The sequence below is a fragment of the Streptomyces humidus genome (assembly GCF_014649655.1).
Taxonomy (GTDB): Bacteria; Actinomycetota; Actinomycetes; order Streptomycetales; family Streptomycetaceae; genus Streptomyces; species Streptomyces humidus.
In genome coordinates this window covers 1-55,437 of record NZ_BMTL01000045.1, presented here as the reverse complement: position 1 = coordinate 55,437, position 55,437 = coordinate 1, and the positions used below count along the sequence as shown (strand labels likewise).

55 protein-coding genes and 3 pseudogenes are annotated in these 55,437 nt (G+C 70.6%); 29 read left to right on the top strand and 29 right to left on the bottom strand.

The window, feature by feature from the left end; genetic code table 11:
- Positions 1 to 53 precede the first annotated feature (53 nt).
- On the top strand, positions 54 to 710 hold the full coding sequence (mftR, locus tag IE239_RS36445; RefSeq protein WP_190153744.1) for a mycofactocin system transcriptional regulator MftR: 657 nt from the start codon (positions 54 to 56) through the stop codon (positions 708 to 710).
- 11 nt (positions 711 to 721) lie between these two features.
- On the opposite strand, the gene mftG is transcribed toward mftR, so the two are convergent.
- The gene (gene mftG / locus IE239_RS36440; RefSeq protein WP_190153743.1) at positions 722 to 2,284 is read right to left on the bottom strand and encodes a mycofactocin dehydrogenase MftG; all 1,563 of its coding nucleotides are present in this window, start codon (positions 2,282 to 2,284) and stop codon (positions 722 to 724) included.
- A gap of 113 nt (positions 2,285 to 2,397) precedes the next feature.
- Between mftG and mftA the strand changes: the two genes are divergently transcribed.
- The 7 genes from mftA (at position 2,398) to IE239_RS36405 (ending at position 8,864) form a co-directional block, all read left to right on the top strand.
- Positions 2,398 to 2,547, top strand: coding sequence for a mycofactocin precursor MftA (mftA, locus tag IE239_RS36435; protein WP_190153742.1), 150 nt, complete (start codon positions 2,398 to 2,400; stop codon positions 2,545 to 2,547).
- 25 nt (positions 2,548 to 2,572) lie between these two features.
- The gene (gene mftB / locus IE239_RS36430; protein ID WP_229878600.1) at positions 2,573 to 2,854 is read left to right on the top strand and encodes a mycofactocin biosynthesis chaperone MftB; all 282 of its coding nucleotides are present in this window, start codon (positions 2,573 to 2,575) and stop codon (positions 2,852 to 2,854) included.
- On the top strand, positions 2,851 to 4,104 hold the full coding sequence (gene mftC / locus IE239_RS36425; RefSeq protein ID WP_053744072.1) for a mycofactocin radical SAM maturase: 1,254 nt from the start codon (positions 2,851 to 2,853) through the stop codon (positions 4,102 to 4,104). The genes mftB and mftC overlap by 4 nt, the downstream gene beginning before the upstream one ends.
- 3 nt (positions 4,105 to 4,107) lie before the next feature.
- The gene (mftD, locus tag IE239_RS36420; protein ID WP_053744071.1) at positions 4,108 to 5,310 is read left to right on the top strand and encodes a pre-mycofactocin synthase MftD; all 1,203 of its coding nucleotides are present in this window, start codon (positions 4,108 to 4,110) and stop codon (positions 5,308 to 5,310) included.
- Positions 5,307 to 6,074: a mycofactocin biosynthesis peptidyl-dipeptidase MftE gene (mftE, locus tag IE239_RS36415; protein WP_053744070.1), complete on the top strand. Its 768-nt coding sequence runs from the start codon at positions 5,307 to 5,309 to the stop codon at positions 6,072 to 6,074. The genes mftD and mftE overlap by 4 nt, the downstream gene beginning before the upstream one ends.
- Positions 6,071 to 7,465: a mycofactocin biosynthesis glycosyltransferase MftF gene (gene mftF / locus IE239_RS36410; RefSeq protein ID WP_190153741.1), complete on the top strand. Its 1,395-nt coding sequence runs from the start codon at positions 6,071 to 6,073 to the stop codon at positions 7,463 to 7,465. The genes mftE and mftF overlap by 4 nt, the downstream gene beginning before the upstream one ends.
- A gap of 133 nt (positions 7,466 to 7,598) precedes the next feature.
- On the top strand, positions 7,599 to 8,864 hold the full coding sequence (locus IE239_RS36405) for a cytochrome P450 (RefSeq protein ID WP_190153740.1): 1,266 nt from the start codon (positions 7,599 to 7,601) through the stop codon (positions 8,862 to 8,864).
- A gap of 311 nt (positions 8,865 to 9,175) precedes the next feature.
- Here the strand turns inward: IE239_RS36405 and IE239_RS36400 are convergent, their stop codons facing one another.
- Positions 9,176 to 10,069, bottom strand: a complete 894-nt coding sequence (locus IE239_RS36400) for a TetR/AcrR family transcriptional regulator (RefSeq protein WP_190153739.1) — start codon at positions 10,067 to 10,069, stop codon at positions 9,176 to 9,178.
- 529 nt (positions 10,070 to 10,598) lie between these two features.
- Between IE239_RS36400 and IE239_RS36395 the strand changes: the two genes are divergently transcribed.
- A complete protein-coding gene (locus IE239_RS36395) occupies positions 10,599 to 11,366 on the top strand; it encodes an enoyl-CoA hydratase-related protein (protein WP_190153738.1) in 768 nt (255 codons plus the stop codon).
- 75 nt (positions 11,367 to 11,441) lie between these two features.
- Here IE239_RS36395 and IE239_RS36390 read toward each other — a convergent pair whose 3' ends face one another.
- Complete coding sequence (locus tag IE239_RS36390) at positions 11,442 to 12,305, bottom strand: alpha/beta fold hydrolase (protein ID WP_190153737.1); 864 nt, start codon at positions 12,303 to 12,305, stop codon at positions 11,442 to 11,444.
- 426 nt (positions 12,306 to 12,731) lie between these two features.
- Here IE239_RS36390 and IE239_RS36385 point away from each other — a divergent pair, with 426 nt between their 5' ends.
- Genes IE239_RS36385 through IE239_RS36375 form a run of 3 tightly spaced genes read left to right on the top strand, consistent with a single transcriptional unit; the run spans position 12,732 to position 15,449 of the window.
- A complete protein-coding gene (locus IE239_RS36385; protein WP_190153736.1) occupies positions 12,732 to 13,031 on the top strand; it encodes a hypothetical protein in 300 nt (99 codons plus the stop codon).
- Between the two features lie 17 nt (positions 13,032 to 13,048).
- Entirely contained in the window at positions 13,049 to 14,572 is a 1,524-nt protein-coding gene (locus IE239_RS36380; protein WP_190153735.1) for a class I adenylate-forming enzyme family protein, read from the top strand.
- A gap of 25 nt (positions 14,573 to 14,597) precedes the next feature.
- Positions 14,598 to 15,449, top strand: coding sequence for a 3-hydroxyacyl-CoA dehydrogenase family protein (locus tag IE239_RS36375; RefSeq protein WP_053744062.1), 852 nt, complete (start codon positions 14,598 to 14,600; stop codon positions 15,447 to 15,449).
- An 82-nt stretch (positions 15,450 to 15,531) separates the two neighbouring features.
- On the opposite strand, the gene IE239_RS42640 is transcribed toward IE239_RS36375, so the two are convergent.
- The 5 genes and pseudogenes from IE239_RS42640 to IE239_RS36355 form a co-directional block, all read right to left on the bottom strand.
- Entirely contained in the window at positions 15,532 to 15,714 is a 183-nt protein-coding gene (locus IE239_RS42640) for a hypothetical protein (protein WP_229878598.1), read from the bottom strand.
- Between the two features lie 43 nt (positions 15,715 to 15,757).
- Positions 15,758 to 16,372 (bottom strand): annotated as a pseudogene (locus IE239_RS43400) (AMP-binding protein); the annotation flags it as partial.
- Positions 16,373 to 16,409: 37 nt separating this feature from the next.
- Positions 16,410 to 16,916: a DoxX family protein gene (locus IE239_RS36365; protein WP_190153733.1), complete on the bottom strand. Its 507-nt coding sequence runs from the start codon at positions 16,914 to 16,916 to the stop codon at positions 16,410 to 16,412.
- Positions 16,917 to 17,053: 137 nt separating this feature from the next.
- Positions 17,054 to 18,334, bottom strand: a complete 1,281-nt coding sequence (locus IE239_RS36360; protein WP_190153732.1) for an acyl-CoA dehydrogenase family protein — start codon at positions 18,332 to 18,334, stop codon at positions 17,054 to 17,056.
- An 11-nt stretch (positions 18,335 to 18,345) separates the two neighbouring features.
- Positions 18,346 to 19,473, bottom strand: a complete 1,128-nt coding sequence (locus tag IE239_RS36355) for an acyl-CoA dehydrogenase family protein (RefSeq protein ID WP_053744058.1) — start codon at positions 19,471 to 19,473, stop codon at positions 18,346 to 18,348.
- Positions 19,474 to 19,642: 169 nt separating this feature from the next.
- Between IE239_RS36355 and IE239_RS36350 the strand changes: the two genes are divergently transcribed.
- Entirely contained in the window at positions 19,643 to 20,506 is an 864-nt protein-coding gene (locus tag IE239_RS36350) for an AAA family ATPase (protein ID WP_053744057.1), read from the top strand.
- Positions 20,507 to 20,523: 17 nt separating this feature from the next.
- Here the strand turns inward: IE239_RS36350 and IE239_RS36345 are convergent, their stop codons facing one another.
- A complete protein-coding gene (locus IE239_RS36345) occupies positions 20,524 to 21,210 on the bottom strand; it encodes an alpha/beta fold hydrolase (RefSeq protein WP_063783569.1) in 687 nt (228 codons plus the stop codon).
- A 35-nt stretch (positions 21,211 to 21,245) separates the two neighbouring features.
- On the opposite strand from IE239_RS36345, the gene IE239_RS36340 reads away from it, so the two are divergent.
- The 3 genes from IE239_RS36340 to IE239_RS36330 all read left to right on the top strand — a co-directional run bounded on the left by IE239_RS36340 (position 21,246) and on the right by IE239_RS36330 (position 23,738).
- On the top strand, positions 21,246 to 22,619 hold the full coding sequence (locus IE239_RS36340) for a VWA domain-containing protein (RefSeq protein WP_190153731.1): 1,374 nt from the start codon (positions 21,246 to 21,248) through the stop codon (positions 22,617 to 22,619).
- Between the two features lie 144 nt (positions 22,620 to 22,763).
- Complete coding sequence (locus IE239_RS36335) at positions 22,764 to 23,309, top strand: FAS1-like dehydratase domain-containing protein (protein ID WP_063783568.1); 546 nt, start codon at positions 22,764 to 22,766, stop codon at positions 23,307 to 23,309.
- Positions 23,310 to 23,324: 15 nt separating this feature from the next.
- Complete coding sequence (locus tag IE239_RS36330) at positions 23,325 to 23,738, top strand: MaoC/PaaZ C-terminal domain-containing protein (protein WP_053744054.1); 414 nt, start codon at positions 23,325 to 23,327, stop codon at positions 23,736 to 23,738.
- A gap of 68 nt (positions 23,739 to 23,806) precedes the next feature.
- Here the strand turns inward: IE239_RS36330 and IE239_RS36325 are convergent, their stop codons facing one another.
- Together IE239_RS36325 and IE239_RS36320 are read right to left on the bottom strand one after the other, a co-directional pair.
- The gene (locus tag IE239_RS36325; protein ID WP_053744053.1) at positions 23,807 to 25,954 is read right to left on the bottom strand and encodes an acyl-CoA dehydrogenase family protein; all 2,148 of its coding nucleotides are present in this window, start codon (positions 25,952 to 25,954) and stop codon (positions 23,807 to 23,809) included.
- A 98-nt stretch (positions 25,955 to 26,052) separates the two neighbouring features.
- On the bottom strand, positions 26,053 to 27,225 hold the full coding sequence (locus IE239_RS36320; protein WP_053744052.1) for a thiolase family protein: 1,173 nt from the start codon (positions 27,223 to 27,225) through the stop codon (positions 26,053 to 26,055).
- Positions 27,226 to 27,413: 188 nt separating this feature from the next.
- Between IE239_RS36320 and IE239_RS36315 the strand changes: the two genes are divergently transcribed.
- Complete coding sequence (locus tag IE239_RS36315; RefSeq protein ID WP_053744051.1) at positions 27,414 to 28,181, top strand: SDR family NAD(P)-dependent oxidoreductase; 768 nt, start codon at positions 27,414 to 27,416, stop codon at positions 28,179 to 28,181.
- A gap of 24 nt (positions 28,182 to 28,205) precedes the next feature.
- Here the strand turns inward: IE239_RS36315 and IE239_RS36310 are convergent, their stop codons facing one another.
- On the bottom strand, positions 28,206 to 28,913 hold the full coding sequence (locus IE239_RS36310) for a TetR/AcrR family transcriptional regulator (RefSeq protein ID WP_159049611.1): 708 nt from the start codon (positions 28,911 to 28,913) through the stop codon (positions 28,206 to 28,208).
- Positions 28,914 to 29,046: 133 nt separating this feature from the next.
- Between IE239_RS36310 and IE239_RS36305 the strand changes: the two genes are divergently transcribed.
- Both IE239_RS36305 and IE239_RS36300 read left to right on the top strand, forming a co-directional pair.
- Positions 29,047 to 29,466, top strand: a complete 420-nt coding sequence (locus IE239_RS36305; protein ID WP_053744048.1) for a Zn-ribbon domain-containing OB-fold protein — start codon at positions 29,047 to 29,049, stop codon at positions 29,464 to 29,466.
- A 26-nt stretch (positions 29,467 to 29,492) separates the two neighbouring features.
- Positions 29,493 to 30,650, top strand: coding sequence for a thiolase family protein (locus IE239_RS36300; protein WP_053744047.1), 1,158 nt, complete (start codon positions 29,493 to 29,495; stop codon positions 30,648 to 30,650).
- Between the two features lie 72 nt (positions 30,651 to 30,722).
- On the opposite strand, the gene IE239_RS36295 is transcribed toward IE239_RS36300, so the two are convergent.
- The 3 genes from IE239_RS36295 to IE239_RS36285 form a co-directional block, all read right to left on the bottom strand.
- Positions 30,723 to 31,661: a VOC family protein gene (locus tag IE239_RS36295; RefSeq protein WP_053744046.1), complete on the bottom strand. Its 939-nt coding sequence runs from the start codon at positions 31,659 to 31,661 to the stop codon at positions 30,723 to 30,725.
- Between the two features lie 105 nt (positions 31,662 to 31,766).
- Positions 31,767 to 32,096, bottom strand: a complete 330-nt coding sequence (locus IE239_RS36290) for a DUF4286 family protein (RefSeq protein WP_053744045.1) — start codon at positions 32,094 to 32,096, stop codon at positions 31,767 to 31,769.
- Positions 32,097 to 32,144: 48 nt separating this feature from the next.
- Entirely contained in the window at positions 32,145 to 33,587 is a 1,443-nt protein-coding gene (locus tag IE239_RS36285) for a carboxyl transferase domain-containing protein (protein WP_053744044.1), read from the bottom strand.
- 208 nt (positions 33,588 to 33,795) lie between these two features.
- Here IE239_RS36285 and IE239_RS36280 point away from each other — a divergent pair, with 208 nt between their 5' ends.
- The gene (locus IE239_RS36280; protein ID WP_053744043.1) at positions 33,796 to 35,265 is read left to right on the top strand and encodes an NAD-dependent succinate-semialdehyde dehydrogenase; all 1,470 of its coding nucleotides are present in this window, start codon (positions 33,796 to 33,798) and stop codon (positions 35,263 to 35,265) included.
- A 157-nt stretch (positions 35,266 to 35,422) separates the two neighbouring features.
- Here the strand turns inward: IE239_RS36280 and IE239_RS36275 are convergent, their stop codons facing one another.
- A complete protein-coding gene (locus tag IE239_RS36275) occupies positions 35,423 to 36,565 on the bottom strand; it encodes an amidohydrolase family protein (RefSeq protein ID WP_053744042.1) in 1,143 nt (380 codons plus the stop codon).
- Between the two features lie 72 nt (positions 36,566 to 36,637).
- Entirely contained in the window at positions 36,638 to 37,480 is an 843-nt protein-coding gene (locus IE239_RS36270) for a VOC family protein (RefSeq protein ID WP_053744041.1), read from the bottom strand.
- A gap of 128 nt (positions 37,481 to 37,608) precedes the next feature.
- Here IE239_RS36270 and IE239_RS36265 point away from each other — a divergent pair, with 128 nt between their 5' ends.
- From IE239_RS36265 to IE239_RS36255, 3 genes are all read left to right on the top strand, one after another.
- Positions 37,609 to 39,144, top strand: a complete 1,536-nt coding sequence (locus IE239_RS36265) for a ferredoxin--NADP reductase domain-containing protein (RefSeq protein ID WP_229878596.1) — start codon at positions 37,609 to 37,611, stop codon at positions 39,142 to 39,144.
- 14 nt (positions 39,145 to 39,158) lie between these two features.
- Positions 39,159 to 39,509: a ferredoxin gene (fdxA, locus tag IE239_RS36260; RefSeq protein WP_053744040.1), complete on the top strand. Its 351-nt coding sequence runs from the start codon at positions 39,159 to 39,161 to the stop codon at positions 39,507 to 39,509.
- Between the two features lie 66 nt (positions 39,510 to 39,575).
- Entirely contained in the window at positions 39,576 to 39,770 is a 195-nt protein-coding gene (locus IE239_RS36255; protein ID WP_053744039.1) for a ferredoxin, read from the top strand.
- A gap of 32 nt (positions 39,771 to 39,802) precedes the next feature.
- Here IE239_RS36255 and IE239_RS36250 read toward each other — a convergent pair whose 3' ends face one another.
- The 6 genes from IE239_RS36250 to IE239_RS36225 all read right to left on the bottom strand — a co-directional run bounded on the left by IE239_RS36250 (position 39,803) and on the right by IE239_RS36225 (position 46,962).
- The gene (locus IE239_RS36250; protein ID WP_053744038.1) at positions 39,803 to 40,624 is read right to left on the bottom strand and encodes an NAD(P)-dependent oxidoreductase; all 822 of its coding nucleotides are present in this window, start codon (positions 40,622 to 40,624) and stop codon (positions 39,803 to 39,805) included.
- Between the two features lie 38 nt (positions 40,625 to 40,662).
- Entirely contained in the window at positions 40,663 to 41,499 is an 837-nt protein-coding gene (locus tag IE239_RS36245; protein ID WP_053744037.1) for a mycofactocin-coupled SDR family oxidoreductase, read from the bottom strand.
- A gap of 53 nt (positions 41,500 to 41,552) precedes the next feature.
- Entirely contained in the window at positions 41,553 to 42,794 is a 1,242-nt protein-coding gene (locus tag IE239_RS36240) for an NAD(P)/FAD-dependent oxidoreductase (protein WP_053744036.1), read from the bottom strand.
- 52 nt (positions 42,795 to 42,846) lie between these two features.
- Positions 42,847 to 44,073 carry a CaiB/BaiF CoA transferase family protein gene (locus IE239_RS36235; RefSeq protein WP_053744035.1) on the bottom strand — a complete coding sequence of 409 codons (1,227 nt, stop codon included), beginning with the start codon at positions 44,071 to 44,073 and terminating at the stop codon, positions 42,847 to 42,849.
- A 77-nt stretch (positions 44,074 to 44,150) separates the two neighbouring features.
- Positions 44,151 to 45,629, bottom strand: a complete 1,479-nt coding sequence (locus IE239_RS36230) for an aldehyde dehydrogenase family protein (RefSeq protein ID WP_053744034.1) — start codon at positions 45,627 to 45,629, stop codon at positions 44,151 to 44,153.
- A 268-nt stretch (positions 45,630 to 45,897) separates the two neighbouring features.
- On the bottom strand, positions 45,898 to 46,962 hold the full coding sequence (locus IE239_RS36225; protein ID WP_199834910.1) for an enoyl-CoA hydratase/isomerase family protein: 1,065 nt from the start codon (positions 46,960 to 46,962) through the stop codon (positions 45,898 to 45,900).
- 37 nt (positions 46,963 to 46,999) lie between these two features.
- Here IE239_RS36225 and IE239_RS36220 point away from each other — a divergent pair, with 37 nt between their 5' ends.
- From IE239_RS36220 to IE239_RS36210, 3 genes are all read left to right on the top strand, one after another.
- On the top strand, positions 47,000 to 48,277 hold the full coding sequence (locus IE239_RS36220) for a CoA transferase (RefSeq protein ID WP_053744083.1): 1,278 nt from the start codon (positions 47,000 to 47,002) through the stop codon (positions 48,275 to 48,277).
- A complete protein-coding gene (locus tag IE239_RS36215; protein WP_053744032.1) occupies positions 48,274 to 49,704 on the top strand; it encodes an amidohydrolase family protein in 1,431 nt (476 codons plus the stop codon). The genes IE239_RS36220 and IE239_RS36215 overlap by 4 nt, the downstream gene beginning before the upstream one ends.
- An 88-nt stretch (positions 49,705 to 49,792) precedes the next feature.
- Positions 49,793 to 50,029, top strand: a complete 237-nt coding sequence (locus tag IE239_RS36210; protein WP_159049610.1) for a transposase — start codon at positions 49,793 to 49,795, stop codon at positions 50,027 to 50,029.
- A gap of 68 nt (positions 50,030 to 50,097) precedes the next feature.
- Here IE239_RS36210 and IE239_RS43510 read toward each other — a convergent pair.
- The 6 genes and pseudogenes from IE239_RS43510 to IE239_RS36185 all read right to left on the bottom strand — a co-directional run.
- Positions 50,098 to 50,205, bottom strand: a pseudogene (locus tag IE239_RS43510) (helix-turn-helix domain-containing protein); the annotation flags it as partial.
- A gap of 44 nt (positions 50,206 to 50,249) precedes the next feature.
- A pseudogene (locus IE239_RS36205) lies at positions 50,250 to 50,735 on the bottom strand (thiolase family protein); the annotation flags it as partial.
- Between the two features lie 237 nt (positions 50,736 to 50,972).
- A complete protein-coding gene (locus IE239_RS36200; RefSeq protein ID WP_053744031.1) occupies positions 50,973 to 51,164 on the bottom strand; it encodes a ferredoxin in 192 nt (63 codons plus the stop codon).
- Between the two features lie 23 nt (positions 51,165 to 51,187).
- Positions 51,188 to 51,325, bottom strand: a complete 138-nt coding sequence (locus tag IE239_RS36195) for a hypothetical protein (RefSeq protein WP_159049609.1) — start codon at positions 51,323 to 51,325, stop codon at positions 51,188 to 51,190.
- Between the two features lie 225 nt (positions 51,326 to 51,550).
- Complete coding sequence (locus IE239_RS36190; RefSeq protein ID WP_229878594.1) at positions 51,551 to 51,718, bottom strand: ferredoxin; 168 nt, start codon at positions 51,716 to 51,718, stop codon at positions 51,551 to 51,553.
- 104 nt (positions 51,719 to 51,822) lie between these two features.
- Positions 51,823 to 52,470, bottom strand: a complete 648-nt coding sequence (locus IE239_RS36185; RefSeq protein WP_229878592.1) for a TetR/AcrR family transcriptional regulator — start codon at positions 52,468 to 52,470, stop codon at positions 51,823 to 51,825.
- Positions 52,471 to 53,088: 618 nt separating this feature from the next.
- Here IE239_RS36185 and IE239_RS36180 point away from each other — a divergent pair.
- The 3 genes from IE239_RS36180 to IE239_RS36170 all read left to right on the top strand — a co-directional run bounded on the left by IE239_RS36180 (position 53,089) and on the right by IE239_RS36170 (position 54,716).
- Positions 53,089 to 53,832 (top strand): hypothetical protein, encoded by a 744-nt coding sequence (locus IE239_RS36180; protein ID WP_190153730.1) that lies wholly within the window; start codon positions 53,089 to 53,091, stop codon positions 53,830 to 53,832.
- Positions 53,833 to 53,932: 100 nt separating this feature from the next.
- Positions 53,933 to 54,436, top strand: a complete 504-nt coding sequence (locus tag IE239_RS36175) for a cytochrome c oxidase subunit 3 (protein ID WP_229878590.1) — start codon at positions 53,933 to 53,935, stop codon at positions 54,434 to 54,436.
- A gap of 10 nt (positions 54,437 to 54,446) precedes the next feature.
- Positions 54,447 to 54,716: a cytochrome C oxidase subunit IV family protein gene (locus IE239_RS36170; RefSeq protein WP_053744028.1), complete on the top strand. Its 270-nt coding sequence runs from the start codon at positions 54,447 to 54,449 to the stop codon at positions 54,714 to 54,716.
- The last annotated feature ends 721 nt before the right edge of the window (positions 54,717 to 55,437 follow it).

Below are 55,437 nucleotides of genomic sequence, written 5' to 3'. Positions count from 1 at the left end.
GTGGTCGACGCTCCGGGTCGGCCGTACCGCCCCGTTCCCCGGAAGGAGTCCCCGTGAAGTCACCGCCCGGCGGCGCGAGGGTCACGGTCGAGCCGGCCAGGACCGGAAGGCCGCGCGTGACCTCGCGGGCCGAGCTGGAGCGGATCGGGTTCGAGCTGTTCGCCCTTCAGGGCTTCGACGACACCACGGTGGACGACATCGCCGCGGCCGCGGGCATCGGCCGCCGTACCTTCTTCCGCTACTTCTCCTCCAAGAACGACCTGGTCTGGGGTGACTTCGAGGAACACCTGCTCAGGCTGCGCGAGCTGCTGGCGGCGACCTCGACGGACGCGCCGCTGGTCGACGCGCTCCGCGAGGCGGTCGTCGAGTTCAACAGCTTCGATCCCGTGGAGGTGCCCTGGCACCGGCAGCGCATGGAGCTCATCCTGCGGGTGCCCACGCTGCAGGCGGATTCGACCCTCCGCTATGCCTCGTGGCGGGCCGTCGTCACGGAGTTCGTCGCGGCACGCACGGGCCTGCCTCCGACGGACATGGTGCCCCGGCTGGCCGGCTACGCCCTCCTCGCGGCGGCCATGGCGGCGTACGAGCACTGGCTGAGCGAGCCCGGAACCGAACTGTCGTGTCTGCTCGGCCGGACCATCGAGCAGGTGGGCGCGGGCCTCGGCACGGTGCGGGCGGCACCTCCCCCGCCCGGCGACGCCGCCTCCTGATCTCGCCCCCGTCAGTGCGGGCCGTGCCGCATCGCACGGGCCATGAACTCCCCGATGAGGACCGCGGTGGCCGCCGGGCCACGCAGCGGAGCCGTGGGCAGGATCGAGGTGTCCGCCACCCGGAGCCCGCTCAGCCCGTACAGCCTGCCGTAGCCGTCGACGGCCGCTCGGGCATCGTCCGCCGGGCCCATGGGGACCGTTCCGCACGTGTGCTGAGCCGTGCCGAGCCCGGCCCGGATCCAGCGGTCGAGCCGACGGTCGTCGTCGAGGGTCGTGGCGTCCGGGTCCGCCAGGCCCGACGCCACCTCGCCGAAGGCGGCGGTGCCGAGCAGGGCCGCGGTGACGCGGACGGCTTCACGCATACGGCGCCGGTCGCCGGCCGTGCGCAGATAGCCGTAGTCGATGTCCAGTGGGTCCGTCGCGTCCGCCGACCTCGTTCGCAGGCGGCCGCTCGTGCGGGGCGTCTGTACGGAGACCAGGAACGCCAGCGGGGCACCCGCCACGCTCGTGCGTCCGGTGGTCAGGCCGGCCATCGGGACGAGTGACTGCAGGATCTCCAGGTCGCCCGGGTGCGCGCCGTCGGACGAGGACACGTGCAGGGCGCCTCCGAGCCAGGATCCCACGGGTTCGGCCACGTCACCGTGGGGCGCCCACTCCAGAACCACCTGGGGGTGATCGCTGAACCGCGCTCCGACCGCGGGGGCGTCCAGCACGACGGGGATGCCCGCCCGCGTCAACACCGCACCCGGGCCGATTCCCGACCGGTGCAGCAGGTGCGCGGAGGCGAAGGCTCCCGCGCAGAGCACGACCTCGCCGGCCTCCAGTACCTCGAACCCACCGTCGTGTTCGACGACGACTCCGCTCGCCCGGCCCTCGCGGACGACGACCCGGTGAACCGGACAGTCGCCCGTCACCGTGAGGTTGGGCCGGCCGAGGGCGCCCAGGAGATGGCTGATGCCGGTGTTGACCCGCAGGCCGTCCACCGTGTTCGTCGGAACCGGGCCGAAGCCCGGAACGTCCTGCGCATTCTTGTCGGGCTCGTGCGGCAGGCCCAGTTCGCGGGCGGCGTCACCGAACGCCGCGGCGGCCGGATGGCTCAGGTCCGTGCGCCGGATCCGTACCGGTCCCCGGTCTCCGTGCACGGCGTCGGCGCCGTGGTCCAGGTCGGTCTCCAGGCCGCGAAGCAACGGCAGGATGCGGTCGTACGACCAGTCCGCCCCGCCCGCGGCCGACCAGCGGGCGAAGTCCTCGCGCCGGGCCCGTACGAAGTAGCCTCCGTTCACGGTGGTGGAACCGCCGAGTACGCGCCCCCGCGGTACCGAGTAGGGCCGGTCCGGGGTGAGGCGGACCGGGTGGTGCGAGACCGCGCCGCACTCCGCCTGCGCACCGGGGACGAGCCGGGCGTCCAGCAACTGCGGTGGGAAGTCCGACAGTTGACGCGGCACCGGTCCGGCCTCCAGCAGCAGTACCGAGCGGCCGGGGTCCTCGCTCAGCCGCGCCGCCAGCGCGGCACCGCTGGCACCGGCCCCCACCACGACGACATCGGGGCGCCGACCAGGGGCGTTCCTCGGCATGGCGCACGACCCTTCCTTTTTGACACCGGGTGCCATTAGCCTCACGGTACAGGAACCCGCGGCACCGGGACCGTCCGGTCGACCGGATCGCCGCGGCCGTCGAGGAGGTTCGCATGAGCCCGCTCCACTCCCTCCCCCCGCAGGCCGCCCCCGTCCCCGACGCCGAGTCCGGCGCCGGGGACGTTTTGGCCCCCGAGTCGCTGATCGAGGAGGACGACCTCATCGAGGAGGTCTCGATCGACGGCATGTGCGGCGTCTACTAGGCGAGCGGGGACCAGCGTGCCCACCGTGAACGCCGACATGGACATCGACCGGGCCTGGGACCTGCATCCGCAGGTCTCGGTGCGGCCGGAACCCTTCGGCGCGTTGCTGTACCACTTCGGCACCCGTCGGCTGTCGTTCGTCAAGGACCTCCGCCTGCTCGCCGTCCTGCGGGCCCTGCCGCACGTGCCCACCGCCCGGGCCGCCTGCGCGCAAGCCGGTGTAGGCGCCGCCGAACTCCCCCGCTTCACCGCGGCCTTGACCGCCCTGGCCCGGTCGTCCATGGTCATCGAAAGGGCCGCCCCATGACCTCACCCGCACTACCCGCCCACAGCACCCGGCGACTGGTCGACCTGTTCGAGTACGGCCTCGCCGCGCCGATCTGCCTGACCTGGGAACTCACCTACGCCTGCAACCTGTCCTGCGTGCACTGCCTGTCCAGTTCCGGACGGCGCGACCCGCGCGAGCTGAGCACGAGCGAGGCGAAGGCCGTCATCGACGAGCTGGAGGCCATGCAGGTCTTCTACGTCAACATCGGCGGCGGCGAACCCACCGTCCGCCCTGACTTCTGGGACCTCCTGGACTACGCCACCAGCCACCACGTCGGCGTGAAGTTCTCCACCAACGGCGTCCGCATCACCCCCGAGGCGGCCCGCCGGCTGGCCCGCAACGACTACGTGGACGTGCAGATCTCCCTCGACGGGGCGACCGCGGAGGTCAACGACGCGGTGCGCGGGGCCGGTTCGTACGCCACCGCGCTTCGGGCCATGGAGAACCTCGCCGCGGCCGGGATGAAGAACTTCAAGCTCTCCGTCGTGTGCACCCGGCACAACATCCCCCAGATGGACGCCTTCAAGGCACTCGCCGACCGCTACGGCGCCCAGTTGCGGCTCACCCGGCTGCGCCCGTCCGGCCGCGGCGCCGATGTCTGGGACGACCTGCGCCCGGCCCGGGAGCAGCAGCGCCAGCTGTACGACTGGCTGCTGGCACACGGCGAGTCGGTGCTGACCGGTGACTCGTTCTTCCACCTGTCCGCCTACGGTCAGGCGCTGCCCGGCCTCAACCTGTGCGGCGCCGGCCGGGTGGTGTGCCTGGTCGACCCGGTCGGGGACGTGTACGCGTGCCCCTTCGCGATCCACGACGAGTTCCTCGCCGGGAACGTGCGCGATCCCGGCGGCTTCACCGGGGTGTGGCGGGAGTCCGCGCTGTTCCGCGACCTGCGTTCGCCTCAGACCGGCGGAGCCTGCGCCTCCTGCGGGTTCTACGACACGTGCAAGGGCGGCTGCATGGCCGCCAAGTTCTTCACCGGGCTGCCGCTGGACGGCCCCGACCCCGAATGCGTCCAGGGCTACGGCGAGGATCTGCTGGCCGAACGCCCGGCGGACCGGGCCCACCTGCCGCGCCCCTCCCAGGACCACTCCCGGCGACGGCCGGTGGACCTGCCGCTGCCGGCCCGCCGCGCGGACCTGGAACGCCCTCCCGTCAGCGACTGCGCCCAGGACCCCTTGGCCGGGCTGCGGCTCGCCCGGACTCCGTCACCCCAGCACGAGAAGAGTTGACGCATGCCCCAGAACCCCTGGTTCGAGACGGTCGCCGAGGCCCAGCGCCGGGCGAGGAAACGCCTGCCCAGCAGCGTCTACGGAGCACTCGTCGCCGGCTCCGAGCACGGCCGTACGATCGACGACAACGCCGCGGCCTTCGTCGACCTCGGCTTCGCCCCGCACGTCGTGGGCCATCATGCCGAACGCGACCTGACCACGACCGTCCTCGGCGTCGAGACGGCGTTCCCCGTGCTGATCTCTCCCACCGGTGTGCAGGCCGTGCACCCGGAAGGAGAGGTCGCCGTGGCGCGGGCCGCGGCGAACCGGGGCGTCATCATGGGGCTGAGCTCCTTCGCGAGCAAACCGGTGGAGGAGGTCGTCGCGGCCAACCCCGACACCTTCTTCCAGCTGTACTGGAGCGGCACCCGGGACAGCATGGTGCAGCGTATGGACAGGGCCAGGTCCGCGGGCGCCAAGGCGCTCATCGCCACCCTCGACTGGTCCTTCTCCCACGGCCGCGACTGGGGAAGCCCGCAGATCCCCGACAAGCTCGACGTGAGGACCATGGCGAAGTTCGCTCCCGACGTGCTGCCCCGCCCCCGGTGGCTGTGGACGTATCTGCGCTCCGGCCGGCTTCCCGACCTCACGGTCCCCAACCTCCGCCCCCCGGGCGGCGAAGCACCCACCTTCTTCGGCGCCTACGGCGAGTGGATGCAGACCACCCCGCCCACCTGGGAGGACGTCGCCTGGCTCCGCAAGGAGTGGGGCGGGCCCTTCCTGCTCAAGGGCGTGACCCGGGTGGACGACGCCAAACGGGCCGTCGACGCCGGGGTGACGGCGATCTCGGTGTCCAACCACGGCGGCAACAACCTCGACACCACCCCCGCCACCGTCCGGGTGCTCCCCTCCGTCGTGGACGCCGTCGGCGATGACATCGAAGTCCTGCTCGACGGCGGCGTCCGGCGCGGCAGCGACGTGGCCAAGGCGCTGGCGCTCGGCGCCCGGGCCGTCCTGGTCGGGCGGGCGTACCTGTGGGGCCTGGCGGCGAACGGCCAGGCCGGTGTCGAGAACGTGCTGGACATCCTGCGCGGCGGCCTCGATTCCGCGGTGCTGGGTCTGGGCCGCTCGTCCGTCCACGAGCTGTCCCCCGACGACCTGGTGATTCCTCCCGGGTTCGCCCTGACCCTCGGCGGCACGAGTGCCCCCGCCCCGGTCGCCGGATGACGACGGCACGGCACGTCCGGCTCGCGCACCGGGCCTGGCCCACCGTTTCCGCCAAGAGTCTGGTCCTGGTGCCGGTCGGCTCGACCGAGCAGCACGGGCCGCATCTGCCGCTGAACACCGACAGCGTCATCGCCGAGTCGGTAGCCGGTCGTGCCGCCGAGGAACTCTCTACCCGTCTCACCCCGCCGCCCCTGGTGGCGCCCACGCTCGCCTACGGCGCCAGCGGCGAGCACGCCGGCTTCCCCGGCACCGTCTCCATCGGACACGAGGCCCTGCACGCCGTGATCGTCGAAACCGTGCGCTCCCTGTCGTTGTGGGCCGGGCGCGTCGTCTTCGTCAACGGCCACGGCGGCAACACCGCCACCCTGGACGCGGCCCTGGGCGCCCTGCGCGCCGAGGGGCACGCCGTCGCCTGGGCCGGGTGCGGCATCACGGGAGGCGACGCGCACGCCGGCCGGACCGAGACCTCGGTCATGCTGTATCTCGCCCCTGATGAGGTACGGATCCTCGAGGCCGTCGCCGGCGACACCCGCCCGCTGGATGTCCTGATGCCTCTGCTGACGGCCCACGGCGTCAAAGCCGTCTCGCCGTCGGGCGTGCTCGGCGACCCGGCCGGCGCATCGGCCGAGGAGGGCCGCCGGCATGTGCGGACCATGGTGTCCCGGCTCGTCGGCCTGATCACTGCCGCAACGACGGACGAGCGCGGCCGCCTCCTGGACCCCGCGGCACGGGACCGACCTGGCACGAAGGCGGCAGGGAGATGACGCTGCCCCTCGGATTCGTCGTGGCGCTCGATCGTGACACCCGCGTCCTGGACGGCGGCCGCACCCTCCTCGGTGGTTCCCCTCTGCGGCTGCTGCGCCTGACCCGGCGGGCACGTCCACTGCTGACCGATCGTACGGTCCACGTACGGGACCGGGCGGGCGCCCTCCTGGCGGACCGGCTCCTGGAGGCGGGGCTGGCGCACCCGGTCGTCCGCGCCCTCCCCCTGCCCGACGACCCCCGGTACACGGTCGTCGTCCCCGTCCGCGACCGCCCGCGCGAGCTCGACCGCCTGCTCACGAGCATCGGGCCGGACACCCCGGTGATCGTGGTCGACGACGCGTCGACTCACCGCGCTCCGGTCGAGGCGGCCGCCGCGCGGCATGGCGCGCGCTTCGTCCCCCTGAAGGTCAACGTCGGTCCCGCCGGAGCCCGGAACGCGGGCCTTCGCCTGGTCGGCACGCCGTATGTGGTCTTCGTCGACTCCGACGTCGTCCTGCCCAAGGACACGGTGCCGACACTGCTGCGGCACTTCTCCGATCCCCGGGTCGCCCTGGCCGTCCCCCGTGTCACCGCTCTCGAAACGCCCGGCTCCTCGACCTGGATCGGACGGTACGAGCGCACACGCTCCTCACTCGACCTGGGCAGCCGTCCCGCCCTGGTACGCCCCGGGACACCCGTCTCCTGGGCCTCCACGGCCTGCGCCGTCGCACGCGTCGACGCCCTGGACGAGGGCTTCGACGAGCGGCTGAGAATCGGCGAGGACGTCGACATCTGCTGGCGCGCCATCAAGAGCGGCCGGCGGGTGCGCTACGAGCCCTCGGTCCACGCCGCCCACGAGCACCGCGGCCGCCTCGGGGACTGGTTTCGACGCAAGGCCGCCTACGGGACGGGAGCGCACCCGCTCGCCGAACGACACCCCGAGTTCATCGCGCCCGCGGTCCTCGCCCCCTGGAGCGGCGCCTTCGTCCTCGCCCTTGTCGCCCAACGCCGTTGGTCGCTCCCGGTGGCCGGCGCCGTCGGCGCGACGACCGTCCTGCGCGTCTGCCGGAAACTGGACGGCACGGAGCACCCGGTACGGCTGGCCTCCTCACTGACGGCCATGGGCGCGCTCGGCGCGCTCGCCCAGACGTCCGCGCTGCTGACCCGGCACTGGTGGCCCCTCACGGTGGCCGGCTGCACGATCTCCCGCCGGGTACGCCGGGCCACCGCGCTGGCCGCGGTGGCCGACGTCGCTCTGGAATACCTGCACCAGGGCGCCGCTGTGGATCCACTGAGGTACGGCATCGCACGCCGCCTCGACGACCTCGCCTACGGCGCTGGTGTGTGGTGGTCCGCCATCAAGGGACGCTCCACTGCGGCTCTGCGGCCTCGGCTGCGGCAGCCGCGGTGACCGTCACCGTTTTCCCGCCCGGCGAAACAGTCGTCCCCTCCATTGTGACCGACGACTGGAGTCGTTACCGTAAGCATCACGGGACTTGCAACAGTAAAAGCGTTGCACGGATACGGGAGCGCGAAGGAGCGACATGGCGCAGACGGAGCAGACCACGAGCGATGCGGATGAGCGGGATGCGCTGATCGCACAGCGATGCCCCTACAGTGACCTGGTGACGACGGGCGGCAGCCGCGAACCGCTCGCCGGTTTCGCGGAACTGGACTCCCTGCGGGACGCCGGACCGGCACACACGCTCGGTACCGGCCAGATCATCTACACCACCTACGACCTGGTGCAGGAGATCGGCCAGCGCGCCGACGTGTTCCACAGCAAGGCCGTCGATCCGGCGACCGGCAAGGAGGCGCCGTTCGTCCTCAAGCCGCAAACGCTCGACGGCCCGATCCACGTGAAGTGGCGCAGGCTGCTCGCCTCGTCCTTCTCACCGGCCGCCGTCGCCCGCCTGGAAGGCTCTCTCCGCGCGCGCGCCAACGAACTCATCGACGGGTTCATCGACCGCGGTCACTGCGATTTCGCCAAGGAGTTCGCGCTCAGGTTCCCGACCACCATCTTCCTCGAGCACATCATCGGCCTGCCGGTCGAGGAACTGGACAAGTTCATCGCATGGGAGACCGACATCATGCACCCGGAGTCGACGGATCCGGCCGAGGCGTTCCGGATCCCGATCCAGGCCCAGACCGAGGTCACCGAATACCTGTCGCAGATCCTGGACGAGCGCAGGAAGACGCCGGCCGGGGAGCGCGGCTCCGACCTCATCTCGCGCGCCATGGACTGGCAGATCGACGGTGAGCCGATCCCGCACGAGGATCTGCTCTCTTTCTATCTCCTGCTGTTCCAGGCCGGTCTGGACACCGTCGCCGCCTCGCTCGGCTACGGCTTCCACCATCTGGCGAGCCATCCGGCCGACCGGGAGCGGATCGCGGCCGACCCGTCGGTGATCCCCAGCGCGATCGAGGAGATCCTCCGCGTCTACTCGGTCGTGAACATCTCGCGGACGGCGATGACCGACACCGAAGTAGACGGCTGCCCGGTGAAGAAGGGCCAGCACTTCATCCTCAGCCTGCCGGCCGGCAACCGCGACGAGCAGCACTTCCCGGACGCCACGACGGTCGATTTCGACCGCACCGAAATCTCGCATCTGGCGTTCGGTGTGGGGCCGCACCGGTGCCTCGGGTCTCACCTCGCGCGACAGGAGCTAGCGATCGCCTATGAGGAGTGGCACAAGCGCATTCCGGTGTACGAGATCGATCCGGACATCCCGTTCGACGAGTCGCGCAGCCTGGTGATGGGGCTGCGCAGCCTCCCCCTGCAATGGGACCCTGCCGCCGTCCGCAGGTAGCGGCCGGCGAGCCGAACCGCGAGGGTCCCGATTCCCGCCCAGGCGGGGTCCGGTTACGTCACGAGCACACGGGCGCCCGGCAGCAGGCTCGTCGCCGCCGGGCGCCGCCACGCTGATGACCGTGCCCAACGAGCGGCCCTGAACCTGCCCTTCAGGTACGGTGCCCAAGGCCCCAGCCCAGCCCTTGGCGACATGCACCGCACGAGAACGCAAACGGCCTGCTGCGCCTGGGAGACTCCAGCCGAGCGCCCGCGTGAACCGGCCTCGATCGGACCGGACCATCCCGGTGTCGCAGCGATCCCCGGAAGCCCTCAGGATCCGGCTTTTTTGCGAGCAGGGGCCTTACGAACGGTCATCGCGCCCCGCGCGGCCGTCGATCCGCGCGACGTCTTGCGAGGCCGCTGGCTCTGCTCGCGAAGGAGGACCTCGAACCCGCAGATCAGGCGCGCAATGCCGAACTCGAAGTCCTCGTCACTCGTCCCGGAGATCGGATGGCGGTCGATCAAGCCGTCCAGGACGGGCAGGTGGGACCAGTCCGTCATGTGACGCTGGCGGGCGGCGTCGATCGTCGGCGCGTCGGCCAGCCGAAGGATGCGCTCGTGGATGATCGAACCGCGGGTGTACACACCGATCGCGCTGTACACCATCATCGCATTGTCGGGCGTGAAACCGTCCGCGACCAGCTTCGCCACCACGGACTCGACCAGTTCCATGGTGCGGCGGGCCGCCTCGCGGCTGTACGTGGAGGTGCGGATGAAGAGCAGATCGGAGAGGACCTCGTCCTCGTGGTGGATCTCGCGCTGCGCGCGGAAGTGCGAGGACAGCGTGTTCTGCCAGGTGTCATACGCCCGGATCTCCGGCGTCAGCCGCAGGTACTTGTCGACGGCGATGTCCGTCATCGCATTGAGCAGCTCTTCCTTCTTCCGGAAGTACCAGTAGATGCTGGTGACGCCGACACCCAGATGCTCGGCGAGGATCGGCATGCTCAGCTGGTCGAGCGAGGTGCGCCGCGCGACCTCGAAGGCACCTCCGACGATCTCCTCGGCGTTGATCGAGTTACGCTGACGACGCTTACGCGTCCCGGTGGAATCGGCCTTCGTCACGCTGCCTCTCCTCCTTGTCACCACCCACCGGCCCGGCCCGAGCGTAGGCCGAGCCCGCGCTCCGAACTGACTGACACGGTACCAGCCAATGCCTCCCGGCATGGCATACGGTAAGGGATTACCGTAACGCTGCCGCGACGGCTGGTCGACCGCCCCGGACCACGTCGCCGCCTGCTGGTTCTCAGCGCGGTTCTGGTAAACCGGGTCGGAACGGACACCTCACCCGCGATCCGTTCCACCACGCGGCGGACGCTCGACGTGTCGTCGGCGATTCCTGTGAGCAGCCGTCACCGCACCGCACCGCCTCGGCGCCGGCCTTCCGCCCGGGGAACGAACAACATCAGCCTGACCCGCGCCCGACCGACGATCTCGAGCAGCACCACGATGGTGTCGGCCCCGCGTCACGCCCCCTCCGGCAGCCGTGCACCGCGCCGTTGTCCCTCCGATCAGCGGGTGGTAGCTTACCGAAAGCGTTCCCGGAAGCTTTACCGGACAGAATACCGGCAGAGTCCGCGCCGGGCGGCCACAGTCCCGCAACCGACTGTGTGCCGACACCACACCACCGGCGGAAGACGGTCGGGCCGCCGGGCCGGACACCCTTCAGCGAAACACCCACCGGAAGGCGGTCTAGATGGATCTGCTCCGACGTCGTGAAGGCTCTGCCGAGGTCATCACGCTCAACCGCCCGGACCAGCGCAACGCCCTCAGCCCCGGTCTGATCGCCGCACTCTCGCGGGCGCTGCGTGACTGCCTGGACGACGACGCGGTGCGCGCGGTGGTGCTGACCGGTGCCGGCGACCGTGCGTTCTGCGCCGGCATGGACCTCAAGGCGTTCGCCGCCGGTTCCGATTCCTCCGGGCCGGAGTCCGACAACACGCATTTCACGATGTTCAGCCGAGGCGAGTACCCCAAGCCCGTCATCGGTGCCGCCAACGCCACCGCCGTCGCCGGAGGGTTCGAGCTCCTGCTCAACTGCGACATCGTCGTCGCCTCCGACAAGGCCAGGTTCGGCATCCCGGAGGTCAAGCGCGGCCTGTTCGCCGCTGGCGGCGGAACCACGCTGCCCGGCCGCATCCCCCTCGCGATCGCTCTCGAACTCGGGCTGACCGGAGATCTGATCGACGCCGAGCGCGCGTGTGCGCTGGGGCTGGTCAACTGCGTCGTTCCAGCCGGAGACGTGGTCGGCGCCGCGTTGGAGTTCGCCCGCCGTATCGGCGAGAACGGCCCGCTCGGCGTCCTCGCGACGAAGAAGCTCATGCGCGTGGCGCTCACCGAAGGCGTCGCCGCGGCACGCGCGGCACAGGAAGCCGAAAACTCCAAGGTGTTCGAGAGCGAGGACGCGCTCGAAGGAGCTCGCGCCTTCGCGGAGAAGCGCGCACCGCAGTGGAAGGGCCGGTGAGTCACCCCCCCGGGGGGTGACTCACCGCAGGACCGGACGGGTCGCGGAGGCCCAGGACCCGTTGGGTCTGCGCGGTCACACGGTGCCGAGGAATCGCCCTACCTGGTCGATGAACGCGTCGTTGTCGTCGCCGGCCACCATATGCCCGGTGCCGGCGACGTCGACCGCGCGCGAGCCGGGCACAAGCGACAGGAGCTCGCGCACCCCCTCCTCACTGAGCACGTCCGACTGAACAGCGCGGACCAAGAGCGTGGGAACGTCGATGCGGCGGGCCGCCTCGCGCAGCCGCTCCGGGTCGGGGTGCCGCCTGGGCTCGTCGGCGTCCGGCCGCACCAGCGCCGGGTCCCAGTGCCAGTACCAGCGGCCGTCTTCGGCCAGGCGCACGTTCTTGCGCAACCCCTCCAGACTCCTCGGACGCCGACGGTGCGGGTTGTACTCGGACACCGCGGCGGCGACGTCCTCCAGCGTGGCGAAGCCGTCGACGTGGCGGCGCATGAACCCGGAGACCCGTGCGGCGCCATCCCGTTCCATGCGCGGGGCGACATCGACAAGCACGAGCGCGCGAGCGTCCACCAGCCCTTCCCCGACGGCCAGCAGCGAGGTCAGGCCGCCCATCGACGCGCCGATCAGCACGGGAGGACGCGGATCGCCCTCACCGGCCCGGGCGGCCACGCCGACGAGATCGGCCACGAGGACGTCCATCGAGTAGTCCCCGTCCGGCGCCCAACCGCTGTCGCCATGACCGCGGGTGTCGAGCGAGAAGGTGCGCCAGCCGCTCCTGGCAAGCGTCCGGGCCGCGCCCTTCCAAGAATGGCGGGTCTGGCCCCCGCCGTGCAGGAACAGCGCGGTGCCCTTCGGCGCGTCCACCGGATACTCCTCGGCGGCCAGTTCCACGCCGGCGGCGGGGATCCGCCTCATGAGTGGCTCGGTCCGGCTCATGCGGTGCACCTTCCCATCTCGCGGGTCACTTCCTCTGCCAGGGCGTCAGCGCCCTCACGTCGTCGATCAGCGCACGCGGCACCTCTCGGCGCAGCGTGCAGGACCCTGACACCCTGTCGGGCGCAATCCAGCGCCTGCTCCTGATCGACGGTCGGGCGACACTCCACCGGAGGCGCCGGCGTGCCCTCGCCGGCGATACAGCCTCGGCACATACGGGCCGACCTGGACGGACCGTCACCGCAGCCCACCGGGACGTCTTCTTCATCACTTGAGCGCAGGGTCAACGTCACACCTCCCCCGCGCCTCTTGACCCCTGTACTATATACCTTACGGTATGGGTGTTGCGTTGCGATGTCCCGTCCAGACGGCCCCGGCCGCTCTGCGGGACGGACGGCATCAGCAGTGCCTGTCGTTGAGGAGGACCATATGAGTTTGCAGGTCGGCACTCGGCTGCGCGGACAGAACTCGACGTGCGAAGTCATCATCGTCAAGAGTTCCGACACCCCCGCGGTGTTGATGTGCGCCGGCGCGGAGATGCGCCCGACGGCCCCCGATCCCACCGCACCACAGGTGAGCGACGGCCCACCTATCCACCTCGGCAAGCGGTACACCGACGACGACAGCGGCATCGAGGTGCTGTGCACCAAGGCCGGAATCGGCCCTTTGACCTTCGGCAACAGCCAACTCACGCAGAAGGCGGCCAAGGCGCTGCCGGCGTCCGACTGAAACGGACCGCACCCGCGATGAACCTCACGATGCTCCTCGACATGGTGGTCGAGGGGATGCCCGACCGGGTCCTCATCGGTGACCGCGCGGACGGCCTCACCGCCAGCGAACTCGCCCGGCGGGCGCGCTCGGGCTCGGATCTCGTCCGGGCCGCCGATGCCGGCACCGTCGTCTACCTCGGCGGCAACGGTCCCGCGTTTCCGGTCGCCCTGTTCGCCGCGGCCTCCGTCGGCGTGCCCTTCCTGCCGGTCAACTACCGGCTGAGCGCCGAGCAGCTGGACGACGTCCTCGGCCGCCAGGCCAAGCCGCTCGTGATAACCGACTCGCCCGAGCGGGTCCGGGGCATGGCGGCCGTGACGCTGGAGGAGTTCGCCGGGCCGACGGCGGTTGCCGCCGATCACGAGACCGAGCCCGCCGACCCGGACCCCGACTCGATCGCCGTGCTGCTGATGACGAGCGGGACGACCGCCGCCCCGAAGAGCGCGGTACTGCGGCACCGGCACCTGACGTCCTACATCTTCGGCTCCGTCGAGTTCGCGTCGGCCGAGGAGAGCGACGCGACCATCGTCAGCGTGCCGCCCTACCACATCGCCGCCGTCGCGAACCTGCTCTCCAACCTGTACGCCGGTCGCCGGGTCGTGTATCTCGACCACTTCAGCGCCGCCGACTGGCTGCATCGCGTCCGGACCCAGGCAGTCACGCACGCGATGGTGGTGCCGACGATGCTCGCGCGCATCGTCAGCGAACTCGTCCACTCCGGCGTGCGGGGCCCCTCGACGCTGCGGTCGATGTCGTACGGCGGCGCGAAGATCGCCGTACCCGTGCTCATGGAGGCGCTGCGGCTCTTTCCCGGCACCGGTTTCGTCAACGCCTACGGCCTCACCGAGACCGCCTCCTCCATCGCGGTGCTGGGACCGGACGACCACCGTACGGCCGCCGCGAGCGACGATCCCACCGTGCGCGCGAGACTGGGGTCGGTGGGCCGTGCGCTGCCCAGCGTGGAGATCGAGGTCCATGATCCGGACGGGCTGCCGTGCCCTCCCGGCGTGGTGGGAGACATCGTCGTACGCGGGCCACAGGTCGCCGGTGAGTACCTGGAGGCCGGCAGCCGGCTGGACAGCGCCGGCTGGTTCCCCACCCGTGACCGCGGCCATATCGACGAGGACGGCTTCATCTTCGTCGAGGGCCGGTCCGACGACACCATCATCCGCGGCGGCGAGAACATCGCCCCCTCGGAGATCGAGAGCGTGCTCACCGAGCACGAATGGGTGGCGGACGTGGCCGTGGCCGGCATCCCGGACGACGAATGGGGGCAGCGCATCGGCGCGTTCGTTGTCGTCAAGCCCGGCGTGCGGCCGGACGCCGGCGTCCTGCGCGAGTTCGTCCGCGGCCGGCTGCGCAGTTCGAAGACCCCCGACGACATCGTCTTCCTGCCGGAACTCCCGACCACGCCGACGGGCAAGGTACTGCGCCGCAAGCTGGTCGCAGACATCGACAAGGACGCCGGGGCCCCCGAGGCCACCAGGACACCCGTGCTCTAGCAGCACCTGAAGACAAGGAGTGCGCGTGGAGTTCAAGACACTCGCGATAGTCGGCCTCGGCACCATGGGGGCCGGTATCGCGCAGACGGCCGTTCCCCTCGGCTTCGACGTGGTCGGCATCGAGCGGGACGAGCAGGCCGTCGGGGCCGGTCGGGCACGGGTCGCCGCCGGGTTGGCGAAGTTCGTCGAGAAGGGGAAGTTCACCGAGGAACAGGCAGCCCAGGCACTGGCCCGCCTGCGCACCTCCACGGACCGGGCGGCCATCGCCGGAGCCGACATCGTGATCGACGCGGCGTTCGAGGACGTCGACCTCAAGCGTGAGCTCTTCCGCGACTTCGAGCGCCACGCCTCTCCCACCGCGGTCCTCGCCTCGAACACCTCGACGATCCCGCTCGTGATCATGGCGGCCGAGACGTCCGCCCCCGAGCGGGTCGTCGGCCTGCACTTCTTCAACCCGGTCCCCCTCATGGACCTGGTGGAGGTCATCCGCACCCCGGCGACGAGCGAGGAGACCATCCGGGCCGCCGTCGATCTGTCGAAGGCCCTCGGCAAGTCCCCGGTGATCATCAAGGACGGGCCCGGCTTCATCGGCAACCTGCTCGTCGTGCCGTTCCTCCTGGACGCCATCCGTGCCTTTGAACGCGGAGTGGCCTCGATGGAGGACATCGACTCGGTCCTCAGGCTCGGCTTCAACCACCCGATGGGACCCTTCGGGCTCAGCGACCTGATCGGCCTGGACATCGTCCACGACATGGCCGCGCGCATGTACGAGGAGTACCACGATCCCAAGTACTGGCCCCCGCCGCTGCTCATGCAGTACGTGCGGATGGGTTGGCTGGGCCGGAAGACCAAGCGCGGTTTCTACACATACGACTGACAATTGACGAGCGCCGGCCGGGCGGTCTTCCCCGGTCGGCGGGGGGCTCGACAAGCCCGGGTTCTTGCCCGTCCCGGCCTGGTCAGGCACGGGTGGGTACCGGCAGCACGGCCACCCCCGCCCGGGCGGCCCGCTCGACGACCGCGGGCGGTGGGGTCTCGTCGCGCACGAGGTAGTCGGTGAGAGGGCCTGTGGCCAAGCCGGTGCGTTCGGCCGCGTTGAGCAGCCCGGCAAGGTGGAAGGCCGTCCCCTCCGCCGACGTCACCCCGTGGCGGTGCACCAGGTGCAGCGCGGCCTGCCTGCAGGCGCTCCATAAAGACCGTGGGTCTTCCGCGAACCATCGCCTGCAGCAGTCCGGCGGGACCCGCCGCGCAGCCGGGCCGCAACGTATTGAGGTGCACCCGATCCCGACGTGCCGTCTGGGCCGGTTGCGAGAGTGTCAGCCCGGCCAGCGGTGAGCGATGGGTGTGCTGGACGCATGCGGGAGTACCGCCGACACCTTCCGTCCAGGCCAGCAGACACACCTGATCCTGATCAGTGCGCGAAGCGGGCTCGACCGGCCGGGGGTTCAGCAGAGTGAACCAGTCCACCGCGTCAGCCGGCACCGCCGCCGCGGGCGATGTGCCCGGCACCGCGACCCGCAGCCGCAGCCGCGGCACTGCGTGCTCGGAACCTCTCGTACGGAGTACGTCGTGCGCCCGCCAGACCGAAGTGATCAGCGCGGTGGCCCCCGTGAGCCGGAGGACCAGCCGGGCCTCCTCTGCGGTGGCCTCCGGCGACACCGGTAGCAGTACTCCCCCGCACAGCAGTACGGCGGCGTACGCGCCCCCGGTCTCGACACGCGCCGGAAGCTGGACCGTCACCACCCCGCCCGCGCCGGCACCGAGCGCCGCCAGGCCCACGGCGATTCGACGGGCGTACAATCCTCAGACTCACTCGTGTTTCTCCTCACATGGCGGGTCAGGACGCGCTCGGCGCCTGCGGGCGATAGAAGAGCGCGAGCAGGGTCCCCGTCCCGAGGAGCGCGGCGCCGAGCGCGGCGCCGGTGCCCGGCCAGCCGGTCAGCTCGATGCCGGCGGCCGTGTCCACCGCGTACTCGCCGGGCCCCCAGGCCGCGAGTGCCAGCGACAGCACGGCGAGGACCAGGACGTACTCGTAGCCGTCCTTGAAGACGAAGAAGCCGTTGCGACGGTGCGCGAGCAGACCGGCGACCAGCATCACCGAGATGACGGCGGCGCCGGCGAGCGAGGTGAACAGCCCGGCGGCCAGCAGGACGCCCGCGCCGATCTCGGTGAGCACGCTCAGCCACGCCTGCAGGAGCGGTCGGCGCAGCCCGAGTCCGGCGAACCAGCGCGCGGTGCCCTCGATCCCGCCTCCGCCGCGCCAGTGGTTCCAGCCGTGTACGGCCATCACCGCGCCCACAGTGAGCCGTACCAGCAGCAGAGCGGCGTCGCCCGCCTCACCCATGTCGTTCCTCCTCGGAGGGCAGGGCCCGCACGATGCGCCGGACCACGTCCGCGGCCGGCGGGGTGGTGGCGAGGGAGGGTTCTGCTGTGGTCATGTGCCGTTATGTCCTTCCTGAGGACCTCAGGTGCGTTCGGCCTTCAGCGCCCGTGCCGGACCTGGTTGAAGGGGACGTCGCGGTCGGCGGCGTACTCGCGGGCCATTCCGAGGATCCGTTCGCTGATGATGTTGCGTGCCATCTCGGTGCTGCCGCCGCCGAGCTGGGTGGCCTGGCGGAACAGGAAGGACACGCCCACCTCGCGGGTGTCGGGCCCGTCGGGGGCGGACATCGCGGCGGCCGGGCCGGCGAGTTCGAGTGCGATCTCTGCCTGGCGGGTGGCGCTCTCGCCGTGGAAGAGGCGGATGAGCGAGCCGGCGGTGGGAGGCATCTTCTGCGTGCGCATGCCCGCGGTGACCCGGTCGACGAGGTGCCCGTGGATGACGCCGAGGGCGTGCGCCTCGGCGATCAGCTCCCGCGCGTAGGGGTCGTCCGCCCGGCCGGTGCGGCGGACCAGGTCGATGAGCGCATCGGTCTCCGTGCCGCGCCGCCCTTCGGCCCGCGCGCCGCTGAAGTACGGTGAGCCGCCGCCGACGGCGTTGCGCTCGTGGAACAGCTGGCGCGAGGCGACCGCCCAGCCGCCGCCCACCTCGCCGACCACCGCGGAGGCCGGGACGACGACGTCGTCGAAGAACTCCTGGCAGAACTCGTCGCCGCCGTTGACCTGCTTGATGCGTTCGATGTGCACGCCGGGCTGATGCACCTTCATCAGGAACATCGTCAGTCCCCGGTGCTTGGGCGCGTCCCAGTCGGTGCGGGCCAGGCACAGCGCGTAGTCGGCGGCGTAGGCGCCCGAGCTCCAGATCTTCGAGCCGTTGAGGACGAACACGTCGCCGTCGCGCTCGGCGCGGGTCGTCGCTCCGGCGAGGTCGGAGCCGCTGCCCGGTTCGGACAGGAACTGCACGAGCACCTCGTCGCCGCGGATCGCGGCGGCCAGGTGCTCACGCTTGTGCTCCTCGCTGCCCATGTCGAGGATGGTCGGGCCGCAGATGGTGAACGTCGGCACATTCAGCCGCATCGGCATCTCGTGGCCGGCGACCTCCTCGTTGAAGGCGCGCTGGTGCGCGGAGGTGAGGCCGAGACCGCCGTACTCCTTGGGGTAGCAGATTCCGGCGAAGCCACCCTCGTACAGCGTGCGTTGCAGGGCACGGGCCCGCTGCCAGGCGCTCTCGTCGCTCGACACGTTCCTTTGCGCACCTTCGTCGGCGGGCAGGTCGGCCAGGCGCCGCAGGTTCGCCGGGATCCACTCGCGGGCCCGCAGGCGGAAGCTGTCGACGCTCTCCATGCCGGTGGCGTCTGACACGGCCGTCGTGGTCGCGGTCATCTCGAATCTCCTCAGACGTTCAGCAGATCGGCGATACGGCGGCGGTGCGCGGACGGCGTGCCCCACATGAGCCGGTTCACCGTCGCCCGGCGCAGGTAGATGTGGATGTCGTGCTCCCAGGTGACTCCCAGGCCGCCGTGCAACTGGACGCAGTCCTGGATGATGTCGGTGGCCCGCTGGCCGAGGTAGGACTTCGCGACGCTGACCAGCTCACCGGCGTCGGCCCGGCGCTCCTGCACCGCGCGGGCGGCGGCGGCCATCGTCGCCTGGCCGGACTCCGACCACAGCGTCATGTCCGCCATCCGGTGCTTGAGCTCCTGATAGGAGGCGAGCGGCCGGCCGAAGGAGTAGCGGTCGAACATCCACTGCCGGGTGAACTCCAGCACGCGCTCGACGACACCGACGAGTTCGGCGCACTGCAGCACGACGGCGAGCTGGAACTGGCGCTCGACGGCGGCCGCGGCACCGCCGGCCGCTCCCACGAGCGCGGTGGCCGGGACGCGTACGCCGGCGTAGTCGACGCGTGCGAAGCCGCGCACCATGTCGAGGCTCTCCAGCGGGAGGACGGACACGCCGTCCGCGTCGCGCTCGACGACGAACTGGCTCAGGCCCTCGGGGGTATGGGCGAGTACCAGGAACGCGTCCGCGTCGCCGCCGTGCTCGACGCCGTCGTGCGTGCCGTCAAGGACGTAACCGTCCCCGTCGGGCCGTGCCTCGATCGCGCCCGCTTCGGGGTCCCAGCCCCGTCCCGGCGCACAGCAGGCCCAGGCGGCGACCATCGAGCCGTCGAGCAGCCTGCCGAGGAGTCCGGCGTGCCGGTCCGCGCCGGCCGCCTCGGCGAGGGCGGCGGCGACGACGTTGACCACGGCGAGCGGTCCGGGCGCGCACCCGCGTCCGAACTGCTCGGCGATGACCGTCGCGTCGACGACCCCCTCGCCGGAGACGCTGCCGCCGCCCGTCTCCTCCGGCACGACGAGCGACGTCCACCCGAGTTCCGCCCCACGCCGCCAGGTGTCCCGGTCGAACGTGCGGCCCTCGTCGTGCAACGCGCGGATCACGCCGAGCGGGGCGGACTTCTCCAGGTAGTCCGCTGTCGCCGTCTGCAACAAGCGCTGGTCGGCGGTCAGTTCGAATCTCATGACGGCACCTTGTCCTCCCGACGATGTACTGCGAAGCCGACGGCCATGGCGCCGGAGCTGTTGACCGGCAGTCTACACGCCATTACGGTAATGCATACAGTAAAAGCAACGTGCGGCCGGACGCAGGACTGACGGGTCGGCACGTCACCCCAGGACGGGAGCGCCGCAGATGCCCGACTCGCCGCATTTCGCCTCCTCCCAGCAGGTCGCGGACCGGCTGCGGGGCACCGGTTATGTCCCGAGTCCGCGCATCGCGGGCGTCATCCACCTGGCCGAACGCCTCGGCAAGCCGGTCCTCGTCGAGGGTCCGGCCGGCACGGGCAAGACGCAGCTGGCCAAGAGCGTCGCCGAGTCCTGCGGGCTGCGGCTGATACGGCTGCAGTGCTACGAGGGCCTCGACGAGGCGAAGGCGCTGTACGAGTGGGACTACCGCAAGCAGCTCCTGCACATCGCGCGGGCCGGGACCGCGGGCGGGGACGGCGTGGAGACCGAGTTGTTCCACGAGTGCTTTCTGCTCACCCGTCCGCTGCTGGAGGCGATCCGCTCCGAGGAACCGGTCGTGCTCCTCGTCGACGAGGTCGACCGGCTCGACATCGAGACCGAGGCACTGCTGCTGGAGGTGCTGTCGGAGTATCAGGTGTCCATCCCCGAGCTGGGGACTCTGCGGGCGCGTACCACTCCCCTGGTCTTCCTCACCTCGAACAACAGCCGTGAGCTCTCCGAGGCGCTCAAGCGCCGCTGTCTCTACCTGCACATCGGCTATCCGACCGCGGAGCACGAGCGGGACATCGTGCTGGCGCAGGTCCCCGGCATCGAGGCGGTCCTCGCCGGCAGGGTCGGCCAACTGGTGCGGTCGCTGCGCTCACTGGAACTGCGGAAGAAGCCCTCCGTGGCGGAGACCCTGGACTGGGCGCGCACCCTCGTCCTGCTCGGCGCCGACGACGTCACGACCGAACTGCTCGCCGACACCCTTCCGGTGCTTCTCAAGAACGAGAGCGACATCGCTCTCGCCCTGAAGGAGTTCGGCGAGTGACACCCCGCCCCACAGGGTCAGTCCGCGTCGAGGAAGCGGAGTACGGCATCGACGCATCCGATGTCGCGCGCAATCGCGAAGTGGTCGACACCCTTCAGAATGACCCGCGAGCAGCGCGGTATCGCCGCGGCGACCTGCTCGGACGGGCCGCCGCGGTCGGCGCCACCCTCCACGACCAGGCAGCGAGCGGTGATCGCCGCGAGATCGGCCGTTCCGGCGCGTGGCTGACTCGACCGGGCGAACGCGGCGACCGAGGCCCGGTCGTTGCCCGCCACGTCGACGAGACGGCGGATCAGGCGCGGCACGCCGACGGCCGGTTCCTCGGCGGCGAGGAGAGCGTCCGCGACGGCGTTCATCGCCGCCGGTCCCGCGTGGTTCTCGCGCAGGCCGCTGTCCGGGACACCGAGCAGTGCCACCGAGCCGAAGGCCTCGGGCTTCCTGGCCGCGGCGACCATCAGCGCGTAACCGCCCGCCGAGAATCCCACCGCGTCGACCCGAGCGCTGTCCGATGCGGCGTCGAGCACCACCTGAGCCGCCTCGCGCGTGGGGTCGCCGGTCCGCCCGTCGGCCCCATGGCCGGGCAGTTCCACCCCGACGACCTCACGCCCGCTCTCGCGCAGGAGGTCGGCCCAACCGGGGGCCACCCAGTTGTGCTCGTACGACGAACCCATGCCGTGGATCAGCAACACCGAACGCTTCCGCATGCCTTTACTGTAATGCTTTCGGGGGGGGTTGAGCGGTGTCCCTGATCACGACTCTCGACGCTCTCGTCGACGAACTGCGGGCCCTCGGGGTCCCGGTGTCGGCGTCCGAGAAAGCCGACGCCGCCGCGGCACTGGGCCACGCCGACCTCGCCGACCGGGAGGAGGTCAGAAGCGGCCTCGCGGTCACCCTGGTGAAGTCGGCCGGCCATCTGAGCGCCTTCGACAGGGTTTTCGACGTCTGTTTCGGACAGCGCGTGCCGGACCGGGCGACCGGCGGCGTCGGCCTCGGCGAGCCGGACGACGCCACGATCCGCCGCCTCCTCGCCGAGTCGATCGAGGCCGGTGAGAACGGATCCCTGATGCAACGCCACCTCGCGGGCCTGCTCGTCGACCGGCACGCGGGCATCCAGCCGGGCAGGGCCGTCGCCGGCACCTCCTACCTGTTCCGCGCCATGCGCGCCCTGGACGTCGACCGCGTCACCGCCGCCCTCGTGCGGCGAGCCGAGGCGCGCACCCCGGCCGCCCTCGCCGGTCCTCTCCCCCGGCGTCTGTTCCTGGAGGACGTCGAGCGGCGGCTCGCCGCGTTCCGGCTGGAGGTCGAGGCCGAGATCCGGCGCCGGCTCGTGGCCGACCGCGGCGTCGACGCCGTGGCGAAGACCCTGCGCCGGCCGCTGCCGGAGGACGTCGGCTTCCTCACCGCCGCCACTGCGGAACTGCACGAGCTGTGGGACACGATCCAGCCGCTGTCCCGCAAGCTCGCCGCCCGTATGGTCCACCGGCGTCGGCACGGCCATCGCGGCAGGATCGACGTCCGCCGGACCATGCGCGCGTCCCTGTCGACCGGTGGCATACCGGTCGACCTGCGCCACCACACGCCGCGCCCGGCCAAGCCAGAACTCGTCGTGCTCGCCGACATCTCCGGATCGGTCTCGGCCTTCGCCGCTTTCACCCTCCAGCTCACCTACGCGCTGCGCAGCCGGTTCGCCCGCGTGCGGTGCTTCGTGTTCGTCGACGGCCTCGACGAGGTGACCGACCTGATCGAGCGGTCGGCGAACGTGCTGGAGGTGGCGAGCGAGATCAACCGGCTCGGGCTCGGCGTCTGGCTGGACGGCCGCTCGGACTACGGCAACGCCATCGAGACCTTCTGCCGGGATCACGCCGGTGAGCTGCGCGCCCGCACCACGGTCCTGGTCCTGGGCGACGCCCGCTCCAACTACCACGCACCGCGCGCCGACGCGCTCGGCAGGATCGCCGGCCGCTGCGGGCACCTGTTCTGGCTCAACCCCGAGCCACGGGCCGCCTGGGACAGCGGCGACTCCGTGATCGGGCGGTACGCCGGGTACTGCGACGAGGTGGTGGAGTGCCGCAACCTGCGGCAGCTGCGCGCCTTCGTCGAGCGCCTCGCCTGAGCCACCCCATGCCGTCCACACCACAGACCGAAAAGAGGTGACCCGCATGGCAGGTGACGTGCTGGGCCTGCTCCGGCCGACGTACCCCGGCAGCAAGGCCTTCCTGCCGAACGGGCACCGTAACCCCACAGGAGCAGTGCAGTCATGACGGACACCACGAAACCAGCGCAGGCCGAGGTGAGTCACATCTCCGGCGAGATGCTGACGGCCATCGGCCGCACCCTGTCCCGCCGCGTCTCCTTCCGCGTCTCCGAGTCGGACATCCGCCGCTGGGCGCTGGCGGTCTACTACCCCGACGCCCCACCCGAGCGCTTCATCGAGTCGGAGACCGCCGCGAAGTCGCGCCACGGCGGGATCACCGCACCGGAGGACTTCAACCCCTTCGCCTGGCTGGCGGCGCTGCAGAGCGCGGCTCCGTCCGGGGGGAAGGAGAACGATCCCGGCTCCCTCGAGCGCCTGCTCGGTATCACCCCGCCACCGTTGGAGTTCCAGCTGAACGGGGGCCTGGAGGTCGACTACGGCGTGCCGATGCGGCCGGGTGACGTGATCACCTCGGAGAACCGGCTGATGTCGTACGCCGAGCGCCCCGGCAGGCTCGGTCTGATGCTGTTCACCGTCACCGAGGACACCTGGACGAACCAGGACGGCGAGCTCGTCAAGCGCAGCCGTACGACTCTCATCCGCTACTGACCGCGTCGAGGAATCATGACCACCATGCTCAGTCCGGCCGTCGGCGACAGCCTGCCGGAGTTCACCCGCACGACCGATTTCGCCCACTGGAACCGTTACGCCGCCGTGAACGACGAGTTCGTCCCAATCCATATGGACGAGGAGGCCGGGCGGGCCGCCGGCTACTCGGGGGCCTTCGGGATGGGCAATCTGCAGTGGGCCTACCTGCACAACCTGGTGCGCGACTGGCTCGGCGGCGCCGGCCGCATCGTGTCGCTGCGCTGCCAGTTCCGGGCCGTCAACACACGCGGCATGACCGTCTGCGCACGCGGCACGGTCACCGCGGTGCGCGTCGAGGACGGCGTGCGCCTGGTCGACCTCGATGTGTGGACCGAGGACCAGGACGGCAACCAGATCGCTCCCGGGAAGGCCGTCGTCGAGCTCGACTGACGTCGTCACACGGCGGGCCCGTCCCCGGTGACCGGGGACGGGCCCGCCGTGTCCCGCTCCCTGCCCGGTCAGCGCAATAGTGGGTCGCGGGGCAGGCCGAGTATGCGTTCGGCGATGACGTTGCGGGTGATCTCCGAGGTGCCGCCGGCGATCGTCAGGCACCGGTCGAACAGGTACTCCACGGCGATCTCCGGTTCGTCCCCGATGATGGCGGCCGTGCCGCACAGCCGCAGCGCCAGCTCGCTCACGCGCTGGGCGTGCTCGGCCGACAGCAGCTTGGTCACGTTGCCTTCCGCGCTCGGCCCCGCCCCGGTGACGGCACGCGTCGCCTGCCGCAGGTTGATCACCCGCATCGCCTGCGCCTCGACGAGGAGCCGGGCGATCGCCCGCCGGCTTTCGGCGTCGAGCGCGCCGTGCCGCAGCGCGAGGTCGGTCAGTTCGAAGGCCGACAGGCGCTCGGGCGACCCGCCGCCGATCGTCACCCGCTCGTTGCCGAGAGTCGCCCGGGCGACCTTCCAGCCGCCGCCCGGCTCACCGACGATGTCGGCGTCGGGGACGAACACGTCGTCGAAGAAGACCTCGTTGAACAGCGCGTTCCCGGTGATCTCGCGCAGCGGCCGGATCTCGACGCCGGGCGCGGTGAGGTCGACGACCATCGCCGTGATGCCCCGGTGCTTGGGCGCCTCCGGGTCGGTCCGTACCGTCGCGAGGCCCCGGTTGCAGTCCTGCGCGTTGCTGGTCCACACCTTCTGGCCGGTCACCCGCCAGCCGCCCTCGACGCGTTCGGCGCGGGTGCGCACGGCAGCCGCGTCGGAGCCGGCGTCCGGTTCGCTGAACAGCTGGCACCACTGCAGCTCGCCGAGCAGGCTCGGGGTGATCCACCGCTCGACCTGTTCCTGGTCCGCGGTCTGGGTGAGCGTCAGCAGCACCCATCCGCCGATGCCCAGCGAGGGCATCTCGATCCCGGCCAGCTCCTCCTCCAGGACGAGCTGCTCGATCGCGCCCGCCCCGCGTCCGAACGGCTCGGCCCAGTGCGGCACCAGGTATCCCGAGGACACGAGCAGCGCCCGGCGTTCTTCCTCCGGGGCGGCGCGGTACCGGTCGAGGAAGGCGCGGGCCTCGGCACGATAGGTGTCGGCCTCCTCTGGCAGTTCGACCGCGAACTGCCGCCGTACGCCGGCGTGGGTGGCTTCGTAGACGTCGTCCTCGGCCGAGCCCAGGGCGGCCACCACGGCCCGGAGCGCCGCCGCGCGCCTGAGGTGGAGGTGGGCGTCGTGCTCCCAGGTGAAGCCGATGCCGCCGAAGATCTGGACGGCCTTCTGCGCGCACTCCTGGTAGCTGCGCATGGCCAGGCCGGCCGCCGCCGCGGCCGCCAGCTCCGCTTCGGCCGGCGTGGCCGCTCCTCGGGCCGCGTCCCAGGCGAGCGCGGTGGCCAGCTCGACGGCGACCAGCATGTCGGCCAGGTGGTGTTTGACCGCCTGGAAGCTGCCGATGCTCCGGCCGAACTGCTCTCGTACCCGGGCGTATTCCAGCGCGAGGTCCAGGCAGCCCCGCGCCCCGCCGGCGGCCTCGGCGGCGGCCAGCGTCCGGAACACCGCGACCGCCGGGCCGAGGGCGCCGGCGAGGACATGGCCGTCGGCCGGGACCAGCCCGGTGACGGAGACCTTGGCGAGCCCCAGCGACGGATCCAGGCCCTTCACCGGGACCACGTCGACCGCCGCGTCGGTGGTGGGGGCCATCAGCAGGTCGTCGCCGGCCGCGAGGAGCAGCACGTCGGCCCATCGCCCGGCGAGCACCGTCAGCTCGCCGCTGTACGCGCCGTCGTCGTCGCGGGTCAGTCCGGCCGTGAGCCCGAGTCCGGCGACGGCCGAGCCGTTGCCCAGCCGGGTGACGAACTCGTGCAGCGAGTCACCCCCGGTCGCGGACAGCACCGCGGAGGCGGTGGCGGTGGCCAGCAGCGGGCCGGGCGTGATCGCGTGACCCAGTTCGTCGACGACGACGGCGAGTTCAGGAAGGCCGAATCCGGAGCCGCCCGCCTGCTCCGACAGGTGCAGGCTCAGCCAGCCCAGGTCGCCGATCCGCTTCCACGTCTCGGGTACGGCGGGAGCGTCCGCGTCCAGCGCGGCGCGCGCGCCGCTCCTGACCCGCTGATCGGCGGCGAAGGAGCGGACGACGGCCGCGAGCGCCTGGTGTTCCTCGGTGATGGCAAGCCCCATCGGGCGACTCCTCGATGCTGGAACCGGCCGACCCACCGTCGGCCACTTCTTATACTGTATGACTTACAGTAGGAAATTCAGGTGACCGCTCAGCCGATTCAGACCTCGATGAGGACCGCGCCGCCCTGGCCACCACCGGCGCACATGGTCGCGAGCCCGAGACCGCCGCCGCGCCGCCGCAACTCGTGCACGAGCGTGACGACCATGCGGGCACCGGACGCGGCCACCGGGTGGCCGAGGCTGCACCCGCTGCCGCTGAAGTTCACCCGCTCCTCGTCCAGCCCGAACTCCTTGCAGGCGGCGATCGGGACGGAGGCGAACGCCTCGTTGATCTCCCACAGCGTCACATCGGCGTACGTCAGTCCGGCTCGCCGCAGCACCTTGTCGGCCGCGCGCAGCGCCCCGAAGCCCATCAGTGCCGGGTCGACCCCGGCCGCGCCCCAGGCGAGGATCCTCGCCAGTGGCGTGAGCCCCTCGGCCAAGGCCAGCTCCGCGCTGGTCACGGCCACCGCGGCAGCGGCGTCGTTGATGCCGCTGGAGTTGCCCGCGGTGATGGAGAAGCCCGGGATCTCGGGGTGCAGCACCTTCAGCGAGGCCAGCTTCGCCGGCGAGGTGTCGCGCCGCGGGTGCTCGTCCACGGCGAACTCGACCGGGGCGTCGCCCGGGCCGTCCAACTTGAGCGGCACGATCTCGTCGGCGAACTTGCCGGCGTCGATCGCCGCGACCGCGCGCTGGTGCGACCGGCAGGCCCAGGCGTCCTGTTCCTCGCGGGTGATGCCGACGGCCTTGGCGGTGTTCCAGCCGACCGTGATCGACACGTCCAGGTTCGGCGCCGTGGGCGAGTCAGGGTGCGTCGCGGGATACCAGTCGGCGTACTCGTCGGCCGTGCCGGCGACCCGCTGCCTGAGCCGCGGCGCCATCGAGGTCGCCTGCACACCACCGGCCACGAGCGCCGACTCCATGCCGGACTTCACCGACGCGGCCGCCAGGCCGATGGAGGTGAGACTGCCGGCACAGTGCCGGTTGAGCGCGACGCCGGGCACGTCCAGCATGCCGTTCACGACGGCGGCGTAGCGCGCCAGGTCACCGCCTCCGTACTGACTCTCCGCGAGCAGGATGTCGTCGAACCGGTGGGGTTCGAGCCCCGATCGGCACACCGTCTCCTCGACGATCGCCGAGGCGAGGGTCTCGCCGTCGGTGTTGGCAAGGGTGCCCTTGCGGGCGGTGCCGATGGCCGTGCGCACTGCGCTGACGATGACTGGAGCGGACACGTGCACCTCTTCTGGGGTGATGGCCTCGGGTCTGCGGCGCCCTGATGGCCGACGCGAAACAGTAGTCAATACTGTTGTCACAACAGTACAGTACTTTCGGTGAATCGAACCCTGCTGTTTCCAGTCGGGGCATCGACCCGCCGCCGCCCGACGGAACTCCGCCGGAGCGCGTCACCCAAGGAGGAATTGTGGATCTTTCCGGATCGTCCGCACTCGTGACCGGCGGCGCCGGCGGCTTCGGCGAGGCGACCACCCGCCGCCTGGTGGAGGCCGGCGCGAAGGTGGTGGTGGCCGACCTCGCCGAGGACAAGGGCAAGGCCCTGGCCGCCGAACTCGGCGACGCCGTGGTCTTCGTGCCCACCGACGTCACCAAGGACGAGTCGGTGGACCAGGCGGTCACCGCCGCGACCGAGCTGGGCCCGCTGCGCACGGCCGTCGTCGTCCACGGCGGTCCGGCGGCCGGGCGCCGGATGGTCGGCCGGGACGGCACCCCGTACTCGGCCGACGTCTTCGCCCGGACGATGGACATCTTCCTCACCGGCACCTACCGCGTGATGAGCAAGGCCGCCGCGGCGATGACCCACAACGAACCGCTCGACTCCGGCCAGCGCGGCGTCGTCATCTCCACCGCGAGCATCGCCGGCTTCGAGGGCCAGGTGGGGCAGAGCGACTACTCCGCGGCCAAGGGCGGCGTCATCGGGCTCACCCTCACCGCGGCACGGGACCTCAGCCCGGCGGGGGTGCGCGTCATGTGCATCGCCCCCGGCACCTTCTTCACGCCCGCCTACGGCATGGCCGAAGAGGAGGCACAGGCCAAATGGGGGCCCGGGGTGCCCAACCCCAAGCGCATGGGACGCGCCGACGAATACGCCCGGCTCGCCGTGCACATCGCCGAGAACGACTACCTCAACGGCACCGTGATCCGCATCGACGGCGCGCTGCGGTTCAACCTCTGACCCACGCCCGGTCGGCCCGGCGGGTCAGGCCGGCTCGCCCTGCTCGGCGAGCAGCACCTCGAAGCCGCACAGCAACCGGGCGGCCGAGAAGGCGAAGTCCTCGTCCGTGGTGCCGGCGAGCGGATGCCGGTCGAGCAGACTCGCCAGGACCGGCATGGAGGACCAGTCGGTCATGCGCTGTTGCCGCTGGTCCAGGGTGGGCGTGTTCGACCGGCGCAGGATGCGGTCGTGGATGATGTGGCCCCGCGTGTATACCGAGAAGGCGTTGTACGCCAGCATGGCGTTGTCATGGTCGAAACCGGCGTCGACGAGCTTGCCGACCACGGCCTCGATCAGCTCCATGGTCCGCCGCGTCGCCTCGGCGCCGTAGCTGGACGTCCGGGTCAGCAGCAGGTCGGAGAGAACCTCGTCCTCCCGGTGGAGGGTGCGCTGCGCGGTGAAATGCTCAAGCATGGCCCGCTGCCAGCTGTCCTCGGTACGCACCGCGGGCATCCGGGTGAGGAGCCGGTCGACCGCGACGTCCGTCATCGCGCCGAGCAGGTCGGACTTCTTCCGGAAGTACCAGTAGAGGCTGGTCACACCGACGCTCAGATGCTCGGCGAGACGCGGCATGCTCAGTTGGTCCAGGGAGCGCCGACGAGCGACCGCGAAGGCGCCCTCCACTATTTCGTCGGCACTGATCGACCCGCGCTTGCGACGGTGCCGGGTCGTCTGCCGCTTTTCGTTCGGCACGATCTGATCCTCACCGGGGGGACTGAGCGCGAGGCACTCGAGAAGGCGACCAGAGACCTCGACAAGGATACGGCATGGCTTACTGTATGACACGCCAGCAATGCGTTCCCCACCACCGACAGGGAGACCGGGCATGACCGAGTCACCGCCCCTGCTGCCCGCTCCGGACGAGCTGACCAGCTTCTTCTGGGAGGCCGCCCGTCGCCGTGAGCTGATGATCCAGCGCTGTTCGGCCTGCGGCACCTACCAGCATCCGCCCGAGCCGGTGTGCCACTCTTGCCTTTCCTTCGACCTCGGCGGGGCCGAGGTGTCCGGCCGCGGGACCGTCTACAGCTACACGATGGCGACGCAGGCGTTCCACCCCTCCTTCGCCGACAAGCTCCCGTTCTGCATCGCCGTGGTCGAACTCGACGACCAACCGGGGCTGAAGCTCCTGACCAACATCGTCGATCTCCAGGCCGACGGCGTGAACGTGGGTGATCCGGTCGAGGTGTGCTTCCGCGCCCTCAGCGACGCGATCGACCTGCCCGTCTTCCGTCTGGTACGGGCCTGACCGACAACCATCCCCAAAGGACTCCCGTGCCCAAGAAACAGCGCGTCGCGATCGTCGGCGTCGGCTACTCGACGGTGGGCCGCGACACCGGCCTGTCGCTGGACACCCTCACCGCCCAGGCGTCCATCGCCGCGATGGAGGATGCCGGCGTCAAGCCGGCCGACATCGACGGTGTCGTCGTGCACAGCTTTCCGCACCAGTACGTGTCGGCGACACACACCGCGGCGATGCTGGGCATCCCCGACCTGGCGTTCTACTCCGGGTCGGTCGACGGTGCCGCCTACTCGATGGCCGCGCTGCACGCCATCGCCGCCATCGCCTCCGGCAGCGCCGAGACCGTCCTGACCCTGCGCACCGTGCATCGCGCGGGCGCGGCGGGTGGCAGTTCGCTGGTCCCGGGCATGGAACGCGGCGCGCCCGGGCCTTTCCAGTTCACCATGCCCTACGGCTCCTTCACCGGCTCCCACTGGGCCGGGCTGTACATGCAGCGGCACATGGCGATGTACGGCACCAAGGAGGAGGACTTCGGCGCCTTCGCCGTCGCCCAGCGCGAGTACGCGATCGCCAACCCGTCCGAGTCCTTCTTCACCGAACCGCTCACCATCGACGACTACCTGAGCGCGCGCTACATCGCCGCGCCACTGCGGTTGCTGGACTGCGACTACCCGGTCGACTCAAGCTCGGCACTCATTTTCACCACCGAGGAGCGGGCGCGCGACCTGCGCCAGAAGCCGGTGTTCTTCGAGTCCTGGGCGATGGGCACCACCCAGGAGAGCGACTTCAGCCTGGTCGAGGACATGACGCAGTCGTCCCCGTTCCGGGCCGCCCGGCGCATGTGGTCGCGCACGGACCTGAAGCCGTCGGACGTGGGCGTGGCGGGGCTGTACGACGGCTTCTCCTTCATCGCGCTGCAGTGGCTGGAGGCGCTCGGCTTCTGCGGCATCGGCGAGAGCGGTCCGTTCGTGTCGTCCGGGCACACCCGGGCCGACGGGGTCATCCCGACCAACACCGACGGCGGCGCCTGCAACGTCGGACGCCGGCACGGCGCGAACTACTTCATCGAGGTCACCCGTCAACTGCGCGGTACCGCGGGCGAGCGCGCGCTGCCGGGCCGGCCGACGGCCGGCGTGGTGAGCAACGCCGTCGGCCCCTTCTCCGGCTGCGCCCTCATCACCGCCGAATGACGCGCCCTTGCCTACCCGGACACATCGGGCCCGTGAGGAAGGACTCCGCACGGGCCCGACGCATACGCGGGATCACTCCTCGAACGGATCGCCCTCCAGTACGTCCGTGGTGAACAAGTACGGCGCGTTGAAGGTGTCCTGCGGGTCGGCGGCGAGCAGGCCGGGGCGCGGGCGGGAGGTCCTGATGCCCTTGCCGTTCAGCCACTGCTGAGCCGAGTCCAGGTCGTTGACCCGGAAGGTGATCGAGTAGATCATGTTGCCCCACTGAGCGACGTGCCGGCCCAGCGGCGAGTGAGGCCCGAGCGGTTCGGCGAGCTGGAGCAGGCAGTCGCCGAGGTGGAGGGTCGCGAACTTGTACTGCCCGCCGTCGTCGACGCCCTCGGCGATCGGCATGGCCTGCATGACGTCGACGTAGGTCTTCACCGCCGATTCGAGGTCCTTCACCCCGAGGGTCACGTACAGCATGCGCTTGATGCCGAGCGGGTGGCTGGTCTCCCAGAACTTGCGCTGTGAGGACCAGGTTCCGAGCTCGCGCGGGTCGTTCTGCATGTGGACCTTGCACAGCTCGACCATGAGGCCCGCGGTGTCGCGTGGGCTCGGGTAGAAGTACTGCGTGTCGGGGTCCATCTCCTCGATCTTGCCGCCGCCCGGCCTGCCCATGTAAACGCCCTTGTCGATCATCCGGTTGCCCAGCCCGACCAGGTCGTCCACCAGGTAGCCGACCGAGTGAAGGTGCTGACCGAACTTGGTGTAGAACTTCCCGACCGGCTTGGTCGCATCGACCGGTGTATTGGGCGCCATCGTCTCGATGCACAGGTCGCTGATCATGATCAGACCGGCCCACCTGTCCTCCGGCGGGAGGAAGTTGGGCTCGTCGACGCCCATGTAGACCAGGCCGCCGAACACGTCCTCGTAGAACTGGTTGAGCTTCGTGACGTCATCGGTCATGTGGACCGCGTGGATCATCATGCCGATGCCGAAGTCACCGGTCTTCTTCGCCTGCTTCCGCACGACCGTCCTTCCGACGGGTAACCCTTCCGTATTGCTTATCGTAAGGCTTACAGTCTCGTCTTGCCAGCGCCCGGACATGTCAGCGCGGCACATCGGACCGAGGGGTCAGTCGACCGGGACGAGGAACTGGAGGTCGGGTGGCGCGGTGGTCGTGTCCATCGCCGGGGACATGTCGAACCGGCCGTTGTCGAAGGCCGCGGCCAGCGCCTGCGCCGCGCTCGCCGCATCGGCGTCACTCAGCTCGTAGCAGCACAGGTACCGCCGGGGCCCGGACTCCTCACCGGCGCCCAGGACGGCATAGCGGCGCACGGCCGTGACGGCCGGGACGGCCTCGCGCACCTGCGGGACATGCGTGTTGACGTACCAGTCGTTGAACTCGTCCTCCGCCTCGGGGCCCGCCGGGCTGCTCCAGGCCAGGAACATCGCAGTGCTCATCCCACCATTCCTTTCACGGTGTGCCGGGTGTGCTCTGTCCGCCCGGACTCACTCCGGGCGGCACATCATCGCGGGCCTTCGCAGGTGGCTGCGGGCGAGCCTGTCCATGCGTGCGTCCCGCTCGCCGGGGTGCGCCTCGCGCAGGGCCGCGAGGACCGCGGACCGGACCGCGTCCACGTCACCGTCCGGGAGCACGTCGTCGACCACGCCCAGCCGTGCGAGCTCCACGGCGGTCAGCCGGAACGACCGCGCCAGCTCTGCCGCCCGGGACGCGTCGCGAAAGAGGACCGCGGCTCCCGGCTCCGGACCGATGACGGAGAACACCGATCCCTCCAGCAGGAACAGGCGGTCGGTGTACGCGAAGGCCATGGCTCCTCCGCTGCCGCCCTCCCCGACGCACACGGCCACCGTGGGCACGGTCAGGCCGGACATCGCCAGCAGCGTCCGGGCGATCTCACCGGCCACACCGTCGGCCTCGGCCGCCGGTCCGGGCTCGGCGCCGGGAGTGTCGATCAGGGTGAGCACCGGCAGCCGCAACCGTTCGGCGAGGTCGAACGCGCGCTGGGCCAGGCGGAATCCGGCCGGGAGTACGCGCGCGGCCGCGTCAGGTCGGCTGTGCCGGTCCATCGCCACGACGACGAGGCGTTCGCCCGCCATGACGGCCAGGCCGGCCCGGACGGCCGGGTCGCCTCCCCGCAGCTCCACCCAGCCCTCGGTCAGCAGGGCACTCCACTCCAGCCCCGAGGGGCGGCGGGGATCCCGCGCGTGCAGGACGGCGGCCCAGGGGTCGCGGGGCACCGGCTTGCGGGGAGCCGGCAGCGGACGCCCGGGCGGGAGTCGCAGCGCCGGCCCGGGACCGTACAGCGCGTTGCCCAGCCATACCCAGTGGGCCTCGGGTCCGACGAGTGCGTCGACCCGCCCCTGCGTGTAGGCGGCCTCCGCGGTGTGCGAGTCGGCGGGCGGGAAGGAGCCGGTCACCTGCGCGACCACCCGGGGACCGGCGAATCCGATCGTGGCCCCAGGCTCGGCGGCGAGGACGTCGGCGAGGGAGGCCCAGGACGCGTAGACGCCGCCGGTCGTATGCGGCCGCAGCACCGCGGCGAACGGCAGGCCGGCGCGGCGAAGGCGCCCGACAGCGCCGGCGGTGCGCGCCATCTGGGTCAGCGAGACCAGGCCCTCCTGCAGCCGCGCACCGCCGCTGGCCACGAACGCGGCGACCGGCAGCCGCTCCTCTCGGGCTCTGTCGAAAGCGCGCACGATGCGCTCACCGGCGGCCACACCCATCGTGCCGCCGTGCCGGTCGAACCGGCACTCGATCACCACGAGGGGACCACGGGGATGCTCGGTGACACCCGTACGGACGGACTCGTCCTGCGGGGCCGGAGCGTCGTAGCCGGGAAATCGGAGCGGGTTCGCCGAGGCCAGATCGACATCCCACTCGTGCGTCAGCGGAGGCATGGACAGGCACACATGATTGCGCTCGACGGTCATGGTGGAGTTCCCATCGAAGGGGTGCCATCGAGCGTGGGGCTCGGGCGAACAGATTGATGGTCCACCAACCATCTCAATTCCCGAGCCGCCCGACAACGCGGCAAACGTCACACCCGCGACATCCGAAAATGCTGGTCAAACGCACTGACAAGGCATCCCGAAAGGTATACCGTAAAGCCCATACGACTACCAACTGGAGGCCCGCTCCATGACTGCCGAGAACTCCGCCCGGTCGACCTCCGCGGCCACGCTGTACATCGACGGAGCGTGGCGGGCAGCCGCCTTGGGCCGGGAGTTCGACGTGTTCAACCCCGCCGACGGGTCCGTGCTGGGCGCGGCCTCGGACGGATCGGCGTCCGAGGCGCGGAGCGCGGTCGACTCCGCCGCGGCGGCGTTCGCCTGGTGGTCGCGCACGACCGCCTACGAGCGGGCGGCGTACCTGGAGCGCGCGCACGCGTTGATGCTGGAGCGCGCGGAGGACCTCGCCGTCCTCATGACCAAGGAGCAGGGCAAGCCGCTGAAGGCGGCCCGCAACGAGGTGCGCTACGCCGCGGACTTCCTGAGCTGGTACGCCGAGGAGGCCAAGCGGGTCTATGGCGCGACCATCCCGAGTTCGCGGGCCGGCCACCGCTTCATGACGATGCGTCAGCCGGTCGGCGTGGTCGCCGCGATCACGCCGTGGAACTATCCGGTCTCCATGATCACACGCAAGGTGGCACCGGCGATCGCCGCCGGATGCACGATCGTGCTCAAGCCGGCGGAGCAGACCCCGCTCTGCGCCGTCGCGGTCTTCCAGGTGCTGCACGACGCAGGCCTGCCCGCGGGTGTCGTCAACCTGGTCACCACGAGCGACCCGGCGCCGGTCGGCGACGCCCTGCTGGACAGCCCGGCCGTCCGCAAGCTGACGTTCACCGGGTCGACCGAGGTCGGCATGATGCTGGGCGCCAAGGCCGCGCACACCGTAAAGCGGGTGTCGCTCGAACTCGGCGGCCACGCCCCGTTCCTGGTCTTCGGCGACGCCGACCCGCGGCGCGCCGCGAAGGGACTCGGCCTGGTGAAATTCCTCAACACCGGTCAGGCGTGCATCTGCCCCAACCGGGTGTTCGTCCAGCGGGAGTTGGTCGACGACTTCCTCAACGTCCTGGTCCAGCGGGTGAGCGCGATGAAGGCCGGCAACGGCCTCGACCAGGACGTCACCATCGGCCCGCTGATCGACGAGGCCGCCATGACGAAGATGCGGCGGCAGGTGACGAACGCCGTCGACCACGGAGCGAAGGTACTGACCGGCGGCGAACGGCTCACCGACCCGCGCCTGCCAGGCGGCCGGTTCTTCGCCCCCACCGTCCTGACCGACGTGACACCGGAGATGGACATCTACCACGAGGAGACCTTCGGCCCGATCGCCCCGGTCATCGCCTTCGACGACGAGGACGAGGCCATCGCCATGGCCAATGACACGGCCTACGGTCTCGCGGCGTACGTCTACACCGAGAACCTCTCGCGCGCCCTCCGGGTCACCGAGGCGCTGCGCTTCGGCATCGTGGGGATCAACGACATCAACCCGACGAGCTCCGCCGCGCCGTTCGGCGGCACGGGGCACAGCGGGCTGGGTCGCGAGGGCGGACCGCAGGGCATCGACGAGTACCTCGACACCAAGCTGGTCGGCATCACGCTGTGACTCCTCGCGGACGTGCCTTTCCGGTGCGTGCACGGCGCATCCGCCGGCCCGCGCTGCTCTTCAAGTACGGCGCAGCCGCGGGCGTCAGACGCAGCCCCGCCCGGCCACCGACACTGTCCCCTCACATGTCGGTGGCCGGGCGGGGCTGTGCTGTGCCTCAGGCGTCGGAGCGCGGGAAGTTGTACAGACGGCGGGCGTTGAGTTCCACCATCAGGCGGACCTCGTCGTCCGGAACGTCGAGCATGACGTTCTCGAGCAACTTGCGGGTCTGGGGCCAGTTGCTGTCGGAGTGCGGGTAATCGCTCTCGAACATGATGTTCTCCACGCCGATCAGATGGCGCGTGAACACACCGGCCCGGTCGGAGATGAAGCACCCGTAGACGTGGTCCTTGAACAGTTCCGAGGGACGGACGTCCCTGTTGACCTCGTTGTACCAGCGGTGCCGCTCCCACACCGTGTCGATGCGCTCGAGCATGTACGGCATCCAGCCGATCCCGCCCTCGGACAGCGCGACCTTGAGGTTCGGGTGCTTGTGGAAGACGGGCGAGAGCAGCAGTTCCGCGGTCGCGGACATCGAGTTGAGGCCGAACAGCGAGATGGCCACGGTGAAGTTCGTGGTCATCGCCTCCGGTGAGGCCTGCGGGTTACCGCCCGACCCGAAGTGCAGCGAGAGCGGCAGGTCGTGGGCGGCGGCGGCCGCGAGCACCGGGTCCCAGTGGTCGCTGTGCCATGACGGCAGATCGCGCCGGTCGGGCAGTTCCGGGAAGGTCACGCTCTTGGCACCCTTGGCCGCGGTCCGCTCGATCTCGGCCACGGTCTGCTCGACGTTCCAGTACGGCACCATCACCAGCGGAATCTGACGTTCGGGATAGGCCGCGCACCACTCGTCCAGGATGAAGTCGTTGTAGGCCCGGACGCACGCGGCCGCAAGGTCGACATCCTTCGACCCCGCGAATCCGCTGCCGGCGAATCCGCCCATGTTCGGGAAGCACATCTGGGCCCAGACGCCCTCGAGGTCCATGTCCCGGATGCGGTCGTGGATGTCGTGGCAGCCCGGAAGCATGTCGTCGAAGCTGCGCGGATCGAGCCCGAAGTCCTTGGGATCCTTGCCGGCGACCGCGTTGAGGGCCAGGGTGCCGGCGAGCTCGCCCTCGTAGATCCATACGTCGCTGCCGTCCGGTCGGTGCTCGATCCGAGGGCCGGCCTCCTGGTACTTCTTGGGCAGGCGGTCGGTCCAGACGTTCGGGTGCTCGATGACGTGGTCGTCCACGGAGACGATCTGGGCATCAGGTGGCAGCATGCGGTCCTCCAATTCCAGTCAGCAAGGTGTCGCCCACCTCGCCGGAACTCCGCGATCGCACGCGGAGGCGGCTCAGTCGGTGTCGGTGATCTCGATGCGCGCTCCCCCGGCGTCGACCGGGGCGAGGAGGAGGCTGTGCCGGCCGAACTGCTGGAACCGCACATCCCTTCCCACCAGGAACGTCCGCGCCGCGAGCAGATCCCGCACAGTGAAGGTCAGGCAGAAGATCCGCTCCCCGCGCTCGACGAGGTGGCCACCGGCAAGGTCCGCCCGCGAGCCGGTCGCCGAGCCGACGTACTCGACGGCATGGTCGTCGAACCGCACTCCGTGCCCGGCCATGTTCAGGTGCCGTCGCTCGACGGCGTATGCCTCCCGGCCCACCAGCGCGGCGAGATCGGCCGCGGCCTTCTCCGGCTGTGCCGCGACCACCTTGACGGTCGCGCCGCCCACGAGCCCGAGGGCATGTTCGTCCGACCGGAAGGTGGGTTTGCGGTCCACGAGATCGCGGTCGTGGCTCTCGGCGCGGCGGTCGGTGAGCCCGATCGCCAGGCCGTGCATGTCCTGCGGCCGCACGAAGGCACGGCCGGCGGCGTCTTCGCCGACCCGGACGCCGTGCTCTCGAAGCGCCGTGACGGCGTCGCCCAGGGAGGACACCTGCCACTGCAGCGATTCCCAGCCGGGGCCGTTGCCGTCGGACCGGAGTGCGACGGCCCCGCCCGGCGTGGTCGGGGCGAACGTCTCGACACCGGTGCGATGGATCAGGACCAGGGCATGCCTGCTGCCCGCCGGCCCGTCCCCCCACCGCCGGAGAACCCGTGCGCCGAAAACGTCCTGCTGCAGATTCAGCTCCGCGTCCAAGGACTGCGCGAACAGGTTCACCTGCCCGAGACGTTCGACCGCGAGAGGCCTCCGCATGGCGGCCCTCCGTCCTCATCGACGATACCGATAACCCTACTGTAACCACCTCGTCGAACCGGGGCAAGGAGTGGGAGCCCTCTGCGTCAACACGCCCGAACTTCGGCCGACAGCACTGCGACCACCGCTTGAGGGAGCTTCCCGTAATTGATACGGTATGGTGCTCCACAGCCCCTTCGAGGCCCGGAACGGATCAGGTTCCGCTCGACGTCGTCGCCGGAAAGGTCCGAGACGTGGCCCAGACTCCCCCGCCCCGAATCGCCGTCATAGGCGCCGGCCCTTCAGGGTTCTACGCGACCGACCACCTGGTGCGCGCGGGCATGGCCGTCGATCTCTTCGACTGCCTGCCGACCCCCTACGGGCTGGTGCGAGCCGGCGTCGCACCCGACCATCCCAAGATCAAGTCTGTGGCCCGCGTCTTCGAGCGCACGGCCGCACACCCCGCTGTCCGCTTCTTCGGCGGCGTCGAGTTCGGCGAGGCGATCACCCGCGCCGAGATGCTCGAACGGTTCACGGCGGTCGTGTACGCGATGGGCACCGAACTCGACGCACGGCTGGGCATCCCCGGCGAGGACCTGTCCGGATCGCATCCGGCCACGCACTTCGTCTGCTGGTACAACGGCCACCCGGCCCACGCGCACCGGAAGTTCGACCTGGGCGGCGCCCATGCCGTGGTCGTGGGAAACGGCAATGTCGCGCTCGATGTTGCACGCATGCTCGTACTGCCCGAGAAGACCCTTCGCACAACCGACGCCTCTGACCAGGCGATCGACGTGCTCGCCGCCTCATCGCTGCGCCGGGTGAGCGTGCTCGGCCGGCGCGGCCCGGTCCAGTCCGCCTTCAGCACACCGGAGTTGCTGGAGCTGGGCCGGCTCGACGGCGTGGATGTCGTCGTCGATCCGGCCGAGCTCCGGCTCGACCCGCACAGTGCCCGGGAGCTGGCCGCTCACGGGGCCAACTCACCGGCGGCACGGCGGCTGGCGCTGCTCACCGAGTTCTCCCGGCGCCCGGCCTCGCCGGGCAACCGGCGCATCGAACTCCGCTTCCTGCGCTCGCCCGTCGAACTCCTGGGTGATCCTGCCGGCGAGCGTGTGAGCGCGGTCCGCACCGCGCACAACGTGCTGGAAGCCGATCTGGACGGGCGCGTCGTCGCGCGGCCGACCCACCGGCACGAGGTGCAGTCATGCGACCTCGTCATACGCGCGGTCGGTTATCGCGCGCGCCCGGTCGAGGGCCTTCCGCTGGATCCCCGCACCGGCGTCCTGCGCAACGTCGCCGGCCGGCTCGTGGGCCGCGACAGCGTGGCCCTGACCGGTGAATACGTCGTCGGCTGGGCCAAACGCGGGCCTTCGGGGGTGATCGGCACGAACAAGTCGGACGCCGAGAACACCGTCACGGCCCTTCTCGACGACCTGCGCCGGGGACGGCTCAACGGGCGTCCAAGTGCCGCGCCGGACGAGGTGCGGGCATGGATCCGCCGTGGTGTTCCGGCCTCCTTCGGCTGGGACGCGTGGCTGTCGATCGACCGTCACGAGCGGGCGAGCGGCGAACCGCTCGGGCGACCGCGCGTCAAGCTCACCTCGCTCGCGCAGATGCACGCCGTCGTCGACCGGGCGCGCGCCGACGCGGTTTCGGATTCGGCGCGGCTCGCGCCACGAACGTGAGGAGGCAGTCCGTCATGCCGTATGTCATCACCACCAGGTGCGTCGACCTCAAGGATCGCGCGTGTGTGCGCGAGTGTCCGGTCGACTGCATCTACGAGGGCGCCCGAGCCCTGTACGTCAATCCGGAGGAATGCATCGACTGCGGCGCCTGCGCACCGGTGTGCCCGAACGACGCCATCTACTTCGATCAGGAAGTGCCAGGGGCCCTTCAGGCGTCGATCGCCGACAACGCCGCCTTCTTCTCCCTTCCGCTGGTCGACGGGGCGCCGCTCGGCAATCCCGGCGGAGCGCGATCCGTGGGTCCGGTCGGCGCCGACACCCCGCTCGTCGCGGCGCAGCCACCGCAGGTCGGCGCCGGGGCCTGATCCACTCGATATCACCCGGCGCGGGTCCGACACACGCCCGGCCGCCCCCAGGAAAGGACACAGCACATGAAAGCATCCGTCGACTCAGCCAAGTGCACCGGTCACGCGCGCTGCAACGCGGTCGCCCCGCAGGTCTTCACCGTGGACGACGACGGCTACTGCAGCATCGGCACCGACAAGGCGGTGCCCCCGGAGCTGGAGGCCGCGGCGCGCGCCGGGGCCGCCAACTGCCCGGAGCGCGCCATCACGCTCAGCTCCTGAGCACGCAATCACGCGGCCGCCGGCGTCGTCCTTCAGTCGTCGGCGGCCGTGTCGAACGCGGCGATCGCCGCTCGGGCTGCCGAGAGCAGAAGCCCGCCCTCGCTGTCGGACACCATCGAGTCGGCCAGCAGTGCGACGTCCTTGCCGAGCGTCGGCCGGGCCTGGGACCGGGCGACGGCCGCCAGTCCGCCGACACGAGCGTACATTTCGACGCCGAAGCTCCGGCCCGATCCGCCCGCGAGCACCTTTCCGAAGGCCACGGGATCGAGCCCGTGGCCTTCGGCGATCCGGAAGGCGTCCGCCGCGAGGGCGAGGTGCGCGGCAAGCATGGCGTTGTTCAGCAGTTTGGCGTGCTGGCCCGCACCCACGGGTCCCACGTGCACGACCTCGGCGGAGAACGTCCGCAGCAGCGGATCGAAGCGAGCGAACGTGCTCTGCTCGCCGCCGACCATCGTGATGAGTTCGCCCGCCTCCGCGCGGATCCGGCCACCGCTCACCGGGGCGTCCAGCAGGTGCAGACCGTACGTCGCGGCCTCGCGGGCCAGTGCCCGCACCTCGTCGGGCGAGATCGTGCTGTGCACCGCGATCGTCGCGCCGGCCGGCATCGCCGGTGCGACACCGGCCGGCCCGAAAAGGACCTCCCATGTGCCGACCGCGTCGAACAGGCAGGTCCCGAGCAGGTCGACGCCCTCGCCTACGTCGGCGAGGGCGTCGACCACCCGGGCCGGGCCGGCGCGGAATGGGTCGAGCGTCTCGGGGCGGCGGGCCCACACCGTGCAGTCGACCCCCGCCGCCGCGATGCGCGCGGCGATGGGCGCGCCCTGGTCGCCCAGCCCGACAAAACCGACGCGCATCAGTCCTCCTCCGCGCTGTCCAGCCGGATACCGCTCGATCAGACCTTGAGATGTCCTCCGGCGTCGCAGTTGATGAACTGCCCGGTGATGTAGCGCGACTCGTCCGAGGCCAGAAAGACGATCACCTGGCTGACGTCCGCGGGTTCCACCCACGGCACCGGTATGGCATGCAGCACCGGGAACGCCTCGGTCGCGTCCTCGCGCGTGGGGTGCTCCAGATCCGGCCGGAACGTCTGGTACATGGCCTCGTGGTGCAGCATGTCCGTGTTGCAGTTGGACGGGTGCACCCCGTTGAGGCGAATGGAGTGAGGAGCCAGCACGACGGCGAGGTCGTGGACCAGCGAGACGAGCGTCCGTTTGGCCCAGGTGTAGGCCACGCCGCCTGGCTCCGAGCTCGGGCCGTCCTTGCTCAGGGCGGCGAGGGAACCGGTGACCACCAGCGAGGCACCGGCGCCGAGGTGCGGAATCGCCGCGTTGAGGGTGTTGAGCACGCCGCCGAGATTGACGCCGCTGACGTCCACCCACGCCTGCAGGGGCTGGTCCTTCGCTATCGCGCAGATACCGGCGTTGGCCACCACGACGTCGATCTTGCCGAACTCCGCGACGCCGTCGGCCACCGCCTGCCGCATGGCGGCCTCGTCGCGGACATCGGCCTGGATGGTGAGGATCCGCCGGCCGAGCGCCTCGACCTCCTTCACCGTCTGTCGCTGATCCTCCTGCGTCGCCATCGGGTAGCTGACGGTGTCGAAGGAGGTGAGGTAGTCGACCGCGATGATGTCCGCGCCCTCGCGGGCGAGCTGGACGGCGTGACTGCGTCCCTGCCCGCGTGCGGCACCGGTGATCAGTGCGACCTTGCCCGTAACCCGACCTGTCATGTCGTTTCTCCTCGCCGGCGGGGCCTCACCTGGACGGTGACGCTCCGTCTTCCTCATGTTGGTGAATTCGTCCGTGACGGTGCCTGCGGGTGCAGTCCGTCGACCATGTCCAGGGCGTCCCCGAGTGCCGCCCGTTCCGCGACCAGCGCCCGCAGCCGCGTCACGACGCGGGCGAGACCGAATCCGAGGACGCCGGTCAGCTCGCCGTGGCGGCTGTAGAGGTACAGCGGCCGGTCGCCGCCCGCACCGGTCATCCGTACGGTGATGTCGGCGCCTGCGTCCGGTTCGCCGACGCACTGGATCTTCGTGCCGTACTGGTCGCTCCAGAAGTACGGCACCTCGTCGAGCACCCGGCGCTGGTGCCCGGCGATGCCGCTCGCCACGATCGCCGCCTGCTCGGTCGTGGTGGTCCAGTGCTCGATCCGCCGGTGCCGGCCGGTGCGCGCGTTGACCCAGCGCGCGGCGTCGCCGACGGCGTAGACGTCCTCGTGGGACGTCCGCCCGGACGCGTCGCACACGACGCCGTTGTCGACCGCGATCCCCGAGCCCTCGACCCACTCGGTGTCCGGGACGACGCCGAGGCCGACCACCAACGCGTCGAGCGCGACACTCCTGCCGTCGGAGAGCCGGACCGCGGAAAGGATCTCACCGTCCAGGACGACCTCGTCGATCGTCACCCCGCACCGCAAGTCGACCCCGGCCGCCCGGTGGCGTCTGGCGATCTCGGCTCCGGCTTCCGGACCGAGCGCGTGTGCCAGTGGCGCCGACCGCACCTCTACGAGGGTCACATCGCAGCCCGTCTCCCGGGCACTGGCCGCCACCTCGCACCCGATGAAGCCGGCACCGAGCACGCCGATGCGGCCCCGGCCCGCGACGGTCGCAGCGATGTGGGCGGCGTCCTGTGCGGTGCGCAGGGTCCAGACGTTCGCCGCGGCCCCGGCGGCTTCCCACCGGCGGGCCCGCGCGCCGGTCGCGATGACGAGCACGTCGTAGGGCAGCTCTCCGCCGCCCTGCAGGTGGACTCGGCGAGCCGTGGTATCCACGCCTCTCGCCACGGTGCCCAGCCGCAGATCCAGCCCGAGGGCGTCCAGTTCCTTCGGCTCCCGCAGCAGTGGCGGGTTGGCGCGCGTGCCCTTCAGCACCTCCTTCGACAGCGGCGGCCGGTCGTAGGGCGGCTCGGCCTCCGCGCCGACCACGACGACGGACCCGCCGAAGCCGAGCCTGCGCAGTTCCTCGGCCACGGTCAGACCACCGAGGCCGGCGCCCACGACCACCACCTGTCGCATGTCGGCCATCACGTGCTCCACTCTCCGCGGCACGCCCCGCCGTGGCCGGTGCTCGGTGCGCTCACGTGACCGCACCGAGGAGTTTCAGATCGATGATCTCCTCCTCGGACTTGCCGAGGTCACGCAGTACGTCATCGGTGTGCTCGGCGAACTGCGGAGCCCGTCGGCTCCTCACGGGTGTCTCGTCGAACTGGACCGGGTTGGCGACGAGCTCCCGCTCCACCCCGTCGGCGTCGACGACCTTGGTGATGAAGCCGTTCTCGCGCAGCGCCGGGTCCATGCCGACCTCGTAGGCGTTCTGCACGAGTGCCCACTGTCCCTGCGCGCCCTCCATCCGCCGGCACCACTCGTCGAGGGTGATACCGCCGATGATCTCCGCGACAATGTCACCGCCCTCGGCGCCGTGCTCCAGGACGGCGTCGCCCGCGAAGCGCGGATCGGTCACCAGTTCCGGCCGTCCCATGCGCTCGCAGAACTCGGGCCAGTACCTGGTGGGCTGGAGCATGACCAGCAGCAGCCAGCGGCCGTCGGCCGTGCGGAAGGACCCGGCCAGCGGGTTCGACGACGAGCCGTGCCGCGGCTCCTCCACCTTGGGCAATGGGCCGCCGACGAGCAGGGCCTGGTTGACGGAGTACTGGGTCGCCCAGGCGCCGAGGCCCAGCAGGGACACGTCCACGACCGACGGCTCGCCGGTCACCTTGCGGGCGTACAGCGCGGCCGCGATGCCGCCGGCGATGGTCAGGCCGCCCATCGAGTCGCCGTACGCTCCCGACGGCATCCTGGCCGGCCGGTCGGCGCCGCCCGGCGTGACGCCGTCGGCGCTGCCGCCCCTGCCCCAGAACGCCGTGCCGTCGTATCCGCCCTTGCCCGCGTCCTCGCCCCGGGCGCCGAAGCCGGTGCCGCGGACGTAGATGATGTCGGGATTGACCACGCGGACGTCGTCGACGTTGATGCGCAGCTTCTCCCGCGCGCCCGGCAGGAAGTTCGTGACGAACACGTCGGCCGAGCGGATCAGCTCGTCCAGCAGGGCTCGGCCTTCCGGCACCTCCAGAGCGATGCCGACACTGCGCTTGCCCCGGTTCGGGCCCTCCATGATCGGGAAGAAAGATGTCGTCGGCACGACGTCGAGGCCGAGCAGTTTCACCAGGCCACGCTGCGCGTCGCCGCGGACCGCGTGCTCGATCTTGATGACCTCGGCCCCCCACTCGGCGAGGACCCCGCCGGACGCCGGCACGAACGTGTACTGGGCGACCTCGACGATCCGTACGCCTTCCATGGGACGTTTCACAGGTACTCCTTGCTTGTCCGGGGCCTTGCTTGTCCGGTGCTGAACGCGGGTTCTGCGGCGCGACGGTCGAGGACCGCTCAGCCGATGTACCCGACGAGCTTGGTCTCGAGGTAGGTCTCGAACCCCTCGACGCCGTTCTGCCGTCCGATACCGCTGGTCTTGTAGCCCCCGTACGGTCCGTCGGCGCCGTACCACATGCCGCCGTTCACCGAGATCGACCCGGTGCGGATGCGGTGCGCGATGGCCATGGCCCGCTCGGGCGAGGCCGAGAAGACTCCGCCGGACAGCCCGTAGCTGCTGTCGTTGGCGATGCGGATCGCGTCCTCGTCGTCGTCGTAGGGGATCACTGCGAGCACTGGGCCGAAGATCTCCTCCTGCGCGATGGTCATGGAGTTGTCGACGTCCACGAAGAGCGTGGGCTCGACGAAGAAGCCCTTGTCGAGGTGGGACGGCCGGCCTCCGCCGACGATCAGCTCGGCGCCCTCGTCGATGCCCTTCCGGATGTACGACATCACCCGGTCGCGCTGCTTAGCGCTCACCTGCGGGCCCTGCATGGTGGCCGGATCGGTCGGATCGCCGTACGGGATGTTCTCCATGACCGCCTTCAGGATCTCGACGCCCTCGGCATACCGCGACCGGGGCAGCAGGACGCGGCTCTGCACCGCGCACCCCTGTCCGGCGTGATAGCAGACGCCTCCGGCGGCCGGCAGCACCTGGGCCAGGTCGGCGTCGTCACAGACGATCATCGCGGATTTGCCGCCGAGTTCGAGGAACACGCGCTTGAGCGTGGCGGCGCCCTTCTCCATGATCCGCTTGCCCGTGACCGTCGAGCCGGTGAACGAGATCAGGTCCACCCGCGGGTCAAGGGTGAGGGCCTCGCCGACCAGGTGGTCGGAGGACGGAACGATGTTCACCACACCGGCGGGGATGTCGGTGTGCTCGGCGATGAGCCGGCCCAGGCGGGTGGCGTTCCAGGGGGTGTCCGGTGCGGGCTTCACGACGACCGTGTTGCCCGTGGCGAGGATCGGGCCGAGCTTGTTGGCGGTCACCTCGAACGGGTAGTTCCACGGGATGATCGCGCCGACGACACCCTGCGGTTCCTTCACCACCTTCCGCTTGCTGGCCACCCCGAAGAGGTTCCCGTCGGGCAGTTGCCGCTCCCATGGGAACTGCTCGATGTGCTCGGCGGGCCAGCGGAGGGCGTCCTCCAGAGGGGAGTCCAACTGCAGCATGGTGACCGCCACCGGGGTGCCGGCCTCGGCGACGAGCTCGGCGCGCATCTGCTCGCGGTCCGACTCCAGGGCCACCTGCAGCTGTTCGAGGCAGCGTCGGCGGAAGGCGTGGTCGGTCGCCCAGTCGGTCTCGTCGAACGCCCGCCGGGCCGCGGCGATGGCCTGTGCCATGTCCTCGTGCCCGGCGTCGGCGACGCTGCCGAGCACTTCCTCGGTCGCGGGGTTGATGTTGTCGAAGAGCTTGCCGGACGCCGCTTCGACGAGCTTGCCGTCGATGAGCATGCGGCGTTCCGGTGTGAACGGACCGACGTTGGTCTCGATCATCTGCGCTACCCCTCCGTGGGTGCGGACATCGCGGTGACGTCACGGTCGGCAACGGCGGGGGCGGCGCTTGACCGTGGGTACGCGGCGGCGGTCCCCGGCAGGGCTCGGCCGACGCCCGGTTCCTGCGGTGACACCGCAGGTCGCAAGGGCGCCAGCCCCTCCGTCCACGCTAACGAAAGGCTTTCTGGAAGCCATATCGTATGGCTTCCAGGCAAGGGGTGTCGAGATCCGTGCGCGCCTCAGCTCGGCGCGTGTTCCGTGTTCCGGGTCAGGCGCCGGTCGGGCCGGACGGGCTCAGTTCGTCGACCAGACCCCAGTCCAGGGCGCGTTCGGCGGTGAGCGGGCAGCCGGTCAGCACGAGATGGAGGGTGCGCCAGCGGCCGATGCGGCGCGGAACGCTGACCGTTCCGCCGGCGCCGGGGATCAGGCCCATGCCCAGCTCGGGCAGGCGGAAGACGGCTCCCGGGTCGGCGACGACCCGGGAGGCGAAGGCGGGCAGCTCGATCCCGGCGCCGATGCAGTTGCCGTGGAGGCGGACGGTGACGCGGTCGCGCAGCTTGTGCAGGGGAAGGGCGGCGCCGGCGCGGGTGCGGATCAGATGTGCGGTGTCCAGGTCGCGGGAGACTCCGAATTCGCCGAGGTCGCCGCCGGAGCAGAAGGAGGGCCCGTTGCCGCTCAGGACGACCTCGGTGAGGGTGTCGTCCAGCAGTGCGAGGTCGAGCGCGGCGACGAGAGCGTCGCGCAGTTCCCGGCCATAGGCGTTGTGCCGTTCCGGCCGGTTGAGGGTCACCCGCAGGACGTCCCCGTCCCGGCACACGAGCACGGGATCGGCCGGGGCGGGCGGCGGCGGCCGGTGGGGAGCGCGGGCGGCCTGCCAGCGGGCGAAGCGACGGCCCGCCAGCAGTGTGGAGTAGGCGAGCGACTCGGCGTCGAGGGCCTGTCCTACGGTCAGCCGCGGGCCGGTGTGCAGCAGACGGCCCAGGATGACGGCCGCCTGAGGGCTGTCCGCGGCCGCGCGCACCAGGGTGCGGGCTGTCGCCTCGGGGTCGTCGACGGCCACCAGACGCCGATCGGCGCTGTCGACGGGCACGAGTGTCAGGTCCAGCGCGTCCAGCAGCGGTGGGAAGAGGTGGCCTGTGCCGTCGGTCGTGCGGGTGAGGCCCACCAGCAGTCGGTCGCACTCCGCGGCCCGCCGCACCGCCCGGCGCAGCACTGTCTGGTCGGCGACCGGCCGGTCCAGGTCGACGACGACCAGCGGATCCTCCACGGTCCCGTCCGCACCGAGCAGCTCCGCCTGTGCCGCGCCCGCGGCCAGGTCCTCGACACGCATCATGGTTGGGGCAACCACCTCCCCGTTCTACCATCCGGGCATGGTCACTGGGTCACCGCAGTCAGCAACTGCCGCGGCAGACGCCTGGGCACGCAGCGGAGTGATGTGGCTGACCGGGCACGCCGGCGGGACTCCGCTGGTGCCCATGGGCGAGGCGGCCGGTCTCGCCGCGCGCCTGGCTACGCACATCGGGCGGGCCGGGGTGGAGGCGGGCCGTCCGGTACGGGTGGACGGAGGGCGGCTGCTGGCCGAGCGGGCGGCGCTGACCGGCGCCACTCGCAGGGGGCGGGTCTCGGTGGGCGGCGGGTGCCGGTTGCTGCCCACGGCGGACGGCTGGGCGGCGGTCTCCTGCGTACGCCCGGACGACCCGCTGCTGTGGAGCGCGCTGATCGGGCATGAGCTGGACGAGCGGCTGCCGCGGCGACTGGCCGCCTGGCTCGCCGCGCACAGCACGGCCGAGCTGGAGGAGCGGGTGGCGCTGCTGGGACTTGCGGCCGGGGCGGTACGCGGGTGGCCGGGCGGGGGGCTGGAGGCGGACGCCGTACGCGCACCGCGCCCTGGCCGACCCCGCTCGGTACGCGGCATGCTGGTCGTGGACTTCAGCGCACTGTGGGCCGGTCCGCTGTGCGCGCACCTGCTGGGGCTGGCCGGGGCGGAGGTGGTCAAGGTCGAGGTGCCCTCACGTCCGGACGGGGCGAGGTTCGGCAACCATGCCTTCTACGACCTGCTGCACGCCGGGCACCGCGCGGTGGCACTGGACCCGGCCGACCGGGCCGGCCGAGCGGCGCTGCACGCGCTGGTGCGCGCCGCGGACGTGGTCGTCGAGGCCTCCCGCCCCCGGGCGCTGGCCCGGTTCGGCCTGGACGCAGCGGCCGAGGTGGAGCGCGGCTGCACCTGGGTGTCGATCACCGCCTACGGCCGGTCCGTGGACCGGGTGGGGTTCGGCGACGACGTGGCCGCGGCAGGCGGCCTGCTGGCCACCGACGGCCAGGCAACGCCGGTCTTCTGCGGGGACGCGATCGCCGACCCGCTGACCGGTCTGACGGCCGCCGCGCTGGCGATGTCCGAACCCGAGGGCGGGGGCGGAGTGCTGTGGGAGGTGGCGATGGCCGATGTGGTGGCGGCGACGGTACGCGCGCATACGGCCCCCACGGCGCGCGCGCTGCCCTCCGACGGCGGGGACGGCTGGCAGGTGGACACCGGCGCGGGCCTGGTCCCGGTGGCGGCGCCGGTGGCCCGGACGCCGGCCGGCGCCGCGCCCATGCTGGGCGCGGACACCGGTGCGGTGCTGCGCCGGCTCGGGATCGCCGTACCATGACCGGCCTGCTCATCCGCGGCGCGGAGATCGACGGAGAGCTCCTGGATGTGCGGATCGGACGCGGCCGAGTGCTGGAGACGGGCCACGCCCTGCCGCGCGCGGGCCGTGCGGAGCACGAGCTCCAGGCGCACGGTGGAGCCCTGCTGCCCGGGTTGACGGACCATCACCTGCACCTGTTCGCCACCGCGGCGGACCTCGCCTCCGCCGCATGCGACCCTGCCACGGTCCACGACGCGCAGGGGCTGACGCGGGCCCTGCACCGCGCCGGCCCCGACCGGCACGGCTGGGTCCGGGGGGTGCGCTACCACGAATCCGTGGCGGGCGAGTTGGACGCGTCCCGGCTGGACGCGCTGCGCGGTGACGTGCCGGTGAGGGTGCAGCACCGCAGCGGCGCGCTGTGGATGCTCAACTCCCGTGCTGTCGCGGCCGTCGGCCTGGCCACGGCCGATCACGCCGGGGTGGAACGGGACGCCGACGGCCGCCCGACCGGACGGCTGTGGCGGGCGGACGCCTGGCTGCGCGATCGCCTGCCGCCCGGTGCCCCGCCCTCGCTGGCCGACCTGGGCCGACGACTGGCCGGATACGGCATCACCACGGTCACCGACGCCACGCCCGGCCTGGACGCCGCCACGGTCGCGGCCGTGTCCGAGGCGATGGCCCGCGCAGAACTGCCGCAACGGGTGCACCTGCTCGGCGCACCGCTCACCGGCAGCCCGCCCGGACGGTCCGGTCCGCAAGCCGGCCCGTGGAAGATCGTCATCGCCGACTCGGCGCTGCCCGGCTACGACGAACTCGCCGAAGCCGTCGAGGCGGCGCACCGGACCGGCCGGCCGGTCGCCGTGCACTGCGTGACCCGCGAAGCGATCCTGCTGCTCCTGGCGGTACTGGAGGAAGTGGGTACGCTCCCCGGCGACCGGCTGGAACACGCGTCCCTGACTCCTTGCGAAGTGCTGCCGGCCATACGGCGCCTGGGCCTGCGAGTGGTGACCCAGCCGGGCTTCCTCGCCGACCGCGGCGACGACTACCGCCGCGGCACACCCGCCGACGAGCACGGCGACCTGTACCGCTGCGCGTCGCTGCGTGCGGCCGGGATCCCGGTGGGCCTGTCAAGCGACTCCCCCTACGGGCCCATCGACCCCTGGGCGGTCATGCGCGCCGCCGTGCAGCGGCGCACCGGCTCGGGCACCGTCCTCGGACCCGGCGAACGGCTCACTCCCGCCCAGGCACTGGAGGGCTACCTCTCCACCGCCCGGCGGCCGGGCGACTCGCCGCAGCGGATCCACCCCGGGACGCCCGCCGATCTGGTGCTGTTGCGCGCCCCCATGCCCCAGGCACTGCTCCTCTTGGACGCCGAGCTGGTACGGCTGGTGCTGATCGGCGGTCGCCCCGTGGCCGGCGATGACACCGGACCTGCACAGGACGCGTGAACAGCTGCGCGGTTCACCGGCGCCGTGGGCTTGATCCGCTTTGACGGACATCCGAGATCAGGGGTTCAGCCCCGGGAGGATGTCCATCATGGAGAGCATGGGGAAGAAGAAGCCTCGCCCTCGCCGCTCGTTCACGCCGGAGTTCAAGGCCGAGATCGTTGAGCTGTGCCGACGCGGTGACCGCGGTCTCGGTCAGATCGCCAAGGACTTCGATCTGACCGAGACCGCGGCGCGTGACTGGGTGAAGCAGGCCGAGATCGACCCGGGCGAGCGCTCACTCCTGACCCGGGCCGCCGTCACACCGTTCGAGCAGTTCACGAGCTGACACAGCCGAACCGCACCACTGGGCACGCCCAAGCGACCCCGAGCACACCGACGTAACGACTACGAAAGGCCGTCCGCCGAGAAGTCATGGATCACATTCCGGACCCGGTCCGCGCTGGTGAACGAGACCTCGGCGATCTTCGCTACGGGCATGCCCTGCACGGGTAACAGCACCAGGAGGCTGCCCGGCTCCCGCGGTGACTGCAGCCCTGGGCACCCGAGCCCTCCATGGTGGCGAGGAGGTCGGCGGCCACTCCCTGGGGAATGAAACGGGTGTCGTAGGCAGTGGCCGGGTCGGCTGCCATTGCGCCGCCGTCCGAGCCCATCGGTACCCGCGACATGGACTCCACCCCGCCGCCGATGACCAGCTCGTCCCAGCCCGACCGGATCTTCTGAGCCGATGTGTTCACCGCCTCCAGGCCGGAGGCGCAGAACCTGTTGAGCTGTACCCCGGCCACGCTGTCGGGCAGGCCCGCCACCAGCGCGGCGGTGCGCGCGATGTCCTGGCCCTGTTCCCCGACCGGAGTGACGACACCGAGCACGATGTCCGAGATCCGCTCAGGGTCCAGACCCGGGTTCCGCTTCTGCAGCTCGTCGATCAGTCCGACCACCAGCGACACGGGCTTGGTGGCGTGCAGCGATCCTGTCTTCTTGCCGCGGCCTCGCGGCGTGCGGATCGCGTCGTAGACGAAGGCTTCAGTGGTCACGGTCGGACGGTCCTTCCTCACAGTGCTGTATTCCGGCTGCCGCGACGGCACAACGCGGTCGGCGGACGACACGCTCACTGTTCAGTCGATGCGAATGGTGATGGACATTGCAGGCAGGACAGCTGCCGCTCGGTTCCGACGAGCGGGGTCCGCCCCTTGAAACCGTCCTTGTGTGCGCCTCGACCCCGCACGGGTCCGCCGACGGGACTCCCTCGACCGCCCGGTGTTCGCGGCGCATCACCGCTCCAGCCCCAGCGCCTCGGTCGGGCAGCCGGCGATGGCTTCCTCGACCTGCGCCAGGCAGCCGTCGGGCACCGCGTCCGTGAGCAGGACGAGGTCTCCCGCGCTATTGACCTCGAACACCTCGGGAGCCAACGACTCGCAGATGCCCAGCCCGGTGCATTTGTTCCGATCAACGGTGATCTTCATGGTGGCTCCTGGATGCCGTCCGGTCAGGCGGGGGTGCAGGCCGGGTCCCGCTGCTCGATCCGCCCTAGGGCGGGCTTCGTCATCTCGACACGGGCTGTCGTGCCGCCGTCGGCGTGCTCCTTGGCTGCGTCACCGGCGTTCCAACCATTCGGGGTGCACATCGCGACACGACACCCTCGCCCATCAATCTAATATAGATTAAATAGATGGGATCGTGTCAAGCACCATCCGGGTTGTCGAGGACGGCAGGCACTACGACCTGCCGCGCGGTGTGCGACTGACAGGACTGGCGGGAATCGTGACCGATCCGGCCGAGGTGCTCCGGATCGGGTCCCTGGCGGTCGCCAGTCCGCCCGCGGAGGCACCGACGACCACGACACGTGCGGTCACTTCTCCTCCAGCCGGATGGCCGCGGCGGGGCAGACGGCGGCGGACTCGCGTACCCCGTCGTGGAGTTCGGGCGCGGGGTGCTCGCCGAGGAGGACGGCCATGCCGTCCTCGTCCCGCTGGTCGAAGACCTCCGGAGCGATCAGGACACACTGACCCGAGGCCACACACTTAGGCGCCCTTGGCCTCCAGGGCCTTGGCCGTCGAAAAGTCGGCGTCAACAGGTCAGCGCACCGTGCGCCGCTGGATGGCCGCATCCAACGTCCGGCGGTCAGTCGGACGGCGGCAGCAGTCTCCTCATCAACGCCTCCTCAAGCTCGCGCAGGATGGTGTCGTCATCGACAAAGGAATGCGGCAGGGTGTGCCAGAGGGCGAACTGACCGTGCAGGCCGGTCCACAGCAGGACCCCCAGCGTGTCGGCCTCCTCGCGTTGCTCGGGACAGGCTGCGGCGAGGTACTGGTCAACGGCATCGGTCCACGCGATCAGCACCCGGTCGAGCGGATGCCCGGTGGCGCGCCGGTCCTCCGCCGAAGTCTGCTGCTCCAGGCTGAACATGAGCCGATAGCGGCGGGGATTGTCGACGGCGAACCCGCGGTAGGTGCCCACGATGGCGCGCAGGACACCCCATGCGTCGGCACCGGCCTCGGCGGCCGCGCTTCCGGCCTCGCGCATGGTCGACGCCAGCGCGGCGTACCGGGCATCGAGCACCGTCCGCACCAGGTCGGTCTTGTCGTTGAAGTGCAGGTAGATACTGGGCGCGGCGATGCCCAGCTCGCGGGCGATGCCACGCAGAGACAGGGCGTCCTCGCGACCGGACTCCTCCAGGATGCGCGCCGCCGTGTCCAGGATGTCCTGCCGGAGGCGCTCCCCTTCACCCTGCCGGTAGGGCACACGCCGCCTCTGGGCTGCCAAGTCCACGCTTCCTCCTCCGTACCCCGCCGGTTGCGACTGGGCTTTCATCATCGGCCATCCACGGCTTGCCACCCGTCTGGAACGGGCCTCGCCAAAACCACCTAACCGCGTTAGGCTCACCTCGACAACCACCTAACGGCGTTAGTAAACCTAACGCCGTTAGGTCGATGAGAGGAGCCCTCGTGCCCCCTGGCCCCACGCCCGAATTCGTCTTCGCCCGGCCGAGGACCGCACCCCTGGATCCGCCTCCCGCTTACTCCCGCCTGTGTGAGGAGGCACAGCCGCGTCACCATCTGGGACGGCCGGCGATGCGGGTCGCCGTGTCCAGGATGTCCTGCCGGAGGCGCTCCCCTTCACCCTGCCGGTAGGGCACACGCCGCTTCTGGGCTGCCGAGTCCACGCTTCCTCCTCCGTACCCCGCCGGTTGCGACTGGGCTTTCATCATCGGCCATCCACGGCTTGCTACAGTTTTTACTGTATGTATTACCGTAAGGGCGTGTAGACTGCCGGTCAAGGCAGCTCCGGCACCGTCGAGCACGGAGCGAAGGTGCTGACCGAAGTTGCGTACCAAGACCAGCCACGCTATTTATTTTACGTTAAATTCAACACTTCGAGGGGCGCGTTATGAACCTGAGAATGCAGCGGCTGTGCGTATGGTGCGGACCCGGACTGATACTGATCTTTATGATCGGCTTCTTGTTCGTCGCGGGTCTGGTTCCGCCGCCATCACCGAACCTGGGCGCATCCGAGGTGGCGCGCTTCTACACCGAGCACCAGACGCGGATACAGATCGGCCTCATCATCTCCATGATCGGCTCCGGGCTCGCCTTCCCGTGGGCGGCTGTCATCAGCGTGCAGATGCGGCGCATCGAGGGCCGGCGGTCGCCTCTCGCAGCCATACAGCTCACCGCTGGTGGAGTCCTGTGCCTGCTCCTCGTGTTCCCGATGTTCGCCCTGTCCGCGGCGGCGTACCGGCCGGCGGACCGCTCGCCCGAGATCACCCAGGCCCTCAACGACCTCGGCTGGCTTCCCTTGGTCGGCTTTGTGGCCCCGCCGGTAGTCCAGGTCATCGCCATCGCGCTCGCCGTATTCAGCGACAAGAGCGCCGAGCCCGTCTTCCCCCGGTGGGTGGGCTACTTCAGCCTGTGGTGCGCGATACTGCTCGCGCCCGGCATCCTCGTCATCGTCTTCCACACCGGACCTTTCGCGTGGAACGGCATCTTCGCCTTCTGGCTGCCCCTCACCGTACTCGGGACCTGGTTCTTCGTGATGACCGTGCCGCTGCTCCAGGCCATCAAACAGCAGGAACGCGAGCAAGAGAGCAAACAATCGGCTGCTTCGGCGCCGCTCAGCCCGGCGGGCACGTGACAGCCGGATGCCCCGCACTACGACCTGTTCGGCGACCCAGCCCCGCGCCCCACGTCATGTCCCCGGCGAGGAAGGACTGTGGTTCTTGCTCCTGGGCGACATGGTGGTCTTCGCCGTGTTCTTCGGGTCCTACCTCGTCCAGCTGGGCAAACACCCACAGATGTTCGCCACCTCCCAGCAGGAATTGAGTCAGTCCTACGGCGTCCTGAACACGCTCGTTCTACTGGCCAGTTCCCTGCTGGTCGCCCTCGGCGTCCGAGCCGTGCGCGCCGGTGCCACGGCCGTCGCACCGTGGTTGTTCGCAGGCGCCATCAGTTGCGGCCTCACCTTTGCGGCAATCAAGTTCCTTGAGTACAGAGACAAGTTTACGTCCGGAATCGGGCCCAATACCAACGACTTCTTCATGTACTACTTCGTCCTCACCGGAGTGCACTTCTTCCATGTCGTGCTCGGGCTGGGCGTACTCACCGTCATTGCCGTGAAGTCGCGGGGACGCCAGATCTCGTCCGGCCGGTTCACGTTCATTGAAGGCGGCTCCTGTTTCTGGCACGTGGTCGATCTGCTGTGGATCGTCCTGTTCTCCCTGCTGTACCTCGTGAAGTGAGGGAATCCCGATGAGCAGACCGCGCCTCACCCGGCTTACCGTTGTCTGGCTCGTCCTGGTCGCCGCGACACTGCTTTCATGGTACTTCGGCGCCGGCCACGGCATCGGTTCCTCCCCTACCGCAACCGCCCTCGTCCTCGTCATCGCTTTCGCCAAGGTGCGCCTGATCGGCTTGGATTTCATGGAGCTCCGAGCCGCTCCGATCTGGCTGCGCGCCACATTCGAGGGCTACTGCGCCCTGGTGTGCGGAACTCTCCTCGCGCTGTATTTCATGGCGTGATCCCTGGGGAGGTACAGGCTCAATCAGGTGAAGGTCCTCATGCGATGACCGTACCGACCGATGTTCGGGCGAGCGCCTCCGTCGAGAGCTGATGGCGGTCGGGTTCGACACGCGGCCTGCGAATTGTCCGGCCCGGCCTGACAGACATGGCCGTGTTCGTAGCTTCGCGGCCGCGCAGCAGTTCTACGAATGCGAACAGCATGCCGCGCAAACACACCGCCACCGACGGCGATGGCGATGGCGATGGCGAAGAGCAGCACATTGGTCTCGGCGCAGGATCAGCAACCAGCGCACCCGAGCAACCTCACTGCCGCCGGACAGGTGGAACAGCTGTCGAAGAATCGGGATGCAGCGGTCATAACGATGCGGCAGAACGTCACTCAGGGCCTTCGGGCTCGATCTGCCCGGTGGGGGAGGGTGAGGGTCGCGCTGACCAGCATCTCAAGCCCTGGGCGCCGCTGCGCCGCTGCGCCGGGCCACCACTTTCCAAGCTGGGGCGCCTTCAGCCACAGGTTCCTCGACCACTGGCACGAGGAGGCGCGCCGCGCTCCACGGCGGCCGGCTCTCCGTGCACGTCGAGGCTCGCTCGCGCTGCTGCGCTGCTGTCGAAGGCCAGGAGGGGCACATTTAATTTAATGTAAGCTAAAATCTACTCTGTCGACTGCGGTGCAGGAGCAAGGTCTTGGTGCTACCCCTGTTGGAACAGCCCGACGACTGGACC

Bases quoted from the DNA above. Each gene is read 5' to 3' on its own strand.
- IE239_RS36290 (WP_053744045.1), bottom strand. From the start codon at position 32,096: ATGAGCACTGCGATGTTCCTGGCCTGGAGCAGCCCGGCGGGCCCCGAG.
- IE239_RS36230 (WP_053744034.1), bottom strand. From the start codon at position 45,629: ATGATCGAGACCAACGTCGGTCCGTTCACACCGGAACGCCGCATGCTC.
- IE239_RS36255 (WP_053744039.1), top strand. From the start codon at position 39,576: ATGAAAGCATCCGTCGACTCAGCCAAGTGCACCGGTCACGCGCGCTGC.
- IE239_RS36225 (WP_199834910.1), bottom strand. From the start codon at position 46,962: ATGATGCGTGTCGAGGACCTGGCCGCGGGCGCGGCACAGGCGGAGCTG.
- IE239_RS36345 (WP_063783569.1), bottom strand. From the start codon at position 21,210: ATGCGGAAGCGTTCGGTGTTGCTGATCCACGGCATGGGTTCGTCGTAC.
- IE239_RS36220 (WP_053744083.1), top strand. From the start codon at position 47,000: ATGGTCACTGGGTCACCGCAGTCAGCAACTGCCGCGGCAGACGCCTGG.
- IE239_RS36325 (WP_053744053.1), bottom strand. From the start codon at position 25,954: ATGGGGCTTGCCATCACCGAGGAACACCAGGCGCTCGCGGCCGTCGTC.
- IE239_RS36305 (WP_053744048.1), top strand. From the start codon at position 29,047: ATGACCGAGTCACCGCCCCTGCTGCCCGCTCCGGACGAGCTGACCAGC.
- mftA (WP_190153742.1), top strand. From the start codon at position 2,398: ATGAGCCCGCTCCACTCCCTCCCCCCGCAGGCCGCCCCCGTCCCCGAC.
- mftC (WP_053744072.1), top strand. From the start codon at position 2,851: ATGACCTCACCCGCACTACCCGCCCACAGCACCCGGCGACTGGTCGAC.
- IE239_RS36335 (WP_063783568.1), top strand. From the start codon at position 22,764: ATGACGGACACCACGAAACCAGCGCAGGCCGAGGTGAGTCACATCTCC.
- IE239_RS36275 (WP_053744042.1), bottom strand. From the start codon at position 36,565: ATGCTGCCACCTGATGCCCAGATCGTCTCCGTGGACGACCACGTCATC.
- IE239_RS36200 (WP_053744031.1), bottom strand. From the start codon at position 51,164: ATGAAGATCACCGTTGATCGGAACAAATGCACCGGGCTGGGCATCTGC.
- IE239_RS36395 (WP_190153738.1), top strand. From the start codon at position 10,599: ATGGATCTGCTCCGACGTCGTGAAGGCTCTGCCGAGGTCATCACGCTC.
- IE239_RS36405 (WP_190153740.1), top strand. From the start codon at position 7,599: ATGGCGCAGACGGAGCAGACCACGAGCGATGCGGATGAGCGGGATGCG.
- IE239_RS36400 (WP_190153739.1), bottom strand. From the start codon at position 10,069: ATGCCGGGAGGCATTGGCTGGTACCGTGTCAGTCAGTTCGGAGCGCGG.
- mftG (WP_190153743.1), bottom strand. From the start codon at position 2,284: ATGCCGAGGAACGCCCCTGGTCGGCGCCCCGATGTCGTCGTGGTGGGG.
- IE239_RS36355 (WP_053744058.1), bottom strand. From the start codon at position 19,473: ATGAGATTCGAACTGACCGCCGACCAGCGCTTGTTGCAGACGGCGACA.
- IE239_RS36385 (WP_190153736.1), top strand. From the start codon at position 12,732: ATGAGTTTGCAGGTCGGCACTCGGCTGCGCGGACAGAACTCGACGTGC.
- mftE (WP_053744070.1), top strand. From the start codon at position 5,307: ATGACGACGGCACGGCACGTCCGGCTCGCGCACCGGGCCTGGCCCACC.
- IE239_RS36215 (WP_053744032.1), top strand. From the start codon at position 48,274: ATGACCGGCCTGCTCATCCGCGGCGCGGAGATCGACGGAGAGCTCCTG.
- IE239_RS36330 (WP_053744054.1), top strand. From the start codon at position 23,325: ATGACCACCATGCTCAGTCCGGCCGTCGGCGACAGCCTGCCGGAGTTC.
- fdxA (WP_053744040.1), top strand. From the start codon at position 39,159: ATGCCGTATGTCATCACCACCAGGTGCGTCGACCTCAAGGATCGCGCG.
- IE239_RS36250 (WP_053744038.1), bottom strand. From the start codon at position 40,624: ATGCGCGTCGGTTTTGTCGGGCTGGGCGACCAGGGCGCGCCCATCGCC.
- mftF (WP_190153741.1), top strand. From the start codon at position 6,071: ATGACGCTGCCCCTCGGATTCGTCGTGGCGCTCGATCGTGACACCCGC.
- mftD (WP_053744071.1), top strand. From the start codon at position 4,108: ATGCCCCAGAACCCCTGGTTCGAGACGGTCGCCGAGGCCCAGCGCCGG.
- IE239_RS36350 (WP_053744057.1), top strand. From the start codon at position 19,643: ATGCCCGACTCGCCGCATTTCGCCTCCTCCCAGCAGGTCGCGGACCGG.
- IE239_RS36170 (WP_053744028.1), top strand. From the start codon at position 54,447: ATGAGCAGACCGCGCCTCACCCGGCTTACCGTTGTCTGGCTCGTCCTG.
- IE239_RS36280 (WP_053744043.1), top strand. From the start codon at position 33,796: ATGACTGCCGAGAACTCCGCCCGGTCGACCTCCGCGGCCACGCTGTAC.
- IE239_RS36365 (WP_190153733.1), bottom strand. From the start codon at position 16,916: ATGGGTGAGGCGGGCGACGCCGCTCTGCTGCTGGTACGGCTCACTGTG.
- IE239_RS36180 (WP_190153730.1), top strand. From the start codon at position 53,089: ATGAACCTGAGAATGCAGCGGCTGTGCGTATGGTGCGGACCCGGACTG.
- IE239_RS36380 (WP_190153735.1), top strand. From the start codon at position 13,049: ATGAACCTCACGATGCTCCTCGACATGGTGGTCGAGGGGATGCCCGAC.
- IE239_RS36240 (WP_053744036.1), bottom strand. From the start codon at position 42,794: ATGGCCGACATGCGACAGGTGGTGGTCGTGGGCGCCGGCCTCGGTGGT.
- IE239_RS36210 (WP_159049610.1), top strand. From the start codon at position 49,793: ATGGAGAGCATGGGGAAGAAGAAGCCTCGCCCTCGCCGCTCGTTCACG.
- IE239_RS36360 (WP_190153732.1), bottom strand. From the start codon at position 18,334: ATGACCGCGACCACGACGGCCGTGTCAGACGCCACCGGCATGGAGAGC.
- IE239_RS36270 (WP_053744041.1), bottom strand. From the start codon at position 37,480: ATGCGGAGGCCTCTCGCGGTCGAACGTCTCGGGCAGGTGAACCTGTTC.
- IE239_RS36175 (WP_229878590.1), top strand. From the start codon at position 53,933: ATGGTGGTCTTCGCCGTGTTCTTCGGGTCCTACCTCGTCCAGCTGGGC.
- IE239_RS36245 (WP_053744037.1), bottom strand. From the start codon at position 41,499: ATGACAGGTCGGGTTACGGGCAAGGTCGCACTGATCACCGGTGCCGCA.
- IE239_RS36390 (WP_190153737.1), bottom strand. From the start codon at position 12,305: ATGAGCCGGACCGAGCCACTCATGAGGCGGATCCCCGCCGCCGGCGTG.
- IE239_RS36195 (WP_159049609.1), bottom strand. From the start codon at position 51,325: ATGTGCACCCCGAATGGTTGGAACGCCGGTGACGCAGCCAAGGAGCAC.
- IE239_RS36285 (WP_053744044.1), bottom strand. From the start codon at position 33,587: ATGACCGTCGAGCGCAATCATGTGTGCCTGTCCATGCCTCCGCTGACG.